Genomic DNA, 55,837 nt, shown 5'->3' on the forward strand with positions numbered 1-55,837 from the left:
CTCGCCGAGGGCTGGCGGTTCCAGCGCGACACCAGCGCGTACGCCGCCCTCTACGCGGCCGACCCGGCGGGCGACTTCGAGCAGCCCGCCCCGGTCGACGCGGAGCGACTGCGGGCCGCCCTGGCCGCCGCCCGCCGCTACGCCGACGCCTGACCCGACAGCACACCCGTTGGCGGGGCGGCGTCCCGGCGCCGCCCCAGCCACCACCGGCCGCCCACCACCAGCCACCCGGCCCACCAGCCACCCGGCCACCAGCCCGCCACCCGGCCAGGGTCGGATCGGCCGGTACCCGGTCAGCCGGTGGTCGCCGGCCACTCCCCGGCCAGCACCGCCCAGACCTCCACGTCGATCCGCCCCGCCGGACCGGGGGCGACCCCACGCAGGGTGCCCTCGTGGCGCATGCCGAGCCGGCGGGCCACCGCGACGCTACGCACGTTGCCGACCCGGGCATGCCACTCGACCCGGTGGATGCCGCGTTCCCGGATCGCCCAGTCCACGATCCGGGTCGCCGCGCGGGTCACCAGGCCCCGCCCCTCGGCGGCCGGCTCCAGCCAGCAGCCCGCCTCGGCCACCCCCGACACCGTATCGAAGGACACGAACATCACCCCGCCGACCAGGGTGCCGTCGACCCAGATCCCCCAGATGCCACCGGCGTCGTTCGCCCACTTCTCGGCGTACCGGTGCAGCACCCGGTGGGCCGAGTCCAGGTCGGTGGCCACGAAGGACGCGCCGACCCAGGGGGCGATGTGCTCGCGGGCCCGGTCCAGATGGGTCAGGAACTCCCCCGCGTGCCAGGGGGAGAGCGGGCGCAGCTCCGCGGTCTCGGCCAGCGGCAGCGCGAACATCCGTCAGTTCCTCCGACTCGCCACGGGCAGGCTCAGTCGCAGCGTCGGCCCGAAAGTGGGCACGAATCCCAGCGACCGGTAGAGCGGTTCGCCCTCGGCCGAGGCCCGCAGGTCGACCTTGCCGACCCCGCGCTGCCGGTACCAGTCCAGTAGCGCCTCCAGGCAGGCCCGGGAGTAGCCGCGCCGGCGGTACACCGGCTCGGTGACCACGTTGAAGACGTACCCGGTCAGGCCGTCGGGGTTGCCGGGGCCGCCGAGGCGCTGCTCGATGGTCCCGGTCGCACAGGCCGCCAAAACGCCCGACCGTTCCGGGTCGTCGACGACGAAGACCGCCATCAGGTCCGCCGGCTCGGCCAGCCGCCGGTGCAGCACCTCCCGGGCGGCCTGCTGCCAGGGGCCGGCGCGGGAGCCATCTGGTCGATGTCGGCCAGCATCACCCCGCGTAGGCGGACGATCTCACCGGCGTCGGCCACCACGGCCCGTCGAACGTTGATCACGAACGGACGGTACCGGATACCCCGGACGGGCCGTCGACCGAACCACGCTGATCGAGAACGGCGAACACGGGAGTGTCCGACTTGCCATCCAGTCCCGTCCACGGGACGCTGAGGGTCGGGATCGACACACCACCTCGGAGGCGAGATGCCCCAGCTCCGTACCGCGCCGCGCCGGCTGCTCGCCGCCACCGGCACGCTCCTGCTCGGCACCGCGCTGGCCGCCACCGGTACCGCGCCGGCCGGAGCAGCAGCCGCCACCGGGGGCACGCCGGCCGGAGCGACGGGTGGCACCGGTGGCACGGCGGCCGGCGACGTCGGCTACGTCCGGCTCGCCCACCTCTCCCCCGACACCCCGGCCGTGGACGTCTACCTCTCCGCCCCCGGCAACGGAGCGCCCCAGGTCTTCCCCGCCGTGGGCTACGGCGTCGTCTCCCACTACCTGCCCCTGGCCGCCGGCCGGTACGCGGTGGCGATGCGACAGGCCGGCGCCCCGGCCAGCGAGCCGCCGGTGCTCACCACCGAGGTGGCGGTCGGCGCGGGTGAGGCGTACACGGTGGCCGGGGTGGGTCGCTACGCCGACCTCGGCCTGCGGGTGCTCGCCGACGACCTCAGCGCCCCGGCGGCCGGTCAGGCGAAGGTGCGGGTCGTCCAGGCCTCCGTGCGGGCTCCGGTGGTCGACGTGACGGCCGACGACGGGCCGACCATCGCCGACGCCGTCCGGTTCGCCACCACCACCGACTACCGGCAGGTGGAGCCGGGACGCTGGCGGTTGCGCCTCGGGGGTGGCAGCGGGCCGACCACCGACGCCGAGGTGACCCTCCACGATGGGCGGGTGTACTCGCTGCTGGTGCTCGACGGCAAGCGGGGCGGGCTCACCACCGAACTGCGCGAGGACGCCCGGGGTGGCGGGGTCGCCCCGGCCGGCGGCGTCCCGGCGGGTGCCGGCGGGCTGGCCGCGGGCGGGCTCGGGGCGTACCCGATGGTGGGCGGCGGGCTGCTCGCGGGGGCCGTGGTGGTCGGGACGACGGTGCTGGTGCGGCGTCGGCGGCGACCGGTCTGGTGACCCGGCCCGGCTTCGCGATCCGGCGGCACCGCGCCCGGCGGGCGCCGGCCGCCGCGCTGGTCACGGCCGCTGCGGCGCTCTGCCTCGCCGCCGGCACCGGCGTCGGTCTGGCCACCGACCTTCCCCGACCGATCGCGCCGGCCGGCGACTGGCAGCCCGGCTGCGCGGCCGGCTGCGCCACCGCGGCCGGCACCCTCCCCGCCGCACCGGCTCCGCCCACCCGGGTACGCGTGGCGCGGATCGGCGTCGACTCCGCCCTCACCGCGCTCGGCCTGGACCGGGCCGGCACCCTGGTCCCACCGGCGGACTTCGACCGGGCCGGCTGGTACGGCGGTGGCCCGGCACCGGGCGACCCGGGGCCGGCGGTGATCGCCGGGCATCTGGACTCGCGACGCGGCCCGGCCGTCTTCGCCCGCCTCGGTGAGCTGCGCTCCGGCGACCGGATCGAGGTGTGGCGGGGCGACCGTCGGGTGACGTTCCGGGTCACCGGCACGCTGCGCACCCGCAAGGACACCTTCCCCACCGCCACCGTGTACGGCCCGACGCCCGGCCCCGAGCTGCGGCTGATCACCTGCGGCGGCGACTTCGACCGACGCGCCGGCCACTACCGGGACAACATGGTGGTCTTCGCCGTCGCCGATCCGCCGGCCGACCCCGTCCCCCGCTCCGCCGCCGACTGACCCGCCCGCGCCGACTACGCTCCGGCGGTGCGACTGACCAGCGTGAACGACGTCCTGGCCGCCGAGCGACGGCTCACCGGGCGGATCGTCCGGACCCCTCTGCTGGCCTGCCCGCAGCTGAGCGACGAGTTGGGGCTCGACGTCGCGGTGAAGGCGGAGAACCTGCAGCACACCGGCAGCTTCAAGGCCCGGGGCGCCCTCAACGCGCTGCTCGCCCTCGCCGAACGGCAGGCGACGCCCACCGGGCTGACCGCCTTCTCGGCCGGCAACCACGCCATGGCGGTGGCCTTCGCCGGTCGCGCCTTCGGGCTGCCCACCGTCGTCTGCATGCCCCCGCACGCGGTATCCACCAAGATCGAGGCGGTCCGCCGGTGGGGCGGGGAGGTGGTCCTCACCGACGACCTGCTCACCACCTGCCGGGCGATCACCGCCGAGCGCGGCTACCACCTGCTGCCGCCGTTCGACGACCCGGACGTCATCGCCGGCCAGGCCACCCTGGGACAGGAGTTGCTGGCCGACGGCCCACCGCCGGGCCTGGTGCTGGTCCCGGTCGGCGGTGGTGGCCTGATCAGCGGCGTGGCCGCCGCCGTCCGGGCGGCCGTCCCGACGGCCCGGATCGTCGGCGTCGAGCCGGCCACCGCCAACGTCGTCGGGCACGCGCTGCGCACCGACGGAGAAGACCCGCCGACCCGGCCGGTGTCGATGGCCGACGGGCTGGCCGCCCCGTTCGCCGGCCGGCTCACCCTGGCGCACGTACGGGAGCTGGTGGACGACATGGTGGAGGTCACCGAGGAGGACATCCGCGCCGCCTGGTGGGACCTGATGGCGGCCACCCGGCTGCTGCTCGAACCGGCGGCGGCGGTCACCCTCGCCGCGCTGCGCACCGGCCAGGTGACCGCCGCCCCAGGCACCCGGACGATCCTCCTACTCACCGGCGGCAACGTCTCCCCCACCATGCTCGCCACCCTGCCCTAACCCTCCAATCGCGCGCCAATCGCACGCCGACTGCGCTCCGGCCGGGCTCCGACCGGGCTCCGACCGCGCGCGATCTTGGAGTTCTGGTGCCTGCTTCGCGGGGATATCGCACGTTCCGTTCCCACCACAACTTCATGATCGACGCGGCGGGGTGGGGTGGGGGTGGGGGTGGGGGTGGGGGTGGGTGCTTCGCGTAGCGGAGCGGCGCTGGGTGGGAGGGGGTAGGTCTACTTCCGGGTTAGCGGAGGGGGCGGCGGCCGGCGAAGCCGCACTCGACCCGGTGGTACCAGCGCACGTCGGAGTCGCCCTCCAGCCAGCACCAGAGCACCGCCCGGCCGTCGTGTTCGCCGGGGAAGTCGAGCAGCACCGGGGCGGTCCCCTTGACCTGGATGTCGTGCGAGTTCAGCTCCTCCAGCACGCCGTGCAACCGGGCCTCCAGGGCCTTGACCTCGGCCCGGCCGCCGAGCGCCGACACCCCGGGGCCGGCCAGGTCGGCCCGTAACTCGGCCAGGTCGGCCCGGATGCCGATCAGCTCGTCGATGCGGGGACGCAGGGTGGCGACCAGGTACCGCGCCTGGGCGAGAGTGAACACCGAGTCAGTATGGGACACCCGGCGGGCCCGCACCGACCCGTCCCCGGCTTCGGTCGGCCCGGGTCGCCAACTCCGACCCGGAAGTGTCCCGGTTGACCTCGTCGGCAAGGGCACGGATGCGAGTGAGCAGCTCCGGGGATCGGCAGCCCGTCCCGGTGATCCACCACAGGCCGTCCCGCTTCGCCGACCGGCCCACCGCAGCCGTCCACACAGGTCGGTAAGTGACCCCCAGCCGTCGATGACAGCAACCCGGCCGAAGGTCCAAGATCTTTCAGGCAGGTAGCTCGACGCGGACACGTCCCTGCGTCGAGCCGAATTCGCGTGCCCGTCGACCAGCACAGGAGACCCCTCATCGTGATCAACAAGTACCCCGGAAACTGTGGCACGTGCCAGGAATGGGTGGCGGCGGGCGCCGGACAGGCGGAGAACGTCGGGGGTCGCTGGCGGCCGTACCACCAGCAGTGCGTGCCGGTCAGGACGGCGCCACCGGTCGGGGCTCACCGCGGCTGGCACGACCTGCCGGTCGTGGGCTTCGACATCGAGGGCACCGAGAACGAACCCACGCAGACCCGCATCCTCACCGCCGCCCTGGCGTACGCCGACGGCACGACCACGACGTGGCTCATCGACCCGGGAGTGCCGATCCCGTCCGAGGCCACCGACATCCACGGGATCACCGACGAGATGGTGCGCAGCGAAGGACGCCCACCCCGGGCGGCACTGGCCGAGCTGGCAACGGCGATCGGCAAGCTGATCGCGGACGACACGCCACTCGTCGCCTTTTGCGCCCAGTACGACGTCACGGCGCTGCACACCGAGCTGGCCCGGCACGGTCTGCCGCCGGTGGCCTGGGAGCGCGCCGTCATCGTCGACCCCTCGATCCTGCACCGGCAGGTCGAGCCCCGCTGGTACGGCGGTCGGCAGCTCGGCGACCTGTGCCCGTACTACGAGGTCGACCCGGGGACCGCGCACGACGCGGCGAGCGACGCACGGGCGGCGGCCGACATGGCGGTGTCGATCGCCGCCCGCCACGAGCGGATCGCCCGGATGCGCCCCGACGACCTCCACCGGGCGCAGGTCACCTGGTACGCCGAGCAGGGGCGGGACCTTCAGGCGTACTTCGACCGGCAGGGCCGCGACGAGACGGTGAGCCTGGAGTGGCCACTGGAGACCAGGCGACGCCGATAGCCGACCCCGCAGCCCTCCGGCTGCGGTGGGTGGCCGTCATCCGGTGAACCGGCCGGGCAGGTGGATTCCCCCGGCCGGTGTCCCGGCGACGGGCAGCCGTGGCCGCGCCCCGGCCACCATCGGCAGCGGCCTGCACAGGAAGACCTCCTGGTCGGGCCGGTGATGGTCCAGCGCCACGGTGAGCGCGGCACCCCGCTGTCCCGGCCCGGCCGGGGCGTACCGCATGGACCAGGGCCCGGGAGGCGGCGGCCCGGGGCGGAACTCGAACAGATCTTGGAAGATTCCGGCCCCGGGAGGGCCATCTGCCACCAAGCCACGGGCGAGCCGCCGAGAACCGCCGCGCACGGGCAACACGTGTTACCCACAGCCGGCGCAAGGGCCCCATGCTGGGGCGTGACTGGCCCCTGTTCCTGCTCGTATCAGTCGGCCTGGGCGGCCAGTTCGCGGGCTCGGTCCCGGGCCGCCTCCAACGCCGCCAGCATGGCCGCGCGCACCCCGTGCTTCTCCAGTTCGCGGATGGCGGAGATGGTGGTGCCGGCCGGGGAGGTGACGGCCTCGCGGAGCTTGACCGGGTGCTCGCCGGAGTCGCGCAGCATCACCGCCGAGCCGATCGCGGTCTGCACGATCAGCTCGTGCGCCACCTGCCGGGGCAGGCCGAGCAGGATGCCCGCGTCGATCATGGCCTCGACCAGCAGGTAGAAGTACGCCGGACCGGAGCCGGAGAGCGCGGTGACCGCGTCCTGCTGCGACTCGGGCACCCGCAGGGTCGCACCGAGGGGAGAGAACATCTCCTCGGCCAGCGCCAGGTGCTCCCCGGTGGCGTGCGCGCCGGCCGAGATCGCGCTCATCGCCTGGTCGACCAGGGCCGGGGTGTTGGTCATCACCCGGACCACCGGGGTGCCCTCGGGCAGCCGGCGGTTGAAGAAACCGGTGGGCAGGCCGGCGCAGAGCGAGATGACCAGCTTGTCGGCCGGCACCTTCGGACCGATCTCGTCCAGCAGGATGCCCGCGTCCTGCGGCTTCACCGCGATCGCCAGCACCGCCGCCTCGTCCACGGCGGTCAGGTTGTCCACCAACCGTACGCCGTACCGGGCGGCCAGTTCCTCGGCGCGGGCGGGACGCCGGGCGGTGGCCAGCAGTCGCTGCGCCGGCCAGCCGGACCGCAACAGCCCGGAGAGCATCAACTCACCGATCTTGCCCGCCCCGATCACCGCGACGGTGTGCTTCGCCGACCCCATCCCACCCCTCCGTCACCTTCGCCCGATCCACCCCGCCCGTCGCCGCCACCCCACCACTGCCGTGCCTGCCACCCTCCGCCCACCCGCCCCGGGCGTCGACCGGTAACCGAGGCTGTTCATCGAGATCGACTCGAACAGGCCCCGGCGCGACACGCGAGGCGGGTGGGACGGCGGACAGCGAGGTGGGGAGGGGACGGGATCAGCTGCCGAAGAAGACCTCGGCCTCGTCGTAGCGCTCGATCGGGACCGTCTTCAGCTCGCGGGTGGCCTCGGCCAGCGGCACCCGGACGATGTCCGTGCTCTGCATCGCGACCATCTTGCCCCAGTCGCCCTCGTGGGCGGCGTCGATGGCCTGGAGGCCGAGCCGGGTGGCCAGCACCCGGTCGAAGGCGGTCGGGGTGCCACCGCGCTGGATGTGCCCGAGCACGACGGTACGGGCCTCCTTGCCGGTCTTGTCCTCCAGCTGCTCGGCGAGCCACTGGCCGATGCCGCCGAGGCGGACGTGGCCGAAGGCGTCGAGCTCCTGGTTGTGCAGGACCATCTGGCCGTCCAGCGGCTGGGCGCCCTCGGCGACCACGACGATCGGGGCGTACTGGTGCTGGAAGCGCTTCTCGACGTAGCCGGCGACCTGCTCGACGTCGAACTTGCGCTCCGGGAGCAGGATCACGTTGGCGCCACCGGCCAGGCCGGCGTGCAGGGCGATCCAGCCGGCGTGCCGGCCCATCACCTCGACGACCAGGGTGCGGTGGTGGCTCTCCGCGGTGGTGTGCAGCCGGTCGATCGCCTCCATCGCGATGTTGACGGCGGTGTCGAAGCCGAAGGTGTAGTCGGTGGCCCCGAGGTCGTTGTCGATCGTCTTCGGCACGCCGACCACGTTGACGCCCAGCTCGTGCAGCTTGGTGGCGACACCGAGGGTGTCCTCGCCGCCGATCGCGATCAGCGCGTCGACGCCCTGCGTGGCGAGGTTCTCCTTGATCCGCTCCACGCCGTTCTCGATCTTGAACGGGTTGGTGCGGGACGAGCCGAGGATGGTGCCGCCGCGCGGCAGGATGCCCCGCACCTCGGGGATGCCGAGCGGCTTGGTCAGGCCCTCCAGCGGGCCCTTCCACCCGTCCCGGAAGCCCACGAACTCGTGACCGTAAGTGGCGACGCCCTTGCGGACCACCGCCCGAATGACCGCGTTGAGACCTGGGCAGTCGCCGCCGCCGGTGAGCACGCCGATACGCATGATCTGCTCATCCTCCTGGAGCATCAGGTGAAGCCCGGATAAGCCCCAGGATATGTGTCAGATCAGACCATCGGCACCGTTGCCGGCCCGGGGCGGGCCGTCAGTGCGCACTGTAGTCGGCGTGGGTGTACGCCGACACCGCGCCCCGGCCGGTACCGCCCGCCCGGTCGACTACCGGTCAGTAGCTGACCTCGTGGTTCTCCCCCGCCCTCGGCGGCTTCCCGGTCACCGCCGCCTTGGCGAACCCGAGCAGGTTGACCACCGTGCCACCCGGCGAGTCCCAGTACTCGGCCGAGCCGGCGTGCACCTTGAGCAGGGTCAGCCCGGGGGTGTCCAGACCGTCCGGGAACCAGGCCGTGAGCGCCGGATTCCACAACTGCTCGGCCCTGGCCCGGTCGTACGCCTCCTGGGCGGTGCCGGAGATCGAGACCCAGGCGTGGTGGCGCTGGTCGGAGAAGGCGACGTTGACCTCCGGGTTGACCCGGGCCTGGCGCATCTTGGCCGAGTCGGCATAGGCGAAGAACCACAGGTCGCCGTCGAACTCGGCCGCCTGGAGCGCCATCGGCCGGCTGAGCATCCGGCCGTCCACGCCGATCGTGGTCAACATGCAGATCCGCGCGTCCCGGATCAGGTCGGTCACCCTCCGCCGGGCGTCGGTGATGGTGGTCGCGTCGTCGGCCATGGCGCACTCCCTCGGATCGGCTCGCCCGAACCGGTGCCCTGGCCGGCAGCGGTCAAACCTGCCGACCGCCACGGGCTGTCATCGCCCGCCATCGGGCCAGGTTGTGCCGGGCGTCGACCAGCGCGTCGTGCCGGTCGGCCTCCGCGTCCGGCAGCCGGGGACGGCCGAGGTCGTCCCAGAGCTGCCGCAACTCCTTGGTGAACCGGGGGATCTCCCGGGGCAGGGCCGGCATCGCCCCCCAGAGCTGGGCCAGCACCACATGGTCGTACGCGGCGTACCAGGCCCACAGTTCCAACTGCTCGCCCGGTCGGTCCCGGATCGGCTCCAACAGGAAATCGTGCAGGTCGTCGCGGATGCGGGCCCGGGAACGCCAGGCGCGGTCGGCCGGTGAGGGAAGCTTGTCCAGCACGTTACGGCGGACCCAGGGCACGGCGCGGGAGTCGTCGAACTCGGTGGAGACCGCGTAGAACTCGCGGCCGTACTCGTCGACGACACCGATCGACACGAGGTCGACGCTGCGGCCGTCCTCGATGAATTCGCAGTCGTAGAAGTAGCGGTAGACCATCGCGGTCCATCCTCGCCCACGGTCGGTGACCGTCGCCGGGCGGGGTGGCGGACCGCGCGGGACGACGGCCGGCGGCCGTTCGCCGCAGCTCGGGAGTGTCACGGATAGGTTTACAGGGGTGTACAGCAAGCGACTGGGCCGTCATGATCTGATGTGTACCGCTACCGGACGCCGAACCGGTGTCAGTTCACCTCTTCAGGGGCCGTCAGGGTTCACCCGGTGAGCGAAGTTGTGGTCCGTGACCGGGGGAGGGGTGGGGCGGTGGAGATGCGCCTGCCGGAGCCGGGTGACGCCCTCACGGGGGTGGAGATGTTCGCCGGGCTGGAGCCGGAGGTGCGCCAGCGGGTGATCGCCGCGGCCGTGCCGCGCACCTACCGCAAGGGCCAACTCCTCTTCGTGGAGAACGATCCCGGTGAGTCGCTGATCGTGCTGCGTCGCGGGGCGGTCGCGGTGTTCCGCACCGCGCCGACCGGCGAACGTGCCGTGCTGTCGGTCATCCGACCGCCGGACGTGCTGGGCGAGGTCTCCCTGCTGGACGCCTCCACCAGGTCGGCCTCGGCCGAGGCGATCGAGGACTGCGCCGCGCTCGCCCTGTCCCGTCCGGCCTTCATGGAGTTGGTGCACTCCAACCCGCGCATCCTGGACGCGGTGATGCGGTCGCTGGGTGGTCTGATCCGGCGGCTCACCGAGCAGAACGCCGACCACGTCTTCCTCGACCTGCCCGGTCGGGTGGCCAAGACGCTGGTCCGGCTGGCCGGGGAGAGCCAGGCCCCGATGATCACCATCGAACTCAACCAGAGCCAACTGGCCGAGATGGCGGGTGGTTCCCGGCAGAGCGTCAACCAGGCGATCGGTTCCTTCGCCAGCCGGGGCTGGCTCCGTACCGAGGGCCGACGGATCGTGGTCACCGACGTGGCCGCGCTACGGCGACGGGCCGGCATGAGCGACCGCTGACGCCACCCGCCCGCCCCCGGGTGGACCGGGAGCGGCCCGGGTCGGGAGCATCTGGGCAGGGAGGCACCTGGCCGTGGCGGTCAGGTCGGGAGAGAACACCCGACGGCGCGGCCGGCGGACCGAGGTCCACCGGCCGCGCCGGTCACTCAGTTGCCGCTGTCGTCCGCAGGCGGGGCGCCCGGCCCCGGTCCGATCTTGTCCGGGGGTGTGCCCGGCCCGGGTCCGATCTTCTGTGGCTTGGGTGGCTTGGTCGTGGTCGTGCCAGCGTCCGAGGCCGTCTGGCTGTCGGGGCTCTCCACCATGCCCTGTTCCTCCATTCTGGCGAGAGTGACCGCGTCGACGTCGACCGTCTCCCCGGGAGACCGGACGGTACCGCCCGGGTCGGTCCAGTAGGCGGACAATCGCACCTGCACGGCACTCTCCTGACAGTGAACTTTCCTCGTGAGGAACACTAGTGGCGGCCGACCAGCCGCACGGTCCGCCCGCACGTCGGGTACCCGACTGGCCTCCGCGGCGGGATACTGGGATCTCCTCACGTACGGAGTTCGTCATCGACCTCAAGTGTGGGCACTGCTCTCGGGCGGCGGGACCGGACGACCTCTTCTGCGGCGGCTGCGGACAGGCGCTGACGCTCGGCTGTGCCTCCTGCGGGCACGGCAACAGTCCCGAGGCCAACTTCTGCACCAACTGCGGGCAGCCGCTGCGCGACCACGCGGTCAGCGTGCAGGAGGACCGCCGCCAGGTCAGCGTGCTCTTCATCGACATCGTCGACTTCACCACGTACGCCGAGCGGGCCGACCCGGAGCAGGCGCGCAGCCTCCAGCAGGCGTACTTCGCCACCGTCCGCAAGCTGGTCCACCAGTACGGCGGGGTGGTGGAGAAGTACATCGGCGACGCGGTGATGGCCCTCTTCGGCGCTCCGGTCGCCACCGACAACGACGCGCTGCGCTGCGTACGGGCCGGCCTGGAGCTGCAACGCAGCCTGGCCCGGCAGGCCGCCGGGCCGCAGCCACCGCTGGGTTTCCGGGTCGGCGTGGCCACCGGTGAGGCGCTGGTGGACCTCTCCGCCACCCGCGACGGCGGCCAGGCCTTCGTCACCGGCGACGTGGTGAACACCGCCTCCCGGTTGCAGGCGCTGGCCCCCGCCGGCGGGGTGGTCGTCGACGAGAGCACCTGGTCGGCCACCCGGCACGAGTTGGAGTACGTCGACCGGCCGCCGGTCACCCTGCGCGGCCGCTCGGCGGTGAGCCGGATCTGGCTCGCCGTCCGGGCCCGGCCGCGCACCGACCCGCAGGCCGCCGAGCTGACCCCGATGGTCGACCGGGAGCACGAGCGCGGCCTGCTGGTCAGCGCCCTGCACCGCACCGTCAACGAGCGCGCCTCCCAACTGGTGACCGTCTTCGGTCCAGCCGGGGTGGGCAAGAGCCGGCTGCTGCGCGAGCTGTCCCGGCACGCCGCCAACCTGCCCGGCCACCGGGTCACCTGGCTGGTCGGGCAGTGCCCGCCGTTCGGCGAGAACGTCACGTACGCCGCCCTGGCGGACATCGTCAAGGGTTGGCTGGGGGTGCCGGAGACCGACGACCCGGAACCGCTGCGCGATCGGCTGCGTCAGCGGCTGGGCCAGCTCGGCGACCCGCACCCCGGACGGTTGGCCAGCGCGCTCGGGCCGCTGCTGGGAATCGCCGGGGAGCGGCTCAACCCGGGTGAGACCGAGGCTGCCTGGCGGCGGTTCCTGCTCACCCTGGCCGGGCGGGGCCCGACCGTCCTGGTCTTCGAGGACATGCACTGGGCCGACCAGGCGATGCTCACCTTCGTCGAGCAGCTCGGCGCGGCGGCTCGGGGCGTACCCCTGCTGGTGGTGGCGACCGCGCGGCCGGAGCTGCGGGAGCGGCATCCGGCCTGGACCGGCACGATCAGCGGCGCGATGTCCATCTCGGTGCCGCCGATGCACGACACGGACATCGACACCCTCTACTCCCTGCTGCTCGGCCAGGCCGCGTTGCCGGCGGCGGCCCGCACACCGCTGATCGAGTTCGCCGACGGCAATCCGCTCTACGCCCAGGAGTACGCCCGGATGCTGATGGACGGCGGGCTGCTGGAGCCGGCCGCCCGGTTCGACCCGGCCGGCAGCACCGACATGCCGCGCACCGTCCAGGCGGTCATCGCCAACCGGCTCGACCTGCTCGACCCGGCCGACCGGGCGGTGCTCCAGGCCGCCGCCGTGGTCGGGGTGCAGTTCTGGGCGGCGCCGGTGGCGACCGCCCTGGGCCGGACGGTGACATGGGTGGAGCGGGCGCTGGACCGGTTGCAGCGCCGGGACATGGTCCTCGAGCTGCCCACCTCCACGATGGCCGGTCGGCCGGAGTACCGGTTCCGGCACATCCTGGTCCGCGACGTGTGCTACCAGCGGTTGCCCCGGGCGGAACGGGTGCTGCGTCACCAGCGCACCGCCGACTGGCTGGCCCAGCTCACCGACGCCGGGCAGCAGGATCTGGCCGAGGTGCTGGCCAACCACCGCTGGACCGCCCACGAGATCGCCCGGACCGTCGGACTGGACCCGACCCCGTACGCCATGGCGGCCCGGACCGCGCTGCACCGGGCCGCCCGCCGGGCCAGCGCGCTGCACGCCCTGGACAACGCGGCGACGCTGGTCGGCCGGGCCCTGGCGATCGGCGGGGATCCCGACCCGGGGCTGGAGTTGTTCGCCGCCGAGCTGGCCTTCTTCCGGGACGGGGACGCGTTCCTGGTCGACGGGGGCACGGAGACGTTGACCGGGCTGGTGGACCGGTTGGCCGCCGCCGGGGACCGTTCCGGCGCGGCCCGCGCCTGGACCCTGCTCGCCACGGCCGCCTGGAGCCAGGCCGACCGGTCCGAGACGCTGCGCTGCCTGGACCGGGCCAACGAGATCTACGCCGAGCTGCCCGAGTCCGAGGACAAGGCGGAGGCGTTGCTGGAGCTGGCCCGGGTCCGGATGCTCAACGCCGAGACCGATCCGGCCTGCGCGGCGGCGCGCGCGGCGGCCGAGCTGGCCGAGCGGCTGTCGCTACCCGAGGTACGGGCCAACGCCCGGATCACCCTGGCGGTGGCCCGCTACCTGGCCGGCGAGCAGCAGGCGTACGCGGAGCTGGCCGAGGTGGCCGAACAGTGCCGGGTCGACCGGCTGGCCAGCAGACGCCGGGCGGTGCAGAACCTGGCCTGGGCGGCGCAGGAGGAGGGCGACCTGGCCCGGTCGGTCCGGCTGGTCGACGAGCAGCGCTCGCTCGACCTGGGCGGCGGGCACAGCCTGGCGACGAGCTTCGCCGACCAGTGGGCGCGGGCGTACTACGCCGGTGACTGGGTGGCGGCGCTGGAGATGGCCACCGAGTCGACCCGCCGACCGACCGCCGAGTGGGATCTGCACATCGTCGCGATCTCGGGTTGGATGCGTGCGCTGCGGGCCGACTGCGGGCCGGCCGGCGAGGCGTCCCGGCCGCCGGTGCCGACCCGGCCCGCTGCGGGCGATGCCGGCCCGGCCGGCGTCGACGCCGGTGCGGATCGTCACGACCTGGTGTCCCAGGCCGTCGTCGCCGCGCGGCGCAGTGGCTTCCACCGGGTGCTGCGGTCGACGTTGGCGCACGCCGCGCTCTGCCGGGCCGTCCGCGGTCGACGGGACGAGGCGATGCGGCTGCTGGTGGAGCTGGACGAGGACTGGCGCAGCACCCGGATGATCCCGTTCGCCGAGTGGGTGCCGGCGGTGGGACATCTCGCCGCGGTGCTCGGCCCGGACGCCGCCCGGCTGGTCCACGACATGCTCGACCGGTCCCCTCGGATGACCCCCTGGGCGGAGGCCGCCGGTCAGGTCGCCGAGGCCACCCTGGCGCTGGCCGACGGAGCCGCCGACCGGGCCGCCCGGCTGTTCCGGACGGCGGCGGAGAGCTACGCGCGGATGACCGACACCACCGACCACGTGCTGACCACCGCGCTGTCGGTGCGGGCACTGGCCGGCATCGACCCCGGCCAGGCGGCGGTCACCCTCGACCGGGTACGCGACTTCGCCGACCGCAACGGCATGCCCGGTCTGCTCCGGCTGGCCGCCCCGGCAACGGCCGCCCCGACCTGACCGGACGAACACCAGGCGAAGTATTCCGCTTTCGCGGTGAATGTGACTTTTCGCGGACCACCAGCCCGTGCGCACCGCACCGGAGCGGCAGAACCGCCCGCCGATGAGCGGCACCGGGCAGCCGGCGGGCAGGCGGGGCCGCCCCTCGACCCACGGCGGGCCGCCCCACCCGCGCGGCGGACCGCCGATCAGCGGCCCCAGCAGCCCGTACGGCAGCGGTTTCCGGGCCGGGCCGGGGACGGTGAGGCCGTCGGAACAGCTCGGGGAGGAGACCGGACGAACCCGCCCGGAGACGTGTTCGACGGGGGCGCCCGCCGGCCCTGGGCCGACGAACTGCGAGCGGCACGCCACAACGCACTCCCGGAACCGGGTGCCGACGTGTCACGATTCAGAGCACGGCGTACGGGGCGCCGACACGACCGCACCGCGAGGTGCGCGGAGGAGGATGTCCGGTGTCAGCGGGTGGCGCCCGCCGGGGACGGCGGGACAACGGGCTCGACGCGAGCGAGTACGCCATCGCGGGCGACGTCGATCCGCGCGTCGGTGAGCACCTGCTCGACGTGCTCGCCGCGGGCGGGATCGCCGCCTACCTCCAGCCCTCCGCCGACCTGAACCCGATCACCCGGACGACCACCATGCCGTCCCGGCCGGTCGACCGGCTCTACGTGGACCGCTCGCACCTGACCACCGCCCGCGACTACCTCACCCAGCTCGCCGACGAGGCGACGCCGGAGCCGGCCCGCGCCGAGCCGGACGTCGACGCCGAGTGGGAACGGATCGTCGCCGCCTTCCACACCGCCCCGACGGCCGGCAACCACCCCTGGCCGGCCTCGGAGGACGTCGACGACGACGAGGCGACCGACCCGGCCACCCGGGCGGGTGGCACGGCGACCCGCGCCGACGAGCCGACCGGCCCGACCGCCACCGACGTACGACGGCTGCCGTACGCGGCCGACATCTCCGGCATCTCGGTGACCCGGGACCGGCCGGACGAGCCGTCGCTGCTGGACGGCCTGGACACCTTCGGGGCCGACCTGCCGGACGAGCCGGAGGAGGGCTACACCCCGCCGCCGCCCCCACCGTTGCCCCGGATCTCGAAGTACGCGGTGGTCGGCGTGCTGGGGATCGTGCTGGGTTTCGTCCTCCTCCTCAACCCGTCGTTGCTACCGGTGGACGCCTCGGTGGTCACCCTGCTCGGCTTCACCGGCATCCTCGCCGGGTTCGTCACGTTGATCTGGCGACTGCGCCCCGGCGACGAGGACGACCACGACCCTGACGACGGCGCGGTCGTCTGACCCGTCCCACCCCGCCGACCCCCACCCACCACCGACCCCACCCGTACCACCGGCCCTCACCCGTGCCGTCGGCTCCCACCCACACCACAGGCCGCTGCCCGCATCCCGGGACGCCACCGGCCCCCACTCCCGGCGTAACAGCGGTGTAACTTACGGTCAGTAGTAATACCGCTGTAGGTCACTTCCCCCACCGACTGCCCGGTTGTTCCTTGCTCGCGTGGTCGGTCCGCTGCCGATCGGAATGCCCGAGATGCGACAGAGTTCACTGGTGGTGGTGGCCAACCGGCTCCCCATCGACGACAGCGTGGCGCCCGATGGCGCCTGTGAGTGGCGCCGCAGCCCCGGCGGGCTGGTCAGCGCGCTACACCCACTGCTCCGACAGACCCCCGCCACCTGGGTCGGCTGGGCCGGCGGCACCGGGCCCGCGCCCGTGCTGCCCGACGTGGACGGCGTCCACATGCTGACCGTCCCGCTCACCGCCGACGACCTGCGCGACCACTACGAGGGCTTCGCCAACGCGACCCTCTGGCCGCTCTACCACGACGCCGTCGAACAACCCGAGTACCACCGCCGCTGGTGGGAGGCATACCAGCGGGTCAACCAGCGGTTCGCCGAGGCGACCGCCGAGGTGGCCGACCCGGGCGCGGTGGTCTGGGTGCAGGACTACCACCTGCAACTGGTCCCCGGCCTGCTCCGCGAGCTCCGTCCCGACCTGCGGATCGGATTCTTCCTGCACGTGCCGTTCCCGCCGCCGGAGCTGTTCATGCAGCTGCCCCGCCGGGCGGAGCTGCTGCGCGGGATGCTCGGTGCCGACCTGATCGGCTTCCAACGGGCCCAGGCGGCACACAACTTCGCCCAACTGGCCACCAAGGTGCTCGGGCTGCCGGCCACCGACCGGCGGATCGGCGTGCAGGACCGGGTGGTGCGGATCGGGGCGTATCCGGTCTCGATCGACACCGCCGAGATGGCGGCGCTCGCCGGTCGGCCGGACGTCACCGCGCGGGCCCGCCGGCTCCGGCACGACCTGGGCGATCCCGAGCGGGTCATCCTCAGCCTCGACCGGATGGACTACACCAAGGGCATCGAGCAGCGGCTGAAGGCCTACAGCGAGCTGCTCGCCAGCGGTGACGTCAAGGTCCGGGACACGGTGCTGGTGCAGGTCGCCATGCCGAGCCGGGAGCGCGTCGGCCAGTACCAGATCCTGCGCGAACGGATCGAACGTGAGGTCGGCCGGATCAACGGTGAGTTCGGCCGGGTCGGGGAGCCGGCCATCCACTACCTCAGCCAGCCGTTCGACCGGGCCGAGTTGGCGGCGCTCTACCGGGTCGCCGACGTCATGGCGGTCACGCCGCTGCGCGACGGGATGAACCTGGTCGCCAAGGAGTACGTGGCCGCCCGGGTCGACGACACCGGCGCGCTGCTGCTCAGCGAGTTCGCCGGCGCGGCGGCCGAACTGGAGCAGGCGTACCTGGTCAATCCGCACGACCTGGAGGGGCTCAAACAGGGGCTGTTGTCGGCGCTGCGGGCCGGGCCGTCCGACGCCGGCGACCGGATGCGGGCGATGCGCGACCACCTGCACCGGCACGACATCCGGGCCTGGGCCCGCTCCTACCTCAGCGCCCTGGACGACACCGGCTCCCTGCTCACCCGGCTCAGCAGCACCGGCTGAGCCGGGCGGTCAGCCCCGGCCCGCCTCCTTGACCAGCCAGTCGAGGAGGGCATCCAGCGGCTCCTGCCAACGGGTGTCGAGCATCAGGTCGTGCCCCATGCCGGGGAAGAGCAGCGGTGCCGCGCCGTACCGGCCGGCCGCCCGGGTCAGCGCGGCCGGCGGGACGACCCGGTCGTCGGGGCTGCCCAGCACCAGCACCGGCGGGCGGCCCACCGCCGGCTCGGGCTGCCGGCCGGCGAGCAGCTGCCACTGTGCCCGCCGGCCGGCCCGACCCAGCCGGGCCAGGTGCCGCCGCGCGTCCGCGTCGGGCAGTTCCCGGCCGAACAGCTGCCGGCGGTGGAGCCGCAGCGGCCCACCGAACAGGGCGGGCAGCGTGCCGAGGGGGTTGCCGCGTAGGGCCGCGCCGGCCGTGGCCCAGCCGCCGAGCACCGGCGCGACCAGCACCGCCGCCCGAGCCGGGTACCGCGCCAACGCGTGCGACACCACCAGCGCCCCGGCGCCGTGCCCCACCAGCACCGCCTGCCGCGGCAGCTCCGCCGCCACCTGGACCACATCATGGGTGTACGCCCGCAGCGTCGCCTCCGGCGCGGGTTCGCTGCCGCCGTGCCCGCGCAGGCTCAGCGCGTACGCGGGGAAGCCGCGCGACGCGGCGTGCTCCAGCCAGTGCTCGGCGAACGCCCAGGCCCCGTGCCCGAACCCCGGTACGAAGAGCAGCGGCGGGCGTCCCTCCTCCAGCTCCGGCGTGGCGCTGAGCACCTCCCGCCGGACCGGGCGAACCGGGCGGGCCCACTCCCGACCCCGCATGATCCGTAGCCGCTCATCGGTCGTGCCGCTCACTTGCCCTCCAGCTCGTCGAGGGCGCGCTGCACCGCGCGCAGGTAGTCGACGTGGCCCACCTCGAACCAGTGCCGGCTGCTGTCCTTGACCTTCCCCACGTACCGCTCCCCCACGCCGGCCGCCGCCCGGGACGCGAACGCGGCGGCCCGCTGCGGCCGGTCGCGGCGCAGCCGCAGCGACCGGGCGAAGAGCACCGTCTGCCAGTGCGTCAGGGTGAACACCCCCGAGTCGGGCTGCAACAGCCCGGCCACCGCCAGGGTCGGGTGGCCCGGCGGGAAGGCGTGCAGCCAGAGCCGGGGCCGGCCCGAGCCGTCGGCGTCGCCGAGGATCCCCGGGTCGAGGAACTCGAAGCGCGGCAGGTAGCCGGTGGCGAAGACGACCAGCTCCGGGTCGATCTCCCGACCGTCGGTGAGGGTCACCCCGCCGGGATGGAACCGGGCCACCTCCGGGACCGGGGTGATCTCGCCGTGGCCGACGTAGTAGACCAGCTGGCTGTTGGCGATCGGGTGCGTCTCGTAGACCCGGTGGTCCGGCCTGGGCAGCCCGAAACGGGTCAGGTCGCCGACGGTCAGCCGCAGCGTCCGGTGGTAGAGCCACTGCCGCAGCCGCAGCGGCACCCGCAGCCGCAGCAGCGCGTCGTTGACCTGGTCGGCAGGGCGGCCGAGGACGTACTTCGGGGCGTACCAGTAGCCGCGACGGGTGGAGTGCCAGCAGCGGGACGCCTGCTGGGCCGCCTCGACCGCCAGGTCACAACCGGTGTTGCCGGCCCCGACCACCAGCACCCGCTTGCCGCGCAACTGGGCCGGGTCCTTGTAGGACGAGGCGTGCATGACCTCGCCCCGGAACTCCTCCAGCCCCTCGTAGCGGGGCAGCTTCGGCGACCAGTTGTGCCCGTTGGCGACCAGCACGGCGGCGTACCGGGAGGTGCGTTCCGGGCCGTACCCGCCAGTGCTGCGGGTGGTCACGTCCCACCGGTCACCGTCGACCGGGTCCACCCGGACCACCTCGGTGCCGAACCAGATGTGCCGGCGCAGGTCGAAGTGGTCGGCGTACCGCTCGAAGTAGGACAGCAGCTGGCTGTGGTGCGGGTAGTCCGGCCAGGAGTCCGGCATCGGGAAGTCGGGGAACTGGGTGAACGGCCGCGACGAGATGAGGTGGGTGCTGGCGTACACCGGACTGCGGTCGTGCCGCCAGTTCCAGCCGCCGCCGACGCCGGTCTCCCGTTCGTAGCAGTCGACGCCGAAGCCGTGCTCGGCGAGGTTCTTCACGGCGGTGAGGCCGCTGGCGCCGGCGCCGATCACGCAGACCGTGTCGCCTCGGTCGGAGACCGGACGGCCGTCCCGGCTCGGGGGGAGCGTCGTGGTCTCCGGATCGGGCCGGCCGTGCTCGGTGGAGGGGGGCACCGGGAATCTCCTTATGTGCGGCCAGGTACGCCGGTTCGACGGGCATCCTCCCCGGACCCGGAGCCCGTTGTCCAGCCCGGCTCGCGGGCCGTTGCGGGGTCGATGTCGACCGGTCGGGAGGCCGGCGACCGGCCGATGTCGACCGGCGAGCGGACGGATCGGCCGGCGGGCCGTCAGGGGTCGAGGTCAGCCGGCCCGCAGGCAGGTCAGCCGGCGGGCCGTCACGGGTCGAGGTCAGCCGGCCCGCAGGCAGGTCAGCCGGCGACCGGCAGCAGCAGGTCGACCAGGACCGGGAAGTGGTCGCTGGCCCGGCGGGTCGTCGGGGTGTCCACCACGTCGTAGCCGACCACCTCGACGCGCGGGTCCACGAAGAGCGCGTCGATGCGCCGACGCGGGTTGGCGCACGGGTAGGTGTGCCGGTCGGCCGCGTCGGCGGCCACCGCGGCGTCGGTCAGTCCGGCCGCGACGGTGCCCCAGGCCGGGCCGTCCGGGCCCTCGTTGAGGTCGGCTCCGAAGACCACCGGCAGGTCGCCCGCCGACAACTCCCGCTTGAGCAGGGCGGCCTGGGCGGGTCGTTCGGTCGGGTCGGTGGACAGGTGCGACCCGGCCAGCAGGAACCGGGCGCCGCCGACCTGGCAGCGGGCGTACGCCGCGCCGCGCAGGTGCCGGCCCGGGGTCAGCGGGAACCGCTGGCATCCGGTCCCGGTCACCCGGACCCGCAGGCTGGTCAGCAGCAGGTTGCCCAACGAGGGCAGGCCGCCGGCGGCCACCACCAGGCCGAACGAGTCGGCCAGCGCGGCGGACTTCTGCCGCCACCGGAACCGGCGCGGCGCCTCCTGCACGATCACCACGTCCGGGGCGGCCTCGCGGACCACGGTGGCCAGCGCCGCCGTGTCGTCGCGCTGGCTGTGGATGTTGTACGACACCACCCGCAGCGGCACCCGGTCGACGGCGGCCGGGGCGGCCCCGGCGTCGGACGTCGGCCCCGGGTTTCCCGGGTCGGTGCCGCCGGGCACGACGGAGTCCGGGCGCGGGCCCGTCGCTCCGGCGCTCACCGGCGGCGGGCGAGGTCGGCGGCGCCGATCACGCCGGCACTGTTGCCCAGCTCGGCGGGGCGCACCTCGGCCACCGGCAGCCGGCTGCGCTGGGCCAACGCGTCGGTGAAGGACCGCCGGGTCGGACCGAGCAGCAGGTCGCCGGCGTCCACCACGCCACCGCCGACCACCAGCACCTGCGGGTCGAGGATCTGGGCCATGTCGGCGAGGCTGGTGCCGAGCCAGCGGCCGATCTGGGCGAACGCCTCGGCGGAGATCGGGTCACCGGCCTGCGCGGCGGCGGTGACCATCGGGCCGGTGATCGCCTCGGCCTCGCCGCCGGCCAGCTCCAGCAGGGCGGTGGCACGCTGCGGCTCCTGCCGGGCGCCGGCCCGCGCGAACCGGACCAGGGCGCTGCCGCTGGCGTACTGCTCGATGCAGCCGAGCCGGCCGCAGCCGCACTGGTGGCCGTCGGGAACGGTGAGCATGTGACCCAGCTCGGCGGCGATGCCGTGGGCGCCACGTACCAGCTCACCGCCGAGCACGATGCCGCCGCCGACACCGGTGCCGATGGTGAACATGACCATGGAGTCGTCGGCGTCGCGGGCCGCGCCGTGCCGGAACTCGGCCCAGGCCGCCACGTTGCCGTCGTTCTCGACGATCACCGGCAGCCTGGTGGCGGTGCTGACGTAGTCGCGCAGCGGTTCGTCGCGCCAGGCCAGGTTCGGGGCGAAGAGCACGGTGGAGCGGGAGGCGTCGATCCAGCCGGCCGCGCCGATCCCGACCGCGTCGACCTGGTGGCCGGCGGCCAGCTCGGTGACCAGTTCGATGATGACGTCGCGGGTCTTGCCGACATCGTCCGCGGGGGTGTCCCGCCGGGCCTGCACCAGAACCCTGCCGGTGTCGTCCACGACACCGCCGGCCACCTTCGTGCCACCGACGTCGACTCCGATGGTCAGCGTCACCGCGGCCACTCCCCTCTGCTGTGCTGCCCGACATCGGCCGAACCGGCCGTGCGCTGCCGGGATGTCCGGTGGTCAGGCCCCGTCGCCTGGTGCGTCCCCGTTTGCGCCGGCCGGCGCACGTGAGGCGGGCACCACGGGGCCGTCGGCCGTGGGCCGGACCTGGTGGGCCGGCGCGGCCGGCCCGGCGTCGTCGACGGGCGGTGCGGCGGTGGCCGGTTCGACCGCGTCCTCCGCCCGGGTGGCGGCGGACCAGACGTCCCGCTCCGGCGCCGACGCCGAATCATGCCCGGAACGGGTGGCCTCGCGCCACACATGATCGGCATCGGAATCGGTCGGGCCGGCCGGGCCGGCCGCCGCGCTGGCGTCGCCCGGCGTCCCGTGGGATGCTTCCCCGGCTCGGGGCGCGCCGAACGCACGCATCAGGCTGGCGATTCCGGCCGCCAGATCGCCCGCCCCGGTGGCGAGCCGCTCGGCGAACTCCGGACTGGGGTCACGCAACGTGGCGATAGCGCGACAGACCGGACAGATGCAGCACTCCGCCGATCCGGTGCCGAAACCGTCGGCCCGATGGGTGCCGCCGGTCGGGCGGGAGGCGTCGGCACTGTGACCGAGGACACTCGACACGATCCCACCGAGCGGACCCCACGGTCCCGCCCCGGAGCCGACGCCGGCGGACGCCAGCCTCGCCGTCGCGAGCAGCGTGGCGACCAGCCGTTCCGCTTCCTCCCGGGCCGAGCCCGGTTCCGTTGCGCCCATGGTCGGCTCCTCCGTCGTGTCGCCGGCCGTCGCGTCGCTACGCCGCACCGGGTGCTTCTACCCGACGCTTGAGCTGCTTCAACGCCGTATCCATGATCATTTTCTCCGCCTTACGGCGAAACATGCCGAGCATGCCCACCGACAGCTCGACCTCCAGGGTGTAGGTCACCGTGCAGGTGCCGTCCGGGTTGCCGACGAGGTCGTACGAGCCGCGCTGGGCCTTCTGCATCTTCGACGGTGTCACCAGGTGCCACTCGACCCGGGACAGGTCCTCGGCGTACTCGTAGGCCAGCACGTACTCGTCGGCCATCACCCCGGCGTCGATGGTGAACCGGACCTGACTGGCGTAGCCGTCCTCGTACTCCTCGACGACCTCGGCCCGACGCACCGCCTCGGTCCACTCCGGGTAGCTCGCGAAGTCGCAGATGACCGCCGCGACCCGGTCCGGTGACGCGCCGATGATGATCGACTGGGTGGAGGAGTCCGCCATGGGGGGGAGGCTACCCGCCGCGCCCGCCGGACGCCCCGCTCCACCCCCGAAGCAGGGGTCCGGGCCGGTGGGCGGGCAACCTCCCTACCGCCTCCGGCGGGGTGGGCGGGTAGGTTTCGACCATGCCGGTCCGTGGTCGGCCCGGCCAGTGCGAGCACGAGGGAGTGCAGGTGCGCGAGTTCTCCGTTCCGCCGATCGTCAGCATCGGCGACGCGGCAAACCTGACCGACCCGGTCTGGGACAACGCCGAGGCCGCGCCGGACGCGGTGCAGTTCGTCCGCCCCGCCTCCGCCGCCGAGGGCCGCGCCTGGGTCGACGTCACCTGCCGGCAGTTCCGTGACGAGGTCGTCGCGGTCGCCCGGGGCCTGGCCGGCGCGGGCGTGGCCCCCGGTGACCGGGTCGCCCTGATGAGCCGCACCCGGTACGAGTGGACCCTGCTCGACTACGCCATCTGGGCCGCCGGCGCGGTCACCGTGCCGATCTACGAGACCTCCAGCGCCGAACAGGCCGCCTGGATCCTCGCCGACTCCGCTGCGGTCGCGGTGGTCGTGGAGACCAACAGCCACGCCACCCTGGTCGCCGGGCTCCGGGACCGGCTGCCCGAGCTGCGCGAGGTGTGGCAGATCGAGCTGGGCGGGGTCGACGAGATCGTCGCCGCCGGCGCGTCGGTCGACCCGGAGGAGATCGAGCGCCGCCGCACCTCGGTCCGCGCCGCCGACGTCGCCACGGTCATCTACACCAGCGGCACCACCGGCCGCCCCAAGGGCTGCGTGCTGACCCACCGCAACATGTACGCCGACATCGCCAACGCGGTGCCGGTGCTGCCGAACCTGTTCCGGCCGGGGGCCTCCACCCTGCTCTTCCTCCCGCTGGCGCACGCCTTCGCCCGGCTCATCCAGATCGGCGTGGTGCAGGCCCGGGTCACCATGGCGCACTGCGCCGACACCCGGAACCTGGTCGCCGAGCTCCAGGAGTTCCGGCCGACCTTCGTGCTCTCCGTGCCCCGGGTCTTCGAGAAGGTCTACAACGGCGCCCGGCAGAAGGCCGAGGCCGACGGCAAGGGCGCGATCTTCGACCGGGCGGAGAAGGTCGCCGTCGCCTGGAGCGAGGCGCTGGAGACCCCACAGGGTCCGGGGCTGGCGCTGCGCGCCCAGCACGCGGTCTTCGACAAGCTGGTCTACCGCAAGCTGCGGGCCGCGCTCGGTGGCCGCTGCCGGGACGCGATCTCCGGTGGGGCCCCGCTCGGCGCCCGGCTCGGGCACTTCTTCCGGGGCATCGGGGTCGCCGTCGGCGAGGGGTACGGCCTCACCGAGACCTCGCCCGCCGCCGCGGCCAACCTGCCCACCGGCACGAAGATCGGCACCGTCGGCCGGCCGCTGCCCGGCGTGACCATCCGGATCGACGACGACGGCGAGATCCTGATCGCCGGTGACCTGGTCTTCCAGGGCTACTGGAAGAACGAGGAGGCCACCGCCGAGGCGCTCGCCGACGGCTGGTTCCGCACCGGCGACCTGGGGCACCTCGACGACGACGGGTTCCTCAGCATCACCGGCCGCAAGAAGGAGATCATCGTGACGGCCGCCGGCAAGAACGTCGCCCCGGCCGTGCTGGAGGACCAGGTCCGGGCCCATCCGCTGATCAGCCAGTGCGTGGTGGTCGGCGACCGGCAGCCGTTCATCGCCGCCCTGGTCACCATCGACGAGGAGGCGCTGCCGAAGTGGCTGGCCACCCACGGGCTACCCGAGGACACCCCGGTCGACCAGCTCCTGACGCACGAGGGGCTGCGGGCCGAGATCCAGGGTGCGGTGGACGCCGCCAACCTGGAGGTCTCCAAGGCCGAGGCGATCAAGGTGTTCCGCATCCTGCCCCGCGACTTCACCGAGGCGACCGGCGAGTTGACCCCCTCGCTCAAGGTCAAACGGCAGGTCGTGCACAAGACGTACGCGGCCGAGATCGCGGACATCTACCAAGGCTGACTACGATCCGTCACGTGCCCGCCTCCACAGCCGTCCGCCCCCAGACGCGTCCCCTCGCCGCCGCCGCCCGCGCGGTGATGCTCGCGCTGGTCGGCACCCTGACCCTGATCGCCACCCGCGACCCCGCCCAGCTCTGGTGGATCGCTCTGCTGGCGGTCGCCGGGGTGCCCGCCCTGCTGGCCCCCGAGCACCGGCTGCTCGGCCCGTTGAGCCGGCTCGCCGAGGCGGTGGTGATCGGGCTGGCCGCCAGCCAGGTCGCCGTGGAGTCCGCCCTCGGCTCGTCGGTCGGTGGGCTGGGCGCCTCGGCGGTGCTGCCCTACCTGGCGGTGCCGGTCACCGTCACCGCGCTGCGCCGGCAGTTCCGCGAGGGTGCGGTGCTGCTCGGGGTCACCGCGGCCACCCTGCTGGTGGCCGGCGGTTTCACCCAGGTCGACGGCGGGCGGCAGCTCGGCCAGCCGGGCTACCTGGCGGTCTGCGCGCAGTGGCTGATCCTCGCCGGGCTCGGCCTCTACGCCGCCGGCACACTGCACCAGGTGATGCGGGTCCGGGCCGAGGGCAAGCCCCAGCCGTACGCCGAGGCGACCCGGCTGCTGACCCAGCTGCGTACGGTCGCCCGGCAGCTGCCCGGGGCCACCCTCGACCCGGGCGGCATCTCCGAGCACCTGCTGGAGGAGCTGCGTACCGTCGCCCCCGGCAACCGGAGCGCGGTGCTGTCGGCCAGCGGCGGCGGGCGGCTGGTGGTGCTCGCCCAGGTCGGCGTGGACCGGGTCGACTGGGAGACGACGCTGGACGCCGACTCGGCGATCGCCGACGCCTGGGCCAGCCAGCAGCCGCAGACCGCGGCCCGCTCGCAGGCCCGCTCGCACGCCGGCGGGGAGGTCTCGGCGCTGATCGTGCCGCTGGTCGCCGGGGTCCGTACGGTCGGCCTGGTGGTGCTGGAGGCGGACGCGGCGCACGCCTACCCACCTCCGGTGGTGTCCCGGGTGACCGCGCTGACCGGCCCGGCCGCGCTGCGGCTGGAGGCGGCGCTGCTCTTCGACGAGGTGCGTTCGCTGGCCACCAACGAGGAGCGGCAGCGGTTGGCCCGGGAGATCCACGACGGGGTGGCGCAGGAGCTGGTGATGGTCGGCTACGGCATCGACAACGCGCTGGCCTACGTCGACGAGGACCCGAAGGAGACGGGCGAGGCGCTGCGCACCCTGCGCGGCGAGGTGACCCGGGTGATCACCGAGCTGCGGCTGAGCCTGTTCGAGCTGCGCAGCGAGGTGGATCGGCACGGCGGCCTGGCGGCGGCGATCGCCGAGTACGCCCGGACCGTCGGCGCGTCCGGCGGGCTGCGGGTGCACCTGTCGCTGGACGAGTCGACCGCCCGGCTGCCGGCCGCCACCGAGGCCGAGTTGCTGCGCATCGCGCAGGAGGCGGTGACCAACGCCCGCAAGCACGCCGGGGCGGCGAATCTCTGGGTCACCTGTGAGGTGGACCCCCCGTACGCGCAGATCGAAGTGTCGGATGACGGTCACGGCATCGGTGACCAGCGCACCGAGGGTCACTACGGTCTTGCGATCATGGCGGAGAGGGCGGAACGTATCCGGGGCCGGTTGGAGATCAGTCCCCGGTCACCCACTGGTACGACCGTGGCGGTGGTGGTGGGATCGTCGCCCCGGCGCGATAACGTGCGCGGTAGCGCAGCAGCAGAAGTGGAGTAACTCGAGGATGACCACAAGCCCGACACCGGCCACTCGTACCAAGGTCCTCCTTGTCGACGATCACGACCTGATCCGCAAGGGGCTGCGGCACGCCTTCGAGCGTGACCGTCAGTTCGAGGTCGTCGGCGAGGCCGCCACGGCGGCGGAGGGCGTGCGCCAGGCCGGCGCGCTGCAACCGGACGTCGTGATCATGGATTTGCGGCTTCCCGACGGCAGCGGCCTGGAGGCCACCCGGGCGCTGCGCAAGTCCAGCGCCTCGATGGGCATCGTGGTGCTCACCATGTACGCCGGTGACGACCAGCTCTTCGGCGCGCTGGAGGCGGGGGCGAGCGCCTTCGTGCCGAAGACCGCGCCGGCCGACGAGGTGGTCGCCGCCGCGAGGCACGCCGCCTCCTCCCCCAGCGCGTTCACCGCCGCCGACCTGGCCGAGGCGATGAAGCGTCGGCTGGCCCCGTCCGGCCCGCAGCTCTCCCCCCGCGAGGGTCAGGTGCTGCGGCTGCTCGCCGACGGCATGAGCGTGGCCGGCATCGCCAAGCAGCTCTTCGTCAGCGAGTCCACCGCCAAGACCCACATCTCGAAGCTCTACGAGAAGCTGGGCGCCGCCAACCGGGCGCAGGCGTTGATGACCGCCCTGCGGCTGGGTCTGCTCGAAGCGCCGGACGCACCGAAGTTCTGAGGCGGGCCCCACCCGCCGGGCGGTCAGGCCCGGGTCCACCGCCGGACCCGGGCCTGACCACTCGAATCGATGGTTTCGACTGCGCCCCGTAAGGGAATGATCGCGCACAGATCGCGGTCTTTGCACCCGGGCAGCGGGCAGGCACAATACCCGGGTGAACCGCGCGGGCGACGACTCACGCGGTGATACTCGACAAAGGGGTTGGGGATGCAGCGACCGGACTGGGCACCCGACGACATCGACATCGAGCGCCCCAGCGTCGCCCGCATGTACGACTACTACCTCGGCGGTTCGCACAACTTCGCCGCCGACCGGGTCGCCGCCCGGGCGATGGTGGAGGCGGTCCCCGACGCGCCGCTGATGGCCCAGGCCAACCGGGCGTTCCTGCGTCGGGTGGTGCAGCACCTGGTCGACTCCGGCATCCGCCAGTTCCTCGACATCGGCTCCGGCATCCCCACCGTCGGCAACGTGCACGAGATCGCCCAGCGGGCCGCCCCGGACTCCCGGGTGGTCTACGTCGACGTCGATCCGGTCGCGGTGGCGCACAGCCAGGAGATCCTCGCCGGCAACCCCAACGCCATCGTCGTCCAGGAGGACCTACGCCGGCCGGCGGCGATCCTGCGGCACCCCGAGGTGACCCGGCTGATCGACTTCTCCCAGCCGGTGGCCGTCATGATCGTGGCGGTGCTGCACTTCATCCCGCACTCCGACCATCCCGAGGAGACCCTGCGGACGCTGCGCGCGGCGCTGGCCCCGGGCAGTTACCTGGTCCTCTCCCAGGCCAGCGACGACAGTCGCAGCGGTGAGGAACGGGCCGAGGCGGAACGGGTCTACCGCCGCACCGACAACCCGCTGTGCATCCGTAGCCGGGCCGAGCTGACCGCGTTCTTCGACGGCTTCACGCTTGTCGAGCCCGGTGTGGTCTGGGTGCCCCAGTGGCGCCCCGAGACACCGGAGAGCGCCGAGGACGCCGAGCAGGCCGTCTTCCTCGGTGGCGTCGGGCGTCTCGGTGGGTGAGCCGGCGGCCCCCGGGCCGTCCTGCCCGGGCACCTTCGCCCGAGCCTGGGCCAAGGCGGTCTCCGGCACCAGCTACCTGCCGATGACCCAGGCCCAGCTGGAGGCCCTGCTGCAACGGCTCACCGTACGGCTGGCCGCCGCGCTGCAGGCCGAGCCGTTCGACCCGCGCGTCGGCCACCAGGTGGGCGCGGAACTGGTCGCCGCGCACATCGCCTCGGCCGAAGGGCTGGGCCGCAGCGTGGAGGTCATCCAGCTCCGCCTGCTGCGTGACCTCGGCCTCGTCGGCGACGACATCTCCGACCGGCTGGCCCGACTGCTCGCCACCATCACCACCGGGTACGCCCGCGCGCTGCGCGACCGGACGCTCGACGAGCAGGAGTCGATCCGACGAGCCGCGATGGTGGCCCGCGCGCAGGCCGAACGGGCGCTGCGCGACAGCGAGTCCCGATTCCGCCACCAGGCCACCCATGATCCCCTCACCGACCTGCCCAACCGCACCCTGTTCACCGAACGGCTGGCCGCCGCCATCGCCGAGCCGGGGCGGGGCGCAGACCGGGTGGGGGTCTGCTTCCTCGACCTCGACCGGTTCAAGGTGGTCAACGACTCACTCGGGCACCAGCTCGGTGACGCGCTGCTGGTGCAGGTGGCACAGCGGTTGCGCCGGGCGCTCGGCGAGCACCTGGTGGCCCGGCTCGGCGGCGACGAGTTCGTCATCCTGGTCGAGCGGACCGACGGCACCGACGACGTGGTCAAGGCGGCCGAGGCGGCGCTGGCGGCGGTCGGCGAACCGGCCCTGGTCGACGGGCACGAGCTGACCGTGACAGCCAGCGTCGGCATCGTGGAACGGCAGGTGGCCGGCACCACCCCCGGTGAGCTGATGCGGGCCGCCGACAGCACCCTGCACTGGGCCAAGGCGGCCGGCGGCGCCCGCTGGGCGCTGTTCGACCCGGCCCGGCACCGCACCGAACTGGCCCGGTACGCCCTGTCGGCGGCGATCCCCGCCGCGCTGGACCGGGGCGAGTTCTTTCTGGACTACCAGCCGTTGACGTCGCTGCGCGACGGCACCCTGCTCGGGGTGGAGGCACTGGTCCGCTGGCGTCACCCCGAGCTGGGGGTGCTGAGCCCCGGCAGCTTCATCGGGCTGGCCGAGGAGACCGGGCTGATCGTCCGGCTCGGCGGCTGGGTGCTCGCCGAGGCGTGCCGGGAGGCGGAGAGCTGGTCGACCGACGGCGGGCCGGCCCCGTTCGTCAGCGTCAACCTCGCCGTCCGGCAGGTGCACCGGCCCGGCCTGGTGCAGGAGGTTCGCGGGCTGCTGGCGCAGACCGGCCTGCCGCCGGAACGGCTCCAGCTGGAGATCACCGAGAGCACCATGATGAGCACCACCGCGGAGGACCCGGTCCGAGCCCTGCGGGTGCTCAACGACCTCGGTGTCCGGATCGCCATCGACGACTTCGGCACCGGCTACTGCAACCTGGCCTACCTGCGGGACCTGCCGGTGACCGAGCTGAAGGTGGCCGGTGAGTTCGTGACCGGGTTGCGTGCCCCGCAGGCGGCCAGCCGTACCGACGAGCGGATTCTGGCCTCGCTGGTGTCGCTGGCCCACGCGCTGGACCTGACCGTCACCGCCGAGGGCGTGGAGACCGCCGACCAGGCCGACCGGCTCCGCGCCATCGGCTGCGACGCCGGCCAGGGCTGGCACTTCGGCCGACCCGCCCCCGCCGCCCGGATCCTCGAACAGATCCGCTGACCGCGCGGTGAGCGGGCCCAGTCAGGTGGTGCCGGCCAGCAGGTCGGTCAGCCGGTGGGCCTGGGTCTCCCAGCGCCACTCCTTCGTCACCCAGGCCCGTCCGGCCGCACCGAGCTGGCGGGCCAGGTCCCGGTCGGCGAGCAGGGTGGCCACCCGGTCGGCGAGCCGGGCGACGTCGTGTCCCCGCACGACGTACCCGGTCTCCCCCTCACGGACCGCGTCGGGTGCGCCGCCGGAGTCGCCGGCCACCACCGGCAGCCCGGTCGCCGAGGCCTCCAGGTAGACGATGCCCAGCCCCTCGACGTCCAACCCCCGGTTGCGGGTACGACAGGGCATGGCGTAGACGTCCCCGGCGGCGTAGTGCGCGGGCAGCTCGGCCGACGGCACCGAGCCGGTGAAGACGACGTCCCGCTCGACGCCGGTGTGTCGGGCCAGCTTCTCCAGCGTCGCCCGGTACGGCCCGCCGCCGACCAACAGGAGCGCCGCGTCGGGCACCCGACGACGGATCTCCGGCAGGGCCCGGATCAGCATGTCCTGGCCCTTGCGCGGGACCAGCCGGGAGACACAGACCACCACCGGCCGGTCGGTCAGGCCGAGCCGGGCCCGGACCGGGCCGCCGTCGACCGACGGGTGGTAGGTGTCCACGTCGACGCCGGGGGCGAGCCGGTGCAGCTCGGTGACGCCACGCAGGGCGCGTTCCAGCCGTACCCGGGTGTAGTCGCCCAGGTAGGTGACCACGTCGGTGTCCCGGCCGATCCGACGCAGCACGGCACCGGCCCCGGGCAGGGTCGTCCAGCCGGCCTCGTGGCCGTGGGTCAGCGCGACCACCCGGCGGATGCCGGCGCGTCGCCGCAGCCCGCCGGCGAGCAGACCCAGGGGGGCGGCGGCGCCGAACCAGACGGTGTCGCAGCCGTGCTCGCGGGCCAGCCGGGCCGCCCGGCGGGCGACCAGCGGGGTGGGCAGCAGCACCCGGGTCCGGTCCCGGACCACCGGGAAGGGCTGCGCGGCGTCGAACTCGGCAGCGCCCCGCCAACTGGAGGCGTAGACCACCACCGAGCCGGGCGGCTGACGGACGGCCAGGTGGTGCACGAACGACTGGATGCCGCCGGGACGGGGCGGGAAGTCGTTGGTGATCAGCAGCGTCCGACTCATCGGCCGCTCTCCCGGGCGTACGCGCGGGCGGCGGCCATCCGCTCCACCGCGGACGGATGCGACGCCGACCATAGGTACTCCCAGCGGGGCGGGTCGGGGTCGGCCAGGTTGACCCCGGCGAGCCGGCGTTGCATCGCCTCGAAGGTCACCGGGTCACCGGTGAGCGCCAGGGCGTGCGCGTCGGCCCGCGCCTCGACCCGACGGGACACCAGCGCCTGGACCGGGGCGGCCACCAGCCCGACGACCGTCACCAGGGCGATCAGCAACGCGAACGCGCGGGGCTCGGCGATCGAGTCGACTCCGGCCAGGCGCAGCAGCGGCGTCCACGAGCCGAGCAGATAGAGCGCCACGACCGCGGCGGCGGCACCGAGCGCGCCGGTCAGCGTGCCGGTCCAGACGTCCTGGTCCTTCGCGTGGCCCAGCTCGTGCGCGACGACGCTTGTCACCTCGGCGGGGGTGGCCTCGCGCAGCAGGGTGTCGTAGACCACCACCCGCCGGGTCGGCCCCAGGCCGGAGACGTAGGCGTTGACCGCCCTGGTCCGTCGGGAGGCGTCGGCGACCAGCACGTCGCGTACCGGCACGCCGTCCCGGGCGGCCAGCGCGGTCAACTCGGTGCGCAGCGGCCCCTGCTCCATCGGGGTGAACCGGTTGAACACCGGCTCCACCAGCACCGGCAGCACGAAGGAGAGCAACACGACCAGCCCGGCCGCGCCGGCCGCCCCGAACGCCCACCACCAGCGCGGAGCGAGCCGGGTGACGGTGTAGAAGCCGAGCAGCACGACCGCGGCGACGACCGCGCTGACCGCGTACGACTTGAGCAGGTCGACCGTCCAGCCGCTCCAGCCGTGGGTGCTCAACCCGTACCGGTTCAGCACCGACTGCCGCCAGGCGGCGAAGGGCAGGGTGAGCAGGTCGGCGACCAGCACCACGGCGATCCCGCCGAGCACGGCGCGGGCGATCCAGTGGTCGCCGAAGGGTCGCCCGGCCAACTCGACCAGCCGGGCACCGAGCGGGGTCAGCCCGAGCAGCAGGGCCACCAGCAGCCCGACGGCCAGCCCGGTGTAGCGGCCGGGGCGCAGGGCCGCCTGGAACGCCCGCCCCCGGGCCACCTGGTCGGCGGGCAGGTCACGCAGCGCGGCGAGCTGGTCGGCCCGGGGGGCCGGGGGCCGGCTCCACGGGACCAGCAGGACCCCGACCACGAGCAGGGCCAGCACCAGCGCCGCCAGGGTGAGCACCGCCCAGCCGCGCGGAGTCACCTCGACACCCCGCCGCGATCGGGCCCGCGGGTGTGGCGTCGTACCCGTGTCATGCCGCCGCTCCTCCCGCCGTGAGCGCCCATCCTATGGCCCGCCGACGCGTCCCCGGCGCGGTGTCCACGCATCGCACGACCCGGAGGCCACGCCACCCGGATGGAGGCGTCAGCTTCCCGCCGGGCGACCCGGACGGCGACCCCGGCGGCGGGCGGCGGCCCGGCGTCGCAGCGGTCGTCAGGCGACCCGGCGGCGACGGGGTCGGGCCCGAGTCGTCTCGTGGGCCAGCACCTCCACCTCGAAGCCGGACCGGGTGAACATCTCGATCGCCCGGTGCTCGGCGGCACCCAGGGCGGCGGCCGGCGAGTCGGTGTCGAGCAGGGCCGTCACCAGGCAGCCGGCGCAGCCCGCGCCCCGGACCCGGCAACCGTCGCAGTCGATGAGCATCGAGCCTCCTGACGCTGTGCGGCGTCAGGCGGAGGACCATCGTCACCACCCGAGCACCGTCGGTCAGGTCGGACACTAACCACCGGGTACGACACAACCGGACAACCGGTGATCAACCAGGGCCGAGCCGGTGCACAACGACGGGCCACAGGATGATCCATCCGCGCCACCCCGATGATCTCTCATCGTCAGAATCTATTTCAGTATGTGACGAACCGGTGAGCGCGTCACCTCGGGCCCGCAACTCACATGGCTATCCTGATATTCCGTTACTCACTTCGGGAGACCGGTATGACCAGCCGATGGGAAGCAGATGCCAGCGCGACATTTGTGCGCCGGTTGGGTCGCTCAGCCGCCGAGGGCGGCGAGAGTGGAGGCACCACCACCTGCCCGGACATCTGGGAACTGTCCAACGGCGACGTTGCTTTCATCGGCCGCGATCTGACCGAGGTCTATGCCGGTCAGCTGCCGGGCGGGGTCAGCGTCGGATTGGATGAACGGCTGGTGGTTATGCCGCGCAGCATGGTCATCGCCGCGAAGCCGGACCTGCCGGATGCGTGACCTTCTTCGTGCCGCAGCTGGGGTGCGATTGACCCTCCCGGAGTACGAAACCGACTTCTATGTCACAGTGGAGACGGTCGACGGGCCGATCCTCAAGACCGAGCGGATCCAGACATTTCGCGAGCCCGGCAGCCCGAGTTGGGAAGCGTTCGACGCCGGCCGTTGGGACGAGGCGTTGCGGATCGCCGCCAAGCCCAGCGCCGAGTTGGCGCGGTTCTTCGCCCAACTTCACGCAGTGGGCTCCGGGCTGCATCGGCTGCGCATCGTGGAACTACCACTCTCGCCGTACCTGATCTGGGAGCTGAACTTCCTCCGCTTCCGCGCCGAGGCGGGCGAGGATATTCGGGTGCTAAACGCCGTTGCAATCGCTGACTGGGAGCAGGCACACGGCGCGATGCCGGAGCTGATGGTCGTCGGTAGCCAGGCGGTCTACGAGGTGTGCTACGACGAGGGTGGCACACCGGTCGGCGCGGAGCGGTACACGGAACCGAAGACCGTCGATGACATTCGAGTGCAGGTCAAGCCTCTACTCGACCAAGCCGAACCATTCGCGGCGTTCTATCAGCGCGAGGTCGAGGGGGTCAGGCCACCGGCATGACTGTAGTAGCCTTCCTGGACTGGCGAATGGGGAGGCGTAGTGCCCCGACATCGGATGGTGGCCACCCTGGGCCACCGGTCAGTGGCACCGACCGTGCTGTTGCTTGCCGTGTCGTGCATGCTCGCGGCAGTGCTGTTCTCACCCGTCGGCCTGCGCTGGCTCAGCGAACGACCTGGTTTGGACTGGCCGCTGCTCGGCAGCGTCGGTGAGGCGTACGGCGCAACATCCGCCATTCTTGCCAGCCTCGCGCTCATCGGTGTGGTCGCTTCGCTGATCATTCAGGCACGGGAAGCCAAAGCCACTCGCGAGCAGGCACTGCGGGGCCTACACACCGATCTACTCAAGATGGCTGTCGACGATCCGGGATTACTTCCATGCTGGGATCCCATCGAGGAGCCGACAGATCCCGAGTGGTTCCGCCGGCACGTGTACGCCAACCTGATCGTCTCTCACTGGCAGCTTATGTGGGAGGTTGGCGTCCTCACCCGGCCGCACCTGGAGGTTCTCGGCGACCAGTTCTTCAAGGGTGTCGTGGGACGGCGGTTCTGAACAGAGGCGCGAGGGCCGCGAATGAAGGCCGAGACCTCACGCCGAGCCCGACGCTTCACCGCCATCCTGGATGAGCGGTACCTTGCCGCCTCCGCCGCCGGAGCGGCCGTCAGCGACGCGCCACCACCCGAGGACTCACCCGCCACCGACGATCCGGCTCGCGCTTCTCATCGTGTCGACCGCCCGACCGGTCACCTGATCACGGGCCTGGTTGTCGGCGGTGCGCTGGCTGTTGTCGGCGGTTCCCTGCACGATGGTGGCGTCTGCGGAGCCGATGACGATCCAGGCGCCGCATCATCTCGGCTGCCCACGCCACCGCCTCCGGTCGTACGAAGTCTCCCGCGTGCTTCTTGAGCGGCCTGGATAACAGCTTGCCAGCCTAAATCTGACACCGGGCTGCCGCCACTCGACCCGGACGGGGTGCCCGGTCTGTCGCGCCAGGGCCTCCCGGTCGATCCAGGTTGCGGCGGTGGGCGTGGCGGTGACGCACACCGTCCACCCGCCGCTGATCAGTAGGTCGATGAGTTCAGCGATCCGCAGGGCGGGTGGTGCCGCAGCGACGACGAGGGCCAAGACTGGCTTGTCACTCACACCAGCACTCCCGCCCGTTCCGCCAGCGGTCGAAGCCCTGGTGTCGCAGCCCTCCGCTCCTTCGACAGCAGGTCGACCAACAGCATGCGCGCCTGGATGTTGGTGTGAACGGTCTCGGGGGCGACCCGTTCTGCTTCGAGGAGGTGGAGTGTCGCGGCCGACCTGTCTGCCGTGCCCATCGTGGCAGCGACGGCGAGGTCGACATGCACCTGGGCTCGCCGGCCGACCAGCACCGCAGGAAGGCGGGAGGTCTCCAGTCGGGTTCCGATTTCCACAGCCCGCTCCGGCATTTCTGCGCGGACCGCAGCCGAGACGGCGTGAATGGTGACATCCATCGGCCCGAACCCGGTCCAGAGGCGGTTGCCGTCTGACCCGAGTTGCGTCGCAAGCTCCGCCGCGTCGCTGAGATGGCACCCGGCCGTTTTCGTGTCCCGGCGTCCGGCAGCGATCACGGCGGCCAGGAGGAGTAGCGCGCCGTGCGCGGAGAAAAGATCGGGACTGGCGTTCTCCCAACGGACCACGGTGGACCGCTCCACGCCCAGCAGCTCGGCCAACCGTTCCTGGCTGAGGCCGAGCGCCTTACGCCGCCGGCAGAGCCGATGTCGCTTCAGAGCCACCCCACGAACTCCCTCCACCTGCCGTCACTGTAGTAACCATCTGTCGATGTCGCGGGTACGCAGATGCCACATTGATACGTCAATTCGGCTCCTTGCGGCCCACCCGCGATGCTCGACGCCGCCCACCACCGGCTACTCCGCGCCGGGGTGCCCGAGGACCGCCTCCACCTGCCCCACCCGATGGCCCCGGAGATTCCCGGCTGACACTGCGGCCAGCCCGGACCGGACGTTCGCCCGGTCCTACTCACGGGGTACCGCAGCGCGCCCGCCCGGTTCGGCGCGCTCGCCGCCGAGACGGTGCCCGCACACCCCGGTCGACGGCCACCGCGCCGACGCCGTCCGCGTCGCTCAGGAGCGGGCCAGCCGCCGTAGCAGCGAGTCCGCGCCTAGCGGGTACGCCCCGTGCCGGCGTACCCCGTCGGCGACCTCCCGGTCGGAGGAGACCACCACCACCGGGCGGCCGGGCGGCTCGGCCCGGACCAGTCGGCGGATCAACTCGTCGGCGGTCTCGCCCTTGCGGGAGAAGAGCACCCGCACCCCGCGCGGGGTGGGCGGCAGGCCGTGCATCCGCTCCGCCCCGTCGAAGACCACGGTCACCTCGTCACCGGTCTGCGCGGCGATCCCGCCCAGCCCGGTGATCAGCCGCTTGCGCTGCTGTTCCAGGGACATCTCGCCGAACCCGCGCTTGGTGACGTTGTAGCCGTCGACGACCAGGTGGGCCCGGGGCAGGGCGAGCAATTGGTCCAGCCGGGCCGGGTCGTCGGTGTCCCGGGCGCGGGCGGCGGGCCCGCCCTGGGCGGTGGCGGGGGCGTCGGTGAAGGCGTCGGCCACGAAGTCGGCGGGGAGCTTGTCCACCGGGTCCAGGGCCAGTTCGCGACGCAGCCCCACGGCGGCCTGGCCGATCGTCTCCAGCAGCAGCCACAACCGGGCGTCGTCGACCGAACGGGCCTCCTTGGCGCTGACCCGCGCCACGCCGGCCGCCGCCTCGGCCTCGGCCAGTCGGGCCCGCGCCCGGCGCAGCTCGGCATCGCTGTCGGCGGCGGCCCGGGTGGCCCGGCCGCGTTCGGTGGCGAGCAACTCGTTGGCCCGGCGTTCCCGCGCCTGGGTCTCCCGCAGGGTGCGCTGGAGCTGGCGGCTCTCCTCCCGGAGCTGGCCCAGTTCCTCGCGGACCCGGGCCAGTTCGTCGCGGAGCTTCTCCGCCTCCACCCGGGCCACCGCCCGGTCGTGCTCGGCCCGGGTGGCCCGCTGCTCGGCCTCCCGGACCAGCTCGGCGACGACCGCGCTGTCCGCCTCGGCGCGGACCGCGGCGCCGCTGGCGTCGATCAACTCCCGCCAGCCCCGGGGGCGGGCGAGGTAGGCCAGGGCGGCCACCTCGACCGGGTCGGCGGCGGCCGGCGCGGTGCCCTCGACCACGGCCGCGCCCAGGTCACCGGCGTCGGCCAGGACCCGGGCGGTGACCCGCTGCCGGAACAACGGGTCGGCGGTGAGCTGGGCGGCGATGACCGAACCGCCCAGCCGGGCCCGGCGGTTCGGGGCGAACTTCGCCACCCGGCGCAGTGGCACCGGCACCTCGTCGGCGGGCAGGCCGGGCAGGACCGCGGCGGTGAGCGCCACGATCCGCTGGCGGACCGGCTCGGGCAGGGTGGGCTCGGGCTCCGGCAGACCGGCCCCGGACTCGCCGGCCCCGGACTCCGGCAGGCCGGCCCCCGGAGCTGGCGCTGGCCCGGGATCGGACTCCGACAGGCCGGACGTGGGCTCGGACTCGGACGTCGACAGCGTGGTCTCGGGCTCGGGCGCCCCCGCACCCGGGTCACCGCCGGCCCCGGGCGCGGCGGCGAACGACCCCTCCTCCGGGAGGTGGTCGTCGTACGGCTCGGTGAGGGGCATGGGGCAAGTCTCCCACCGCGACCGGGCCCACCGCCGGATGAGTGAGCCGATCTCTCATCCTATGCCTTCGGTGGCCCCTGGGGCTGAGGTGACGGGAGTGTCGCACTGAGAGGTTAGCCTGCCGCCTGTGGCACCTGGGGAGCACGTCCAGCAGACCCTGGCCGGTCTGGACCGGTCGGCCGGCGGCGTCGATCCGGCCCTGCCGCTGTATGCGACGACGTTCGTCGTGGTCGACCTGGAGACCACCGGCGGCTCGCCGGACGGCGGGGGCATCACCGAGATCGGCGCGGTGAAGGTACGCGGTGGCGAGGAGTTGGGCGTTCTCGCCACCCTGGTCAACCCGGGGGTGCCGATCCCGCCGTTCATCACCGTGCTGACCGGCATCACCCAGTCCATGCTGATCCCCGCCCCGCCGATCGAGCAGGTGCTGCCGAGTTTCCTGGAGTTCGTCGCCGACGCCGTGCTGGTGGCCCACAACGCCCCGTACGACGTGGGGTTCCTCAAGGCCGCCTGCGCCCGGCACGGCTACCGGTGGCCCAACCCCCGGGTGCTGGACACGGCGGCGCTGGCCCGTCGGGTGCTCAGCCGCGACGAGGTGCCCAACCGCAAGCTGGGCACGCTGGCCGCCTACTTCCGCACCGCCACCCAGCCCACCCACCGGGCGCTGGACGACGCCAAGGCGACGGTGGACGTGCTGCACGGGTTGATCGCCCGGCTCGGTGGGCACCGGGTCGACACGGTCGGCGAGGCGATCGACTTCGCCCGCGCGGTCACCCCCACCCAGCGGCGCAAGCGGCACCTCGCGGAGGGGTTGCCCCACGCGCCCGGGGTCTACATCTTCCGGGCCGCCGACGACCGACCGCTCTACGTCGGCACCTCCGGCGACATCGCCACCCGGGTCCGCAGCTACTTCACCGCCGCCGAGAAGCGGGCCCGGATGTCGGAGATGCTGGCCGCCGCCGAACGGGTGGAGGCGGTGGAGTGCGCCCACCCGCTGGAGGCGGAGGTGCGGGAGCTGCGGTTGATCGGCGCGCACGCGCCGCCGTACAACCGCCGCTCCAAGTACCCGGAGCGGATGGTGTGGCTCAAGCTGACCGACGGGCCGTACCCCCGGCTGTCGGTGGTGCGCGCCCTGTCCCCCGGCGACACCGCCTTCCTCGGCCCGTTCCGCTCCAAGCAGGCCGCCGAGCTGGCCGCCGCCGGGTTCCACGACGCGGTGCCGCTGCGCCAGTGCACGCACCGGCTGTCGCTGCGCACGATCACGCCGGCCTGCGCGCTGGCCGAGTTGGGTCGCTGCCCGGCGCCCTGCGAGCACCGGATCACCCCCGAGGAGTACGACCACCGCGCCGTCGCCCCGTTCCGCACCGCCACCACCAGCGACCCGCAGGTGGTGGTGGACGCCCTGCTGGCCCGGATCGAGACGCTGGCGGCGACGCACCGCTACGAGGAGGCGGCGGTGGTGCGCTCCCGGCTGGCGGCGGTGCTGCGGGCCGTCGTCCGGATGCAGCGGCTGACCGCGTTGACCCGGATCGGCGAACTGACCGCCGCGCGGCCCGCCCCCGGGGGCGGCTGGGAGTTGGCGCTGGTCCGGCACGGACGGCTCGCCGGTGCCGGGGTGTCCCCGCCGGGCGTCCACCCGCGACCGACGATCACCGCGATCCGGGCCACCGCCGAGACGGTGGAGCCGGGCGGCCACGGGCCGGTGCCCCGCGCCACGGCCGAGGAGACCGAGCGGATCCTGTCCTGGTTGGAGCGACCGGAGACCCGACTGGTGGAGATGACCTCCGAATGGTCCTCCCCGGTGGCCGGCGCGGGGCGGTTCCGCGACCTGCTGGCGAAGGCCGAGAGCGGCGCGTCCCACCAACTCTCGACCGAACGCTCATGAGCAAGTGACCGATCGGACGACCTCGCCTCGCTTAGGCTGTTAAGGGAGTGCAGTCCTGCCCGTTTCGTGGGCCTGCTTCCGGTTGCCGGGGACGGTGACCGAGGAGCCGGGGTGAGGAGGTGTCCCTCGTGGACGTCGACGCCGGTCACGGTGCCGCCCTGGGTGGTGCGCTCCCGACACAGCCGGGCGAGCTGCCCCTGGCCCGCCGGCTACGGTCCCTGCTGAGCTGGCCGGCCAACGATGGCGACCCGGTCACCCAACTGGTCCGTACCCATCGGGGCATCCATTCCAGCGCGGACGCCTCGGTGCTGCGCCGGGCGTACACGATCGCCGAGAACATGCACCGCGGTCAGTTCCGCAAGAGCGGCGAGCCGTACATCACCCACCCGCTGGCGGTCGCCCAGATCTGCGCCGACCTCGGGATGGACACCACCACCCTGGTCGCGGCGCTGCTGCACGACACGGTGGAGGACACCCGCTACACCCTCCAGGCGCTCAGTGAGGACTTCGGCCACGAGGTGGCGCACCTGGTCGACGGGGTGACCAAGTTCGACAAGGCGTTCTACGGCAAGGCGGCCGAGGCGGAGACGATCCGCAAGATGATCATCGCGGCCGGCAAGGACGTCCGGGTGCTGATCATCAAGCTGGCCGACCGGCTGCACAACATGCGTACCCTCGGGGTCCGTTCGGCCGCCTCCCGGGAGCGGATCGCCCGCAAGACCCAGGAGGTGCTAGTCCCGCTCTGCGACCGGCTCGGCATCCAGACCCTCAAGCGGGACCTGGACGACGTGGTGCTGCTGCACCTGGAGCCCGAGGAGCACGCCCGGCTGGCCCGGCACGTGCACGACCGGCCCGGTTGGAACGCCTACCTCGACGAGGTGGTGGCCCAGGCGAAGGTGGCGCTGCGCCGCAGCCGGGTGGACGCCGAGGTCAGCGTCCGCCCCCGGCACCTCTACTCGATCTGGAAGGACACCGTGGCCGGTGGGCACACCGTCCCGTACGACCTGCCCCGGATCGTGATCGTGGTGGACGGCCCGGCCACCGACTGTTACGCCGCCCTCGGCGCGGTGCACGGGCGCTGGCGGCCGATCCCCGGCCGGTTCAAGGACTTCATCGCCTCCCCCAAGAACAACCTCTACCGATCACTGCACACCAGCGTCTGCGGCCCGCAGGACCGCACCGTCGAGGTGCTGATCCGCACCCGGGAGATGCACCGCTCCGCCGAGTACGGGGTGGCCGCCGGCTTCCGCTTCCCCCGCTCCTCCAGTGAGGCCAGCAACACCGACCAGCTCTCCTGGCTGCGTCGGGTGCTCGACTGGGAGCAGGAGGCGCCCGACCCGGCCCAGTTCCTCCAGTCGTTGCGCTGCGACCTGGCCGAGGCGCAGATCCAGGTGGTCGCCGACGGCCGGCAGGTGGTGCTCCCGGCCGGGGCCACCCCGGTCGACCTGGCGTACGAGCTGGGCACCGAGCGGGGCGACCACTGCCTCGCCGCGCGGATCAACGGCCGGCTCGCCCCGCTGGCGTCCGAACTGGACGAGGGCGACGTGGTGGAGATCTTCACCGAGAACGACGCGGAGAGCGGATTCGAGGCGGACGCCGCTCCCCGGGGCCCCCGTCGGGAATGGCTCGGCTTCGTCAAGTCGCCGCAGGCGCAGATGCAGATCAGCCGCTGGTTCGCCGAGCACACCGAGCCCGGCATCTCGATCGCCGACAAGGTACGTCTGGGTCGGGCCACCATCGGCCTGGCGCTCCGCAAGCACGACCGGGGACTGGCCAGTGACCTGCCGCTGCTGCGGCTGTCGGAGGAGCTCGGCTACCCCGACCTGGAGACCCTGTTGGTCGCGGTCTTCGACCGGGCGGTCGAGCCGGACACCGTGGTACGCCAGCTCATCGACCTGGTCGACCATCGACAGTGACCGGGCGGGCCACCACGCCGAAGCTCACCCCCGAAGCCGGGCCACCACGCCGGACCGGCTTCGGGGGTGAGGGTGGTCGCCCTGCCCGGGTGACCGGTCGCCCCGCACCCCACGACACCGCGCCGACGGCCTAGCCTGGAGCCATGATCCTCCGCTCCCGCGCCACCGGCCGGGCCGTCGCGTACAAGGTCTTCTACCGGCTGCCGGTCTCGGTGCGCCGTCGCCTGGTCCGGCTCGCCGGGCCGAAGTACGTCGTCGGCGCGGTGACCCTGGTCCGGGACAGCGAGGCCGACGGGGCCGGCCGGATCCTGCTGCTGCGCCAACCCCCCGGGCACAGCTGGACGCTGCCCGCCGGGCTGCTCCAGCGCGGCGAGACGCCGGTCGTCGGCGCGGCCCGCGAGCTGTACGAGGAGTCCGGCGTCCGGCTCGCCCCGGACCGGCTCCGCCCGGCCGTGCCGAACGCCCTGGTGCACACCCGGGGCTGGGTGGACATGGTCTTCGAGGCGGAGGTGCCCGCCACCACCACCGCGCTGAAGGTGGACGGCGCGGAGGTCTTCGAGGCGGCCTGGCACCCGCTGGACGACCTGCCCCGGCTGAGCCGGGCCACCGCCAACCTGCTCGGCCACTACGGCATCGGGCCGCAGGCCGGCCAGCCGGCGACGTGATCGCGCCGGAGGACCTGTGCGCGGTGGTGCTCGCCGCCGGCGAGGGCACCCGGCTGCGCCCGCTCACCGCAGGGGTACCGAAGGCGCTCTGCCCGGTCGGCAACGTGCCGCTGCTGGACCGGGCCCTGGACCGGCTCGCCGGTCTCGGCCTGATCGGACCGGAACGGGTCGCGGTGAACGCCTGCTACCTGGCCGACCAGGTGGTGGCGCACGTCGGCGACCGGGCCCACCTGTCGGTGGAGCCGGGTGATCCGCTGGGCACCGCCGGTGGTCTCGGCAACCTGCGGGACTGGATCGCCGGCCGGGGGGTGCTGGTCGGCAACGCCGACGCGTACCTGGCCGATCCCCGGGCCGCTCCGGGGCCGGACATCGCGGCACTGCTGGCCGGTTGGGACTTCCGGTCCGTACGGCTGCTCGGCCGACCGGCCCCGGACCCGACCGCCCCCGGCACCTTCGACGGGCACGTCTTCACCGGCTTCTCACTGCTGCCCTGGCACCGCATACGGGAGCTGTCGGCCAGCTTCGGCGACCTGGTCCGCACGGTGTGGCGGCCGGCGGAGGCGGCCGGTGAGCTGACCGTCGTGGCGTACCCCGGCACGTTCTTCGACACCGGCACACCGGCCGACTACCTGGCGGCCAACCTGCATGCCGCCGGCGACGCCGCCCTGATCGCCCCGGACGCCACCGTCACCGGCCGGGCGCGGCACGCGGTGGTCGGCGCGGGCGCGGTGGTACGCGGCGACGTGGAGCGCGTGGTGGTCTGGCCCGGCGCGACGGTCGGCCCGGACGAACGGCTGCGCGACGTGGTCCGGGCCGACGCCGGCCTGACCGTGGCGGCCCTACCCGGCGAACGTTGATCACCGGTGCCAGAATCGGCACCATGCAGCCTTCCGCGCCCCGGATCACCCTGTCGGTCGGCTACCGGTCGGGCCGTACCGGTCGCATCGTCTCGTTGCTGGTGCTGGGTGCCCTCCTGACGGTCGGTTGCGGTTGTCTCGGTGCCGCCGCCGGGACGGGCCTGAACGCGGCGGCCGGCGGGGGCAACCCGGCGGTGCCGGCGCTCGTCGCGCTCCTGGCGGTCGGGCTCGTCGTGCTCCTCGTCGGTCTGCTGGTGACGAGCGTCGTGCGGACCGGCGCCTGGCTGGAGGGCACCCGGCTCACCGTGGTCAGGCTCACCGGGAAGACCGTCGACCTGCGGGCCGCCCGGTCGGTGGCGTTGCAGGCCACGGCCACCGCGCATACCGGCATGGCCAGTGACGGCGCGCTGGTCGCCACCGGCGCGGTCACCCGGACGCCGGTACTCACCGTCACCATCGACACCGGCACGGTCAAGCTGGGGCTGCGCAGCAAGGAGAGCCTGCTCATCCCGCCCCCCGAGATGTACGCCCTGGCCGCCGCGCTGGACACCGCCCGCTGCCCGGGGGCCCCCGAGGCGGCCGCCTGGCTGCGCGCCATGGCCGCCGACCCACGCACCATGCTCCTCTGACCAGCAGCCCGGGGCCCGGCGGGGTCTTGATCCGCGCAACGTCGCCGACGTAGCGGTATCCGCTCGGTCGGACAGCGCTGGATCAGCGACATGGCGACCCGTCCGGCCAACCACGCCCGGGACCACGCGACGGGGCGCAGCATTAGCATGGTCATCGACGCCAGGCCGGCGTCGCGCCGGGCACGACGAACGGAGAATCGTCCAGTGATCACCGCGATCGTCCTGATCGACTGCGCCACCGACTCGATCCCCGAGGTGGCCGAGAACCTGGCCAACCTGCCCGGTGTCAGCGAGGTCTACTCGGTGGCCGGGCACGTCGACCTGATCGCCATCGTCCGGGTCCGGGAGTTCGAGCAGATCGCCCAGGTCATCGCGGGCAGCATCTCCAAGGTGCCCGGGGTGCTCGGCACCGAGTCGCACATCGCCTTCCGCGCCTACTCGCAGCACGACCTGGAGGAGGCGTTCGCCATCGGCCTGGCCAGCGCCGACTGACCGGCCACCACCGGCGCACGCCGGCCACCACCCACGCGCTGGGGCGATCTGCCGACCGCGACCGCACGCACGATGGTGGCCGGCCCCGAGGGACCGGCCACCATCAGGTGGTACGAGACGTCAGCTGTTGCCCGGAGCGGGCGTCTCGGTCGTGCCGCCCGGTGCCGGGGACTCGGTGCCGGTGCCACCCGGTGCCGGGGACTCGGTGCTGGTGCCACCCGGTGCGGGCGTGCCGCTGCCACCCGGGCTCGCGGTGCCGCTGGCGCTGGTCTGCGGGACCGGGATGCCCAACTCCTGGGCCAGCGCCACCAGCGCGTCGTAGTGCGCCTGCAACACCGGCAGCGCGTCCTGTGCCAACTGGACCACGGACTGCTCGGAGCCCTGCGAGATCTCGGTCTGGGTGGCCTGGATGGCCTGCACGTGACCGGCCAGCTCAGCGGTCACCCACGCCTTGTCGAACTCGGCGCCGTTGAGACCGTTGAGCTTGTCGATCACCTTCTGCTGATCGGCCGTCGGCGCGTTGGGCAGTGACACGTTCAGCTGCTGCGCGGTGCTCTGCACCGTCTGGTCGAGCTGGGTGTGGTCCGTGACGAACTGCTGCCCCAGCTGCTTGACCTGCTCGTTCTGCCCCTTCTTCTGGGCCAGGTTCCCGGTGACGATCTCCGCCAGGTTCACCTGGTGCAGCGCCTGCAGGTACTGGGTGTCCTGCGCCGACGGCTGCGCGGCGGCCTGCGCCGCAGCCGCGGGCGCCAGACCGACCACCACCAGGGTGGCCAGCAGTCCCAGGCGTTTGATACCCAACATGTTCCCTCCCCGTTTTGCGTTGGACCGCACGGATACCCGGCTGGCGAGGGTTATTCCTGAACTTTCCACCCGTTGGTGACCACGGGCGGAAACGGACGTGGCACCCGCCGGAGGATTCCGGCGGGTGCCACGGTCGAGTGGGTCGGGAAGGTCAGCGACGGGACGTGCCGCTGCCGATCTCCTCCCGCTCAGGACGGGGTTCCACGGGCGGGTGCCCCGGTGAGACCGGCGCCTCGACCGGCTTCTCGATCGGGTAGAAGAAGCCCCGGATCGCCGGGCCGAGCGCCCCGAGCCGGTTCATCTTCTTCGGCACCACCCAGCCGACGTAGTCCAGTTCGGCGTGCCCGTGGCCGTCGGCCGCGCTGAGCGGCTGGTGGACCTCCTCGAACCGGCCGTCGGGCAGGCGGCGGATGATGCCGGTCTCCACACCGTGGGCCAGCACCTCCCGGTCGTGCTGCTGGAGCCCCAGGCAGATCCGGTACGCGACGTAGTACGCCAACGGCGGGATCACCAGCAGGCCGATCCGGCCCGCCCAGGTCATCGCGTTCAGGCTGATGTGGAACTTGTCGGCGATCACGTCGTTCGCGCCCGAGAGGGTCAGCACGATGTAGAAGGAGACCGCCATCGCGCCCACCGCGGTCCGGGCCGGGACGTCCCGGGGCCGTTGCAGCAGGTTGTGGTGCCGGTAGTCCTTGAGTTGCCGCGCCTCCACGAACGGGTAGAGCGTGGAGAGCCCGACCAGGATGCCCGGCAGCACGACCGTCGGCCAGAACAGCGGCGGGATGACGTACCCGTTGCCGATCGGGATGTTGATCTCCCAGGCGGGCATCAGTCGGGTCGAGCCGTCGAGGAACATGACGTACCAGTCGGGCTGGCTGGCGGCCGAGACCACCCACGCCTCGTACGGGCCGAAGTACCAGATCGGGTTGATCTGGAACAGGCCGCCCATCAGCGCGATCACGCCGAAGACGACCATGAAGAAGCCGCCCTGCTTGAGCGCGTAGCGCGGGAACATCCGCTCGCCGACCACGTTCTCGTTGGTCCGGCCGGGGCCGGGCCACTGGGTGTGCTTCTGCTTGAACACCAGGCCCAGGTGGGCGCTGATCAGCGCGACCAGCAGACCCGGGATCAGCAGCACGTGGGCGATGAAGAACCGGCTGATGATGATCTCGCCCGGGAACTCGCCGCCGAAGATCGACGAGGTGACCCAGGAGCCGATCACCGGGATCGACAGCATGATGCCGGAGGCGATCCGCAGACCGGTGCCGGACAGGCCGTCGTCCGGCAGCGAGTAGCCGGAGAACCCGGCCAGGAAGCCGACCCAGAACAGCAGCGAGCCGATGATCCAGTTGGTCTCCCGCGGCTTGCGGAACGCGCCGGTGAAGAAGACCCGCATCATGTGCACCACGATCGCGGCCATGAACAGCAGCGCGGACCAGTGGTGCATCTGCCGCATGATCAGACCACCCCGGACATCGAACGAGATGTCCAGGCTGGAGGCGTACGCGGCGGACATCGGGGTGCCCCGCAGCGGGGCGTAGCTGCCGTTGTAGACCACCTCGGTCATCGCCGGCTCGTAGAAGAAGGTCAGGAAGACACCGGTCAGCAGCAGCACGACGAACGAGAAGAGCGCGATCTCGCCGAGCAGGAACGACCAGTGGTCCGGGAAGACCTTGTTGAGCAGCTTGCGCAGCGGGGTGGCGACCTGGAAGCGGTCGTCCACTCCCCCGGCGGCCTTGCCCGGCACCGCTGCTACGTCAAACTTTCGGCGCTTCATGGCCGCTCCCAGAAGTCGGGGCCGACGGTTTCGGTGTAGTCGGACTTCGCCACGAAGAAGCCGTCCTCGTCCACCTCGATCGGCAGTTGGGGCAGCCGCCGACTCGCCGGGCCGAAGACCGGGCGGGCGTTGTCGGTGATCAGGAACTGGCTCTGGTGACACGGGCAGAGCAGCCGGTTGGTCTGCTGCTCGTACAGGCTCGCCGGGCAGCCGGCGTGCGTGCAGATCTTCGAGTACGCCGCGTAGTTGCCCCACATGTAGTCACCGTGGCCGACCCGCGAGTTGGCCTGCCGGGACTTCTCCGCGTCGGACTCCCGCAGGTGGATCAGCAGCGTCGGCGAGTCGGCGTGCTTGTTGCTGACGCCGTGCTCGATGCCGGGGAAGACGGTCAGCTGGCCACCGGCGCTGACGTCGGCGGGGCGGATCGGCCGGCCGTCCTCGCGGACCAGCCGGATCTTCTTGCCCTCGGCCGGCGCGAAGCCGGTGGTGAACATCTGGTTGTTCTTGTGCGGGTTGGAGATCAGGCCACCGACCAGCGGGGCCGCGGCGACCGCGCCGACCGGCAGCAGACCGGCGACCAGCGAGACGCCGAGCAGCGGACGACGCCGTACCCCCATCTCGTCGGCCAGGTAGCGCATGGTCTCGCCGGTGATCTTCCGGTCCTCCGGGGAGCCGGGACCGTCGTGCCGGTCCTGGATCGAGACCTCCTTGGGCAGCAACTTCTTGCCCCAGGTGAGGATGCCGAAGCCGACGCCGAGCAGGGCGACGCCCAGGGTGAGGCCGAGCAGCGGGGTGTACAGCTTGTCGCCGCCACGACCCGGCGCGTACTCCCAGGGCCACCAGATGTAGACGACCAGGAAGGCGGTGGCGGCCAGGCCGGTCAGCAGGAACATCGCCGCGACCGTACGGGTCAGCCGGCGCTCGGCCTTGCTGCCCGGGACGACCTGCTCCTCGTAGTGGACGATCTCGATGTCGTCCCGGCGGGCGCCCTCCTGGACGATGTCGAACCGGGAGGCCCGGGGGTCGTGGACGTCGAGCGGCTCCCGACCCTGCGGGGCCTGCTGCTCGGTCTGGGTGCTCATGCCGTCACCTCGCTACGGGCGGTGCCGGCGCACGGCACCACGGCAATGCTGTTGACGATCCGCTCGGTCACGACTTGCCCGCAATCCACAGGCTCGCGAAGACCAGCGCGACGATGCCCACCAGGAAGATCGCCAGCCCCTCGGTGGACGGGCCGTACCGACCGAGGTTGAAGCCGCCCTGGTCCTGGTCGGCCTTCAGGGACTCCTGGATGTAGGCGATGATGTCCGCCTTCTGCTCCGGGGTGATCTGGTTGTCGCCGAACACCGGCATGTTCTGCGGGCCGCTGAGCATCGCGGCGTAGATCTGCGCGTCGCTGGCCGGCGCCAGGCTCGGGGCGTACTTGCCCGAGGAGAGCGCGCCGCCACCACCACCGAAGGCGTGGCACTGCGAGCAGTTGATCCGGAACAGCTCGCCGCCGGTGGCCAGGTTGGCGCCCTCGCGGAGGTTGCCCTGCGGGACCTGCGGGCCGCCGCCGAGCTCCTGGATGTACTGGCCGAGCTGGCGTACCTGCTCGTCGGTGAAGACCGGCGGCTTGCGCATCGCCTGCGCCTCCTGCCGGGCCATCGGCATCCGGCCGCTGCCGACCTGGAACTCCACCGAGGCGGAGCCGACACCGATCAGGCTCGGGCCACGACCCTCGACGCCCTGGGCGTTGCGGCCGTGGCAGGTCACGCAGCTCACGTCGAACAGCGCCTTGCCCTCGGCCGCGGCGCCGGTCAGCGGCGGGTTTTCCTGCGCCTGCACGCTCGGGGCGAAGACGGTGTAAGCGCCGCCGGCCAGCGTCAGCGCGGCGATCAGCCGGAACGCCGCGCCCAGCCGGCGGCGGCCCCTGCTGCGCGCCGCGGGCCGCCCGCGCAGGCGCGCGAGCAGACCGCGTCGGCGGTCGTTGTCAGAAGTCATGACCTGTGTCCTTAACCGGTTGGACCTTGTCTCAGGGGACGGAGCAGCGGCGCGGAACGTGACGCGCCAAGATCACTGAAGCCAGTAGATCATGGCGTAGAGCCCGATCCACACGACGTCGACGAAGTGCCAGTAGTACGACACGACGATGGCCGACGTGGCCTGGGCCGGGGTGAACCGGCCCATGGTGGTGCGGATCATGAAGATGATGAAGGCGATGAGACCGCCGGTCACGTGCAGGCCGTGGAAGCCGGTGGTGAGGTAGAACATCGAGCCGTAACCGTCACCATTGATCTTCACGCCCTCGTGCACCAGGGTCCGGTACTCGTTCGCCTGGCCGAGCACGAAGATCAGGCCCATCACGAAGGTGAGCGTGAACCAGCGCCGCAGGGCGTGGACGTCACCCTTCTCGGCCGCGAAGACACCGAGCTGGCAGGTCACCGAGGACAGCACCAGGATCACCGTGAAGGTGGTCGCGTAGGGGATGTTGAGTACCTCGGTGTGCTTCTCCCACTGCTCCGGTGCCGCCGCGCGGATCGAGAAGTACATCGCGAACAGCGCCGCGAAGAACATGAGTTCGCTGGAGAGCCACACGATCGTCCCGACGCTGACCATGTTGGGACGCGTCAGAGAGTGGATCCGGCTCTTGTCAATGGCTGGGGCCGCAGTCACGCGGTCATTATTGCCCTTGACCGGGGCGGGCGATCAGCGGGGGGCCAAACCCGGGCGAGGGATGGCCCGATCGTGGGGGTCCGGTTCGCCTGGCCTAGCCTGAAAAGCGTGCTGCACGTCGGTTCGATCTTCGCCACCACCTCGGCGACCCCGCCCACCAGCCTCGCGGCGGGCGGCGTCGAGGTGCCGCCGCCGTTCGACATCACCCGGGTCTTCACCGAGACCAGGCTGGACAGCTGGCTCGCCCTGGGCATGGTCCTCGCCGCCGGCCTCTACCTCTACGGGGTGTACCGGCTGCGGCTGCGCGGGGACCACTGGCCGGTGGTCCGTACCGTCTGCTTCCTCGGGCCGGGCCTGGGCGGCATCGCCGCGGTCACGGTCAGCGGGCTGCACGCCTACGACACCGCCCTGCTCTCGGTGCACATGGTCCAGCACATGGTGCTGTCGATGATCTCCCCGATCTTCCTGGCCCTGGGCGCACCGGTCACCCTGGCCCTGCGCACCCTGCCGGTCGGCCCGCGCAAGCGGCTGCTGGCGATCGTGCACAGCCGGATCGCCCGGGTCTACAGCTTCCCGCTGGTGGCGTTCACCATCTTCGTGGTCAACCCGTTCGCGCTCTACTTCACCGACCTGTACCGCTACACCCTCGAACACGCCTGGGCGCACGAACTGGTGCACGCGCACTTCATCATGACCGGCTGCGTGTTCTTCTGGCCGCTGCTCGGCCTGGACCCGCTGCCCGGCCGCTGGCCGTACCCGGCACGGGCGCTGCTGATGCTGCTGTCGGTGCCGTTCCACACCGTGCTCGGGCTCACCATCATGCAGAGCACCACCCTGTTCGGCGGCGACTGGTACCCGTCGCTGGGGCTGGCCTGGTCCGACCCGTGGAACGACCAGGTGGTCGCCGGCGGCATCCTCTGGGCCGGCGGTGAGTTCGTCAGCGTGACGATGCTCGCGGTGCTGGTGGTGCAGTGGGTCAAGCAGTCCGAGCGGGAGGCCCGCCGGGTCGACCGCGAGCTGGACCGGCAGGAGGCCCGGGACCGCGCCGCCGAGGCCGCCGCCACCACCCCTGCCGCGACCCCCGGCACACCGGTCTGAGCTGCCGCGACGCCCGGTCCGCCGGGGGTCGGCAGGCGGGATGTCGGGTACGCCACACCGCCCGGTACGATCAACGGGCAGCAACGAGGAGTACAGCCCATGAGTGAGCGCAGCGAGCGAGTCAGGCTCAGTGCGACGGTGCCTCATCACGGCACGGAGCGAAGCGGAGTGCCGGCATGAGCGAGCGTCTTTGCACCGTCCTGCTCTACAGCGACGACCCGCAGGTCCGGGACCGGATGCGGCTGGCCGTCGGCACCCGTCCCGCCCCCGGCCTCCAGATCGAGTTCGTCGAGGCGTCCGACTACTTCGGCTGCGTCCGGCTGGTCGACGACTACGAGATCGACCTGATGCTGCTCGACGGCGAGGCCAGCCCCGGTGGTGGCCTCGGCATCGCCCGCCAGATCAAGGACGACCGGGACGACGCCCCGCCCACCTGCGTGGTCATCGCCCGTGCCGCCGACCGATGGCTCGCCTCGTACGCGCAGGTCGACGGCGTGCTGATGCACCCGCTCGACCCGGTGACCACCGGCACCACGGTCGCCGAGCTGCTGCGTACGCACGCCGCCGCCTGAGTCACACACGCTGGCGGCGCCCCTGGCGCCCGGGGTGACGGGCGCGCACCCGTCCACCCGCACCCCACGCCTGCTCGGGAGGCCCACCATGGGCGATCGGACCTGGCCGCACCTGCTCAACGCGCTGCTGCGCGGCGACGAGCTGTCCACCGCCGACACCGCCTGGGCGATGAACGAGATCATGGCCGGTGCCGCCGGCCCGGCGCAGATCGCCGGCTTCGCGATCGCGCTGCGCGCCAAGGGCGAGACCCCGGCCGAGCTGACCGGCCTGGTCGAGGCGATGCTCGGCAACTCGGTCGCGGTGGCCCTGCCGGAGGAGCTGCGTCGTACCGCGGTCGACGTGGTGGGCACCGGCGGTGACCTCGCCCACACGGTCAACATCTCGACGATGACCGCGCTGGTGGTGGCCGGCGCCGGTGTCCGGGTGGTCAAGCACGGCAACCGGGCGGCCTCCTCCCTGTGCGGCACCGCCGACCTGCTGGAGTTCTTCGGCGTACCGCTGGATCTGGGCCCCGAGCAGGTGGCCCGGTGCGTGGCCGAGGCGGGGATCGGCTTCTGCTTCGCGCCCCGGTTCCACCCGGGCATGCGGCACGCCGGCCCGGTCCGACGGGAGATCGGCGTGCCGACCGCGTTCAACTTCCTCGGCCCGTTGACCAATCCGGCCCGGCCCCACGCCGGCGCGGTCGGCTGCTTCGACGCCCGGATGGCCCCGGTGATGGCCGAGGTCTTCGCCGGCCGGGGCGACTCGGTGATCGTGATGCGCGGCGAGGACGGCCTGGACGAGTTCACCACCGCCGCGCCCACCCGGGTCTGGGTGGCCCAGCGGGGCACCGTCCGGGAGGCCATGCTGGACGCGGCCGACCTCGGGGTACCCCGGTCCACCCTGGCCGACCTGCGGGGCGGGGACGCCGCCCACAACGCCGCCGTGGCCCACCGGCTGCTGGCCGGCGAGACCGGTCCGGTACGCGACGCCGTCCTGGTCAACGCGGCGGTCGCGCTCGCCACCCAGACCCCGCTGGACGGTGACCTCACCGAGGCGGTACGCGCCGGCATGGCCCGCGCTGCGGAGTCGGTCGACTCGGGTGCGGCAGCCGCCGCCCTGGACCGCTGGATCGAGGTCGCCCGCTCCGTCTGACCCCGTCGCCACCCCGCCTCGGCCCACCTGCCGCTGCAAGCCGAGGGTGCAGCGCAATGGCCCGGCGGGGCGGGGCCACGGCGGGGCTGTGGCAGCTCCTGCGGGGCGGCAGCTCCAGCGGGCAACAGCTCCAGCAGCCCGGCGGCCCGGCGAGGCGGCAGGTCCTGCGGGACGGCGGCCCGGCGAGGCGGCGGCCCGGCGAGGCGGCGAGGCGGCGAGGCGGCGAGGAAGTGTCGGAGGGGCGTGCGAAACTACACGGGAGTAATTTTCCGTTTTCCGACGATGGCGGCGATGCCCGTCGTCGGGCTCCGGAGCGAGAGGAGACGCCCGTGTCGGACCGCGAGCTCTACTGCGACACCTGCGAGGGCGTTCAGCCGTTCGAGGCCCCGCCGTGCCCCGACGGTCACGGCGTCGATTGTCCCGAGCTGCTCTGCACCAGCTGCGGCACGGCTGTGCTGATCGCGACGTTCGCCTTCCGAGCCACCCGGCTGGCCGACCACCGCCACCGCCCGCCGGCACCCGGTCGACACGCCGCCTGATGGGAGCTACCGGGTCGGCCGCTGGCAGACTCGGTGCCTGGCAGCCCAGGTGGGAGAGCACTCCCTGACACGACACCGGCTGGCCCCGCCTTCCCGGCTCGTATCGCTTGCCCGGCCTGCGTCTCTGCCCAGCCTTCGGCCTGCGTCTCGTCTGCCTAGCCTTCGTCTCCGCCCAGCCTCGGTCTCTGCCTGCCTAGCTTCGTCACCGCCCGGCATGCGTCACCGTCCGGCATGCGTCACCGCCCGGCCTTCTGTCGCTGCCCAGCCTGCGTCTTCTGCCCGGCCGTATCGTTGCCAGCCTGGATGGCTGTCCCGGCCGGGATGGCTGCCCGGCCCACCATCCCCGGCCTGATCAACTGACCGTACCGAAGCTGGCAGCGGGCCCGGTGTTCGGCGTCGAGCCGAACCGCCTGCACAAGGTCGAGGGATCCCCTCGCACAGGTGTGTACCGAACGGGCCGGTGAACGGCCGGATCGCCGCGGTCACCGGCCTCCGGGGATCCACCGGTCGAACCCCCGACACCGTTCGGATCATCGACGGCGGGGGCAGATGTGTCGTTCCCGGCTACAACGACATGCACGTCCACGTGCTACAGGTCGACACATCGCGGGCGGCAGTACGCCCCCGGCCGGGATACCAGGTCAGGTCCGCGTCCTTTGGAGCTGATGACGTTAACGCATCACCCACCCGGGGAGGGTGCATGGTCCGCCTGGAGAGAGCGATGTGTCGATCAGCCCGTCGACCACGTGAATCGTCTACGTCATCAGCTCCAAAGGATGCGGGCGGACTACATGCTCTCCCTGGACGCCGTCGGCCAGCTCGACGAATGTGTCGCGGACATCGCGGAGACGAACGCCACCCGCCTTACGAATCGTGACCTGCTGGAACGGGAGGCAGTCCACGCCCACCACGAGGTGCTCCGCCCACGTCCGGTGGCTCATGGTCCATCCACGTGGAGCCGTGTAGTGGATCAAGTTGATGGGACACCGCTACATCGGCCCGCCGGAGTCGATCATCCCGGCCGATACGGCCCAGCCGCCGCGAGCCGGGCGACACGATCCGCCACGATCTGGCCGCCGCGAGCCAGGCGACAGGGCCCAGGCGACAGGGCCCAGGCGACGCAGCGCGGCCCAGGCGAGGCGATCCAGGCGACACGATCCAGGCGAGGCGATCCGGGCGAGGCGATCCGGCCGGCTCAGGCGGCAGCGGCAGCGGCAGCGGCAGTTCATGGAAACGCCGGCAGGCCCGCGTTCCGGGTGGAACGCGGGCCTGCCGGTGCGGTACGGGTCAGTGCTCGGCGGTGCGGCGCGTCCCGGAGTAGTACTCGAAGAGCAGGCCACAGGCGGCGAAGATGACCAACACCAGCCCCAGGCCGAGCAGCCAGAACTGCCAGAACACCAGGCCCAGGCCGGCGAGCGCGGCGGCCAGCGCCAAGCCGAACGGCCAGTAGCTGCCAGGGCTGAAGAAGCCGATCTCGCCCGCGCCGTCGGCGATCTCGCCGTCCGGCCGGTCCTCGGGGCGCAGGTCGATCCGGCGGGAGACGAACCAGAAGAAGCCACCGCACATGCTGCAGAGCAGGAAGGACAGCAGCAGGGCCACCGTGCCGACCCACTCGACCTGGCCGCCGGAGTCACCGTAGGTCCAGGCGCCGTAGAGGATCGTCACACCGAAGAGGAACCCGGCGATGATGAGGAAGATACGCCACTCGGTCTTCATGCCGGATACCTCAGCTTCCCGCACTCGCGGACGCGTCGTCCGGGTTGAAGTTGTCCTTCGTCCGACGGGTGTCGAACGGCTGCGTGGTCGTCGCGTACGGGTCCTGGCCGATGGCGGTCAGCGCCTCCTGCGTCGACTTGCCGTCCCGCTTGGCCGCCAGGAACCGGTCGTACTCCTCCGGGGAGACGACCCGCAGCTCGAAGTTCATGAAGGCGTGGTAGCTGCCGCACAGCTCGGCGCAGCGGCCCACGTACGCGCCCTCGGACTCCAGCTTGGAGACCTCGAAGACGTTGCGGATCTTGCCGGGCATCACGTCGCGCTTGAACAGCAGCTCCGGTACCCAGAAGGAGTGGATGACGTCGCGGCTGGTCTCCTCGAACCGGATGGACCGGTCGGTCGGCAGCACCAGCACCGGGATGACCTCGCTGGTGCCCAACACCGAGGCCACGGTGTTGGCCTCGGTGCCCTGGCCGTCGCGGTAGTTGAACTGCCAGTTCCACTTGAAGGCGACGACCTCGACGGTGACGTCGGGGTTCTTCGTGGTGCGCACCACGTCGGTCTGGACCACCGCCGTGTAGTAGAAGAGCACGGAGACGATCAGGATCGGCGCGATGGTGTAGAGGAACTCCATCGGCAGGTTGTAGCGGGTCTGCACCGGCAGCTCGTTGCCGCGCTTGCGGTAGCGCACCACGCACCAGAAGATCAGGCCCCAGACGAAGACACCGACCGCCAGGGCGGCGATGCAGGACGCGATCCACAGGTCGTACATCCGGTGCGCCTCGGGGGTGATGCCGCCCTGCGGCCAGCCGAAGCCGTCGACCGAGCGGCCGACGTCACACCCGGTGAGCAGAACCAGCAGCGCAGCTCCGCCGAGACCGAGCCCGGCGAGCCGGCCAGCACCACGCCGCCGACGCTCACCGGCTCCGGGGGAAGCGCTGTGCCGTACGGCCGACGGCCGTACCTCCGAACTCCTTGCGACCACCTGGTCCTGCCTCCCTAGCGCGCCGCGGCGGGGCTTTCCATCAGCACCGACGGCAAAGGCGTCACCGACGGTCGCAGATTACTCGACCATGGCGGGCTCGACCGTCTTGGGGGTCAGTGTCCACCCCCATCGGGGGGATCTTGGCCGTCCCGACGCGATAGCCTCATCGGTCGTGAGTGCCAACCCGGTCTACCTGGACGCTGCCACCGCCGCGCCGCTGCACCCGGTCGCCCGGCAGGCGCTGCTGGCCGCCCTCGACGACGGTTGGGCCGACCCGGCCCGGCTC

Annotated in this window: 56 protein-coding genes (2 of these 56 running past the window's edge); 28 read left to right on the top strand and 28 right to left on the bottom strand. The window is 72.8% G+C overall.

The window, feature by feature from the left end; translation table 11 throughout:
- Positions 1 to 153, top strand: the 3' portion of a protein-coding gene (locus ACIG87_RS08790; RefSeq protein ID WP_396849499.1) for an NADPH-dependent F420 reductase. It extends 537 nt beyond the left edge of the window; only the last 153 of its 690 coding nucleotides appear in the window; its start codon lies off the left edge, out of view; it ends in the stop codon at positions 151 to 153.
- Positions 154 to 293: 140 nt separating this feature from the next.
- Here the strand turns inward: ACIG87_RS08790 and ACIG87_RS08795 are convergent, their stop codons facing one another.
- From ACIG87_RS08795 to ACIG87_RS08805, 3 genes are read right to left on the bottom strand one after another with little or no spacing between them, the layout of a single operon-like run.
- Positions 294 to 845: a GNAT family N-acetyltransferase gene (locus ACIG87_RS08795; RefSeq protein ID WP_396849501.1), complete on the bottom strand. Its 552-nt coding sequence runs from the start codon at positions 843 to 845 to the stop codon at positions 294 to 296.
- A gap of 3 nt (positions 846 to 848) precedes the next feature.
- Positions 849 to 1,217 (bottom strand): GNAT family N-acetyltransferase, encoded by a 369-nt coding sequence (locus ACIG87_RS08800; protein WP_396849503.1) that lies wholly within the window; start codon positions 1,215 to 1,217, stop codon positions 849 to 851.
- Positions 1,181 to 1,342, bottom strand: coding sequence for a hypothetical protein (locus tag ACIG87_RS08805; protein WP_396849505.1), 162 nt, complete (start codon positions 1,340 to 1,342; stop codon positions 1,181 to 1,183). Before ACIG87_RS08805 ends, ACIG87_RS08800 begins: the two co-directional genes overlap by 37 nt.
- Before the next feature lie 145 nt (positions 1,343 to 1,487).
- Between ACIG87_RS08805 and ACIG87_RS08810 the strand changes: the two genes are divergently transcribed.
- The 3 genes from ACIG87_RS08810 to ACIG87_RS08820 are packed head-to-tail and all read left to right on the top strand — an operon-like array spanning position 1,488 to position 4,060.
- Entirely contained in the window at positions 1,488 to 2,405 is a 918-nt protein-coding gene (locus ACIG87_RS08810; RefSeq protein WP_396849507.1) for a DUF4397 domain-containing protein, read from the top strand.
- Positions 2,402 to 3,085, top strand: a complete 684-nt coding sequence (locus ACIG87_RS08815; RefSeq protein WP_396849508.1) for a class F sortase — start codon at positions 2,402 to 2,404, stop codon at positions 3,083 to 3,085. The genes ACIG87_RS08810 and ACIG87_RS08815 overlap by 4 nt, the downstream gene beginning before the upstream one ends.
- A 27-nt stretch (positions 3,086 to 3,112) precedes the next feature.
- Entirely contained in the window at positions 3,113 to 4,060 is a 948-nt protein-coding gene (locus ACIG87_RS08820) for a threonine/serine dehydratase (RefSeq protein WP_396849510.1), read from the top strand.
- Positions 4,061 to 4,298: 238 nt separating this feature from the next.
- Here the strand turns inward: ACIG87_RS08820 and ACIG87_RS08825 are convergent, their stop codons facing one another.
- Positions 4,299 to 4,652 (bottom strand): DUF2203 domain-containing protein, encoded by a 354-nt coding sequence (locus ACIG87_RS08825; protein WP_396849512.1) that lies wholly within the window; start codon positions 4,650 to 4,652, stop codon positions 4,299 to 4,301.
- 354 nt (positions 4,653 to 5,006) lie between these two features.
- Here ACIG87_RS08825 and ACIG87_RS08830 point away from each other — a divergent pair, with 354 nt between their 5' ends.
- On the top strand, positions 5,007 to 5,840 hold the full coding sequence (locus tag ACIG87_RS08830; RefSeq protein ID WP_396849514.1) for an exonuclease domain-containing protein: 834 nt from the start codon (positions 5,007 to 5,009) through the stop codon (positions 5,838 to 5,840).
- A 36-nt stretch (positions 5,841 to 5,876) separates the two neighbouring features.
- Here the strand turns inward: ACIG87_RS08830 and ACIG87_RS08835 are convergent, their stop codons facing one another.
- The 5 genes from ACIG87_RS08835 to ACIG87_RS08855 all read right to left on the bottom strand — a co-directional run bounded on the left by ACIG87_RS08835 (position 5,877) and on the right by ACIG87_RS08855 (position 9,553).
- A complete protein-coding gene (locus tag ACIG87_RS08835) occupies positions 5,877 to 6,065 on the bottom strand; it encodes a hypothetical protein (protein WP_396849516.1) in 189 nt (62 codons plus the stop codon).
- Between the two features lie 194 nt (positions 6,066 to 6,259).
- On the bottom strand, positions 6,260 to 7,078 hold the full coding sequence (gene proC, locus ACIG87_RS08840) for a pyrroline-5-carboxylate reductase (RefSeq protein ID WP_396849518.1): 819 nt from the start codon (positions 7,076 to 7,078) through the stop codon (positions 6,260 to 6,262).
- A gap of 199 nt (positions 7,079 to 7,277) precedes the next feature.
- Positions 7,278 to 8,306, bottom strand: a complete 1,029-nt coding sequence (locus ACIG87_RS08845; protein ID WP_396849709.1) for a 6-phosphofructokinase — start codon at positions 8,304 to 8,306, stop codon at positions 7,278 to 7,280.
- 178 nt (positions 8,307 to 8,484) lie between these two features.
- Complete coding sequence (locus tag ACIG87_RS08850) at positions 8,485 to 8,988, bottom strand: pyridoxamine 5'-phosphate oxidase family protein (RefSeq protein ID WP_396849519.1); 504 nt, start codon at positions 8,986 to 8,988, stop codon at positions 8,485 to 8,487.
- A 52-nt stretch (positions 8,989 to 9,040) separates the two neighbouring features.
- Positions 9,041 to 9,553 carry a polyadenylate-specific 3'-exoribonuclease AS gene (locus ACIG87_RS08855; protein WP_396849521.1) on the bottom strand — a complete coding sequence of 171 codons (513 nt, stop codon included), beginning with the start codon at positions 9,551 to 9,553 and terminating at the stop codon, positions 9,041 to 9,043.
- A gap of 261 nt (positions 9,554 to 9,814) precedes the next feature.
- On the opposite strand from ACIG87_RS08855, the gene ACIG87_RS08860 reads away from it, so the two are divergent.
- Positions 9,815 to 10,507: a Crp/Fnr family transcriptional regulator gene (locus ACIG87_RS08860; protein ID WP_043967208.1), complete on the top strand. Its 693-nt coding sequence runs from the start codon at positions 9,815 to 9,817 to the stop codon at positions 10,505 to 10,507.
- Positions 10,508 to 10,653: 146 nt separating this feature from the next.
- Here ACIG87_RS08860 and ACIG87_RS08865 read toward each other — a convergent pair whose 3' ends face one another.
- The gene (locus tag ACIG87_RS08865) at positions 10,654 to 10,920 is read right to left on the bottom strand and encodes a hypothetical protein (RefSeq protein WP_396849523.1); all 267 of its coding nucleotides are present in this window, start codon (positions 10,918 to 10,920) and stop codon (positions 10,654 to 10,656) included.
- A gap of 41 nt (positions 10,921 to 10,961) precedes the next feature.
- On the opposite strand from ACIG87_RS08865, the gene ACIG87_RS08870 reads away from it, so the two are divergent.
- The 3 genes from ACIG87_RS08870 to ACIG87_RS08880 all read left to right on the top strand — a co-directional run bounded on the left by ACIG87_RS08870 (position 10,962) and on the right by ACIG87_RS08880 (position 17,570).
- Positions 10,962 to 14,606: an adenylate/guanylate cyclase domain-containing protein gene (locus ACIG87_RS08870; RefSeq protein WP_396849525.1), complete on the top strand. Its 3,645-nt coding sequence runs from the start codon at positions 10,962 to 10,964 to the stop codon at positions 14,604 to 14,606.
- 452 nt (positions 14,607 to 15,058) lie between these two features.
- Positions 15,059 to 15,901, top strand: coding sequence for a DUF308 domain-containing protein (locus tag ACIG87_RS08875; protein WP_396849526.1), 843 nt, complete (start codon positions 15,059 to 15,061; stop codon positions 15,899 to 15,901).
- A gap of 250 nt (positions 15,902 to 16,151) precedes the next feature.
- A complete protein-coding gene (locus ACIG87_RS08880; protein WP_396849528.1) occupies positions 16,152 to 17,570 on the top strand; it encodes a trehalose-6-phosphate synthase in 1,419 nt (472 codons plus the stop codon).
- 9 nt (positions 17,571 to 17,579) lie between these two features.
- Here the strand turns inward: ACIG87_RS08880 and ACIG87_RS08885 are convergent, their stop codons facing one another.
- The 6 genes from ACIG87_RS08885 to ACIG87_RS08910 all read right to left on the bottom strand — a co-directional run bounded on the left by ACIG87_RS08885 (position 17,580) and on the right by ACIG87_RS08910 (position 23,055).
- The gene (locus ACIG87_RS08885) at positions 17,580 to 18,374 is read right to left on the bottom strand and encodes an alpha/beta hydrolase (RefSeq protein WP_396849711.1); all 795 of its coding nucleotides are present in this window, start codon (positions 18,372 to 18,374) and stop codon (positions 17,580 to 17,582) included.
- 29 nt (positions 18,375 to 18,403) lie between these two features.
- On the bottom strand, positions 18,404 to 19,810 hold the full coding sequence (locus ACIG87_RS08890; protein WP_396849530.1) for a flavin-containing monooxygenase: 1,407 nt from the start codon (positions 19,808 to 19,810) through the stop codon (positions 18,404 to 18,406).
- A 254-nt stretch (positions 19,811 to 20,064) separates the two neighbouring features.
- On the bottom strand, positions 20,065 to 20,751 hold the full coding sequence (locus ACIG87_RS08895) for an endonuclease/exonuclease/phosphatase family protein (protein ID WP_396849713.1): 687 nt from the start codon (positions 20,749 to 20,751) through the stop codon (positions 20,065 to 20,067).
- A gap of 110 nt (positions 20,752 to 20,861) precedes the next feature.
- Entirely contained in the window at positions 20,862 to 21,809 is a 948-nt protein-coding gene (locus ACIG87_RS08900; RefSeq protein WP_396849532.1) for an ROK family glucokinase, read from the bottom strand.
- A gap of 72 nt (positions 21,810 to 21,881) precedes the next feature.
- Entirely contained in the window at positions 21,882 to 22,565 is a 684-nt protein-coding gene (locus tag ACIG87_RS08905; RefSeq protein WP_396849534.1) for a hypothetical protein, read from the bottom strand.
- 37 nt (positions 22,566 to 22,602) lie between these two features.
- Positions 22,603 to 23,055, bottom strand: a complete 453-nt coding sequence (locus ACIG87_RS08910) for an SRPBCC family protein (protein ID WP_396849536.1) — start codon at positions 23,053 to 23,055, stop codon at positions 22,603 to 22,605.
- 170 nt (positions 23,056 to 23,225) lie between these two features.
- Here ACIG87_RS08910 and ACIG87_RS08915 point away from each other — a divergent pair, with 170 nt between their 5' ends.
- The 5 genes from ACIG87_RS08915 (at position 23,226) to ACIG87_RS08935 (ending at position 30,177) form a co-directional block, all read left to right on the top strand.
- Complete coding sequence (locus ACIG87_RS08915; RefSeq protein WP_396849538.1) at positions 23,226 to 25,031, top strand: AMP-dependent synthetase/ligase; 1,806 nt, start codon at positions 23,226 to 23,228, stop codon at positions 25,029 to 25,031.
- Positions 25,032 to 25,045: 14 nt separating this feature from the next.
- The gene (locus ACIG87_RS08920; RefSeq protein ID WP_396849540.1) at positions 25,046 to 26,737 is read left to right on the top strand and encodes a GAF domain-containing sensor histidine kinase; all 1,692 of its coding nucleotides are present in this window, start codon (positions 25,046 to 25,048) and stop codon (positions 26,735 to 26,737) included.
- A gap of 7 nt (positions 26,738 to 26,744) precedes the next feature.
- The gene (locus ACIG87_RS08925) at positions 26,745 to 27,413 is read left to right on the top strand and encodes a response regulator transcription factor (protein ID WP_007072219.1); all 669 of its coding nucleotides are present in this window, start codon (positions 26,745 to 26,747) and stop codon (positions 27,411 to 27,413) included.
- A gap of 207 nt (positions 27,414 to 27,620) precedes the next feature.
- The gene (locus ACIG87_RS08930; RefSeq protein WP_396849541.1) at positions 27,621 to 28,430 is read left to right on the top strand and encodes an SAM-dependent methyltransferase; all 810 of its coding nucleotides are present in this window, start codon (positions 27,621 to 27,623) and stop codon (positions 28,428 to 28,430) included.
- An 82-nt stretch (positions 28,431 to 28,512) separates the two neighbouring features.
- Positions 28,513 to 30,177: a putative bifunctional diguanylate cyclase/phosphodiesterase gene (locus ACIG87_RS08935; protein ID WP_396849714.1), complete on the top strand. Its 1,665-nt coding sequence runs from the start codon at positions 28,513 to 28,515 to the stop codon at positions 30,175 to 30,177.
- A 21-nt stretch (positions 30,178 to 30,198) separates the two neighbouring features.
- Here the strand turns inward: ACIG87_RS08935 and ACIG87_RS08940 are convergent, their stop codons facing one another.
- The 3 genes from ACIG87_RS08940 to ACIG87_RS08950 all read right to left on the bottom strand — a co-directional run bounded on the left by ACIG87_RS08940 (position 30,199) and on the right by ACIG87_RS08950 (position 33,026).
- The gene (locus tag ACIG87_RS08940) at positions 30,199 to 31,329 is read right to left on the bottom strand and encodes a glycosyltransferase family 4 protein (protein ID WP_396849543.1); all 1,131 of its coding nucleotides are present in this window, start codon (positions 31,327 to 31,329) and stop codon (positions 30,199 to 30,201) included.
- Positions 31,326 to 32,585, bottom strand: coding sequence for a M48 family metallopeptidase (locus tag ACIG87_RS08945; protein ID WP_396849545.1), 1,260 nt, complete (start codon positions 32,583 to 32,585; stop codon positions 31,326 to 31,328). The genes ACIG87_RS08940 and ACIG87_RS08945 overlap by 4 nt, the downstream gene beginning before the upstream one ends.
- A gap of 231 nt (positions 32,586 to 32,816) precedes the next feature.
- Positions 32,817 to 33,026, bottom strand: a complete 210-nt coding sequence (locus ACIG87_RS08950; protein ID WP_396849547.1) for a hypothetical protein — start codon at positions 33,024 to 33,026, stop codon at positions 32,817 to 32,819.
- 291 nt (positions 33,027 to 33,317) lie between these two features.
- On the opposite strand from ACIG87_RS08950, the gene ACIG87_RS08955 reads away from it, so the two are divergent.
- Genes ACIG87_RS08955 through ACIG87_RS08965 form a run of 3 tightly spaced genes read left to right on the top strand, consistent with a single transcriptional unit; the run spans position 33,318 to position 34,734 of the window.
- Positions 33,318 to 33,587 (top strand): hypothetical protein, encoded by a 270-nt coding sequence (locus ACIG87_RS08955; RefSeq protein ID WP_396849548.1) that lies wholly within the window; start codon positions 33,318 to 33,320, stop codon positions 33,585 to 33,587.
- Positions 33,580 to 34,185 (top strand): DUF6879 family protein, encoded by a 606-nt coding sequence (locus ACIG87_RS08960; protein WP_396849549.1) that lies wholly within the window; start codon positions 33,580 to 33,582, stop codon positions 34,183 to 34,185. Before ACIG87_RS08955 ends, ACIG87_RS08960 begins: the two co-directional genes overlap by 8 nt.
- Before the next feature lie 54 nt (positions 34,186 to 34,239).
- Entirely contained in the window at positions 34,240 to 34,734 is a 495-nt protein-coding gene (locus ACIG87_RS08965; RefSeq protein ID WP_396849550.1) for a DUF6082 family protein, read from the top strand.
- A 587-nt stretch (positions 34,735 to 35,321) separates the two neighbouring features.
- Here the strand turns inward: ACIG87_RS08965 and ACIG87_RS08970 are convergent.
- Together ACIG87_RS08970 and ACIG87_RS08975 are read right to left on the bottom strand one after the other, a co-directional pair.
- Positions 35,322 to 35,942, bottom strand: coding sequence for a helix-turn-helix transcriptional regulator (locus ACIG87_RS08970; protein WP_396849552.1), 621 nt, complete (start codon positions 35,940 to 35,942; stop codon positions 35,322 to 35,324).
- A gap of 348 nt (positions 35,943 to 36,290) precedes the next feature.
- The gene (locus tag ACIG87_RS08975; protein WP_396849553.1) at positions 36,291 to 37,829 is read right to left on the bottom strand and encodes an NYN domain-containing protein; all 1,539 of its coding nucleotides are present in this window, start codon (positions 37,827 to 37,829) and stop codon (positions 36,291 to 36,293) included.
- A 127-nt stretch (positions 37,830 to 37,956) separates the two neighbouring features.
- Here ACIG87_RS08975 and ACIG87_RS08980 point away from each other — a divergent pair, with 127 nt between their 5' ends.
- From ACIG87_RS08980 to ACIG87_RS09005, 6 genes are all read left to right on the top strand, one after another.
- Positions 37,957 to 39,714, top strand: coding sequence for a DEDD exonuclease domain-containing protein (locus ACIG87_RS08980; protein WP_396849555.1), 1,758 nt, complete (start codon positions 37,957 to 37,959; stop codon positions 39,712 to 39,714).
- A gap of 128 nt (positions 39,715 to 39,842) precedes the next feature.
- Positions 39,843 to 41,630: a RelA/SpoT family protein gene (locus tag ACIG87_RS08985; RefSeq protein WP_396849715.1), complete on the top strand. Its 1,788-nt coding sequence runs from the start codon at positions 39,843 to 39,845 to the stop codon at positions 41,628 to 41,630.
- A 143-nt stretch (positions 41,631 to 41,773) separates the two neighbouring features.
- A complete protein-coding gene (locus ACIG87_RS08990; RefSeq protein WP_396849557.1) occupies positions 41,774 to 42,295 on the top strand; it encodes an NUDIX hydrolase in 522 nt (173 codons plus the stop codon).
- Positions 42,295 to 43,152 carry a sugar phosphate nucleotidyltransferase gene (locus tag ACIG87_RS08995; protein ID WP_396849717.1) on the top strand — a complete coding sequence of 286 codons (858 nt, stop codon included), beginning with the start codon at positions 42,295 to 42,297 and terminating at the stop codon, positions 43,150 to 43,152. The genes ACIG87_RS08990 and ACIG87_RS08995 overlap by 1 nt, the downstream gene beginning before the upstream one ends.
- Before the next feature lie 23 nt (positions 43,153 to 43,175).
- Entirely contained in the window at positions 43,176 to 43,781 is a 606-nt protein-coding gene (locus ACIG87_RS09000) for a hypothetical protein (protein ID WP_396849558.1), read from the top strand.
- A 204-nt stretch (positions 43,782 to 43,985) separates the two neighbouring features.
- Complete coding sequence (locus ACIG87_RS09005; protein WP_067314680.1) at positions 43,986 to 44,273, top strand: Lrp/AsnC family transcriptional regulator; 288 nt, start codon at positions 43,986 to 43,988, stop codon at positions 44,271 to 44,273.
- Between the two features lie 120 nt (positions 44,274 to 44,393).
- Here the strand turns inward: ACIG87_RS09005 and ACIG87_RS09010 are convergent, their stop codons facing one another.
- From ACIG87_RS09010 to ACIG87_RS09030, 5 genes are all read right to left on the bottom strand, one after another.
- Positions 44,394 to 45,077 carry a DUF4142 domain-containing protein gene (locus ACIG87_RS09010; protein WP_396849560.1) on the bottom strand — a complete coding sequence of 228 codons (684 nt, stop codon included), beginning with the start codon at positions 45,075 to 45,077 and terminating at the stop codon, positions 44,394 to 44,396.
- A gap of 151 nt (positions 45,078 to 45,228) precedes the next feature.
- Positions 45,229 to 46,854 carry a cytochrome bc complex cytochrome b subunit gene (locus ACIG87_RS09015; protein WP_396849562.1) on the bottom strand — a complete coding sequence of 542 codons (1,626 nt, stop codon included), beginning with the start codon at positions 46,852 to 46,854 and terminating at the stop codon, positions 45,229 to 45,231.
- Complete coding sequence (locus ACIG87_RS09020; RefSeq protein ID WP_396849564.1) at positions 46,851 to 47,936, bottom strand: ubiquinol-cytochrome c reductase iron-sulfur subunit; 1,086 nt, start codon at positions 47,934 to 47,936, stop codon at positions 46,851 to 46,853. The genes ACIG87_RS09015 and ACIG87_RS09020 overlap by 4 nt, the downstream gene beginning before the upstream one ends.
- Positions 47,937 to 48,003: 67 nt before the next feature.
- Positions 48,004 to 48,837, bottom strand: a complete 834-nt coding sequence (locus tag ACIG87_RS09025) for a cytochrome c (RefSeq protein ID WP_396849565.1) — start codon at positions 48,835 to 48,837, stop codon at positions 48,004 to 48,006.
- Between the two features lie 72 nt (positions 48,838 to 48,909).
- Positions 48,910 to 49,509, bottom strand: a complete 600-nt coding sequence (locus ACIG87_RS09030; protein WP_396849566.1) for a heme-copper oxidase subunit III — start codon at positions 49,507 to 49,509, stop codon at positions 48,910 to 48,912.
- Between the two features lie 108 nt (positions 49,510 to 49,617).
- Here ACIG87_RS09030 and ACIG87_RS09035 point away from each other — a divergent pair, with 108 nt between their 5' ends.
- The 4 genes from ACIG87_RS09035 to ACIG87_RS09050 all read left to right on the top strand — a co-directional run bounded on the left by ACIG87_RS09035 (position 49,618) and on the right by ACIG87_RS09050 (position 52,853).
- Positions 49,618 to 50,607: a cytochrome c oxidase assembly protein gene (locus ACIG87_RS09035; RefSeq protein WP_396849568.1), complete on the top strand. Its 990-nt coding sequence runs from the start codon at positions 49,618 to 49,620 to the stop codon at positions 50,605 to 50,607.
- A 176-nt stretch (positions 50,608 to 50,783) separates the two neighbouring features.
- Positions 50,784 to 51,179, top strand: a complete 396-nt coding sequence (locus ACIG87_RS09040; protein ID WP_396849570.1) for a hypothetical protein — start codon at positions 50,784 to 50,786, stop codon at positions 51,177 to 51,179.
- Between the two features lie 88 nt (positions 51,180 to 51,267).
- A complete protein-coding gene (gene trpD / locus ACIG87_RS09045) occupies positions 51,268 to 52,314 on the top strand; it encodes an anthranilate phosphoribosyltransferase (protein ID WP_396849572.1) in 1,047 nt (348 codons plus the stop codon).
- 329 nt (positions 52,315 to 52,643) lie between these two features.
- Positions 52,644 to 52,853: a hypothetical protein gene (locus ACIG87_RS09050; protein WP_396849573.1), complete on the top strand. Its 210-nt coding sequence runs from the start codon at positions 52,644 to 52,646 to the stop codon at positions 52,851 to 52,853.
- Between the two features lie 1,287 nt (positions 52,854 to 54,140).
- Here the strand turns inward: ACIG87_RS09050 and ACIG87_RS09055 are convergent.
- Both ACIG87_RS09055 and coxB read right to left on the bottom strand, forming a co-directional pair.
- Positions 54,141 to 54,569: a cytochrome c oxidase subunit 4 gene (locus ACIG87_RS09055; protein WP_396849575.1), complete on the bottom strand. Its 429-nt coding sequence runs from the start codon at positions 54,567 to 54,569 to the stop codon at positions 54,141 to 54,143.
- A gap of 10 nt (positions 54,570 to 54,579) precedes the next feature.
- Entirely contained in the window at positions 54,580 to 55,551 is a 972-nt protein-coding gene (coxB, locus tag ACIG87_RS09060) for a cytochrome c oxidase subunit II (protein ID WP_396849576.1), read from the bottom strand.
- A 172-nt stretch (positions 55,552 to 55,723) separates the two neighbouring features.
- Here coxB and ACIG87_RS09065 point away from each other — a divergent pair, with 172 nt between their 5' ends.
- A protein-coding gene (locus tag ACIG87_RS09065) for a cysteine desulfurase family protein (protein ID WP_396849578.1) crosses the window boundary here: on the top strand, positions 55,724 to 55,837 show its 5' portion. The gene runs 1,038 nt beyond the window's last position; only the first 114 of its 1,152 coding nucleotides appear in the window; it begins with the start codon at positions 55,724 to 55,726; its stop codon lies off the right edge, out of view.

Source organism: Micromonospora sp. NPDC051925 (assembly GCF_044548625.1).
GTDB lineage: Bacteria > Actinomycetota > Actinomycetes > Mycobacteriales > Micromonosporaceae > Micromonospora.

What these genes read in the sequence shown, in the direction of transcription:
- ACIG87_RS08855 (WP_396849521.1), bottom strand. Translation starts at nt 9,553, where the DNA reads ATGGTCTACCGCTACTTCTACGACTGCGAATTCATCGAGGACGGCCGC.
- ACIG87_RS08835 (WP_396849516.1), bottom strand. Translation starts at nt 6,065, where the DNA reads ATGCGGTACGCCCCGGCCGGGCCGGGACAGCGGGGTGCCGCGCTCACC.
- proC (WP_396849518.1), bottom strand. Translation starts at nt 7,078, where the DNA reads ATGGGGTCGGCGAAGCACACCGTCGCGGTGATCGGGGCGGGCAAGATC.
- ACIG87_RS09055 (WP_396849575.1), bottom strand. Translation starts at nt 54,569, where the DNA reads ATGAAGACCGAGTGGCGTATCTTCCTCATCATCGCCGGGTTCCTCTTC.
- ACIG87_RS08955 (WP_396849548.1), top strand. Translation starts at nt 33,318, where the DNA reads ATGACCAGCCGATGGGAAGCAGATGCCAGCGCGACATTTGTGCGCCGG.
- ACIG87_RS08925 (WP_007072219.1), top strand. Translation starts at nt 26,745, where the DNA reads ATGACCACAAGCCCGACACCGGCCACTCGTACCAAGGTCCTCCTTGTC.
- ACIG87_RS08950 (WP_396849547.1), bottom strand. Translation starts at nt 33,026, where the DNA reads ATGCTCATCGACTGCGACGGTTGCCGGGTCCGGGGCGCGGGCTGCGCC.
- ACIG87_RS08795 (WP_396849501.1), bottom strand. Translation starts at nt 845, where the DNA reads ATGTTCGCGCTGCCGCTGGCCGAGACCGCGGAGCTGCGCCCGCTCTCC.
- ACIG87_RS09020 (WP_396849564.1), bottom strand. Translation starts at nt 47,936, where the DNA reads ATGAGCACCCAGACCGAGCAGCAGGCCCCGCAGGGTCGGGAGCCGCTC.
- ACIG87_RS08885 (WP_396849711.1), bottom strand. Translation starts at nt 18,374, where the DNA reads ATGCGGGGTCGGGAGTGGGCCCGCCCGGTTCGCCCGGTCCGGCGGGAG.
- ACIG87_RS08810 (WP_396849507.1), top strand. Translation starts at nt 1,488, where the DNA reads ATGCCCCAGCTCCGTACCGCGCCGCGCCGGCTGCTCGCCGCCACCGGC.
- ACIG87_RS08845 (WP_396849709.1), bottom strand. Translation starts at nt 8,306, where the DNA reads ATGCGTATCGGCGTGCTCACCGGCGGCGGCGACTGCCCAGGTCTCAAC.
- ACIG87_RS08990 (WP_396849557.1), top strand. Translation starts at nt 41,774, where the DNA reads ATGATCCTCCGCTCCCGCGCCACCGGCCGGGCCGTCGCGTACAAGGTC.
- ACIG87_RS09040 (WP_396849570.1), top strand. Translation starts at nt 50,784, where the DNA reads ATGAGCGAGCGTCTTTGCACCGTCCTGCTCTACAGCGACGACCCGCAG.
- ACIG87_RS08965 (WP_396849550.1), top strand. Translation starts at nt 34,240, where the DNA reads ATGGTGGCCACCCTGGGCCACCGGTCAGTGGCACCGACCGTGCTGTTG.
- ACIG87_RS08975 (WP_396849553.1), bottom strand. Translation starts at nt 37,829, where the DNA reads ATGCCCCTCACCGAGCCGTACGACGACCACCTCCCGGAGGAGGGGTCG.
- ACIG87_RS09010 (WP_396849560.1), bottom strand. Translation starts at nt 45,077, where the DNA reads ATGTTGGGTATCAAACGCCTGGGACTGCTGGCCACCCTGGTGGTGGTC.
- ACIG87_RS08905 (WP_396849534.1), bottom strand. Translation starts at nt 22,565, where the DNA reads ATGGGCGCAACGGAACCGGGCTCGGCCCGGGAGGAAGCGGAACGGCTG.
- ACIG87_RS08910 (WP_396849536.1), bottom strand. Translation starts at nt 23,055, where the DNA reads ATGGCGGACTCCTCCACCCAGTCGATCATCATCGGCGCGTCACCGGAC.
- ACIG87_RS09015 (WP_396849562.1), bottom strand. Translation starts at nt 46,854, where the DNA reads ATGAAGCGCCGAAAGTTTGACGTAGCAGCGGTGCCGGGCAAGGCCGCC.
- ACIG87_RS09025 (WP_396849565.1), bottom strand. Translation starts at nt 48,837, where the DNA reads ATGACTTCTGACAACGACCGCCGACGCGGTCTGCTCGCGCGCCTGCGC.
- ACIG87_RS08930 (WP_396849541.1), top strand. Translation starts at nt 27,621, where the DNA reads ATGCAGCGACCGGACTGGGCACCCGACGACATCGACATCGAGCGCCCC.
- trpD (WP_396849572.1), top strand. Translation starts at nt 51,268, where the DNA reads ATGGGCGATCGGACCTGGCCGCACCTGCTCAACGCGCTGCTGCGCGGC.
- ACIG87_RS08850 (WP_396849519.1), bottom strand. Translation starts at nt 8,988, where the DNA reads ATGGCCGACGACGCGACCACCATCACCGACGCCCGGCGGAGGGTGACC.
- ACIG87_RS08960 (WP_396849549.1), top strand. Translation starts at nt 33,580, where the DNA reads ATGCGTGACCTTCTTCGTGCCGCAGCTGGGGTGCGATTGACCCTCCCG.
- ACIG87_RS08880 (WP_396849528.1), top strand. Translation starts at nt 16,152, where the DNA reads ATGCGACAGAGTTCACTGGTGGTGGTGGCCAACCGGCTCCCCATCGAC.
- ACIG87_RS08935 (WP_396849714.1), top strand. Translation starts at nt 28,513, where the DNA reads ATGACCCAGGCCCAGCTGGAGGCCCTGCTGCAACGGCTCACCGTACGG.
- ACIG87_RS08940 (WP_396849543.1), bottom strand. Translation starts at nt 31,329, where the DNA reads ATGAGTCGGACGCTGCTGATCACCAACGACTTCCCGCCCCGTCCCGGC.
- ACIG87_RS09000 (WP_396849558.1), top strand. Translation starts at nt 43,176, where the DNA reads ATGCAGCCTTCCGCGCCCCGGATCACCCTGTCGGTCGGCTACCGGTCG.